A 57,671-nucleotide genomic window follows, 5' to 3' on the forward strand; every position below is an offset into this window, starting at 1 on the left:
CACTGAGTAGTTGTTCTGTATGTTTTCATCACCTGCTCCAAATTTATCATTGAGCAGGTATTTTCAAATAGGCAGATTAATGATGCGAGGTGTGGTTCGCTAGACGGTTACAAAGCAGGAACCAAGAAGCCTGGTTATACACCTTCGCGGCACCCAAACTTGTCGAGTTTGCACACCGCATAGCTGAAGAGATACCTGACATTCCAGTGGTATTTAGGCAGTCAATAGAAACTGAAGCATCACGAAAAATTGCTAAGCCGCTATCTTTGCAAACAAAAGACATTCCACCAACGACAATCAGCGAACTCAAATTAGAGCAAGCCAACTTCGATGAGCAAATGCCAAATATGGCAGAGTTGGTGTCGCTAGACCACTCAGGCCTTGCGACATCATTGTCGTGTGAGCTTCTCGGTGGCTTCAGAGAAAAGGTTGTTTCAACCTTTAGGTCTCCGTTTTAAGCCGCCACAACAAAATATGGTGGCACCACTTTTTAAAATTATTTTTGTAAAAAATTTATCAATGATACACAGCTAAAAAGCCCAGTCACAAAAAGAATTTAGCTCAAATTTAAGCTGACAGATACCTTCAAAAAACGGGTAACTGTCAGGTCAAGTCTGAGCGACTACAAATACAGTCTATCTTTCGTACAAGACATTACACATTAATAAAAAGTGCAAGCTAATTGCTTAGGCTTTCCTATCAGGCACTACGCATCTTCAGTAAACGCTCAACATCCTCTGAGCTAGTCTTCAATGATTCAATCATTGTTCGCCCCGAAAATCTGGGCTCGGGTCGAACTAGCAATGAATAAAAGGCTTCCGTTCCGCCTGGTAACATCGGGCCATAACGTTTTTTCAGTTCTTCGACATTGAACATTATCGGTTCATGTTCCTCGCCATAAAGCCGCAAGACTTCGAACTGAAACCATAGTGGTGTTGACTTTAGGTAATGAACAGAAAAACCCTCAACGATGGAAGGAAATCGCCCCACATTTTTCCATTGTTCTAATTTTGACTGAGCCTCCATAAACTCTTTTTCTAGCTGGCATTTTTCATAATATTCAGCCAGTTGAGCACTTCGAAGCAGTTCGATCTCTGATAATTGCTCATCAATTATTTTTTGAAGGTTGTCTTTCTTTTGTTGCGATTGAGATTCTTTCAAAAGGGTTGGAACTAACATGTGCGCAGCATTCCAACTCTCGATGGCCTTCGAAACCAAAATGCCAACATCAGGATGTTTGCTTAGTGATGTTCGGCTAATATCAAACGTCTGAGAAAATAAACGCAACGACATCACTTTTTGTCGCCCCGACAGCACATCCTCAGGGTGTATATCATCTAAAGCCTGTATCGCTTCCTCCACTCGCTCAACGAAACCGCTACTGGCCATACCGCGCTTCCTCTTTCAACAGGTGAACGAGTTCTCGAACTTTATCAAGCCCTTGCACAATGCCTTCTTTTTCACACGCCTCCATCATCTGAAGCTGATCTTCCCAGAATGGCAATTGAGCAGTCGTAATGACGCAGTTCTCACATGAAATGCACTGAATACGATTGAGGCGACAATTATTTGAACAAGCGCCTTTATCAATTGGCCGAACGGATACTGAATGCGCATTTAGCTGCACAGCCATACCAGTACCAATCTTTTTCTGGAGCGCTTTTAGATTTTTCGCCGTTTTGAAATCTCGTGCGGCATATTGTTTATCCATCATGGATTCCCCCAAACCGCCATGCTTGGGACGTGAACTGTCTACCTGCATATCCATGACTGATTTTTGAAATTCACTCTGATCTTCAGCAATCCAATTTAACACCTCATCATCACCACCTTGCATGTAATACTGGGTGATATCCGCAGTGTGATGGCCAAATTGTTCCCGTAATGCCTCCACACTCCCTAAGGGTGATAAGGCAACGAAACGTGCAAGGGTACGCCGAAAACGATGCGGTGTGATTTTTTCAGCTGTTTGTACCCCGGAATGGCCAACAAAACAAGTAACTCTGCGAACAATTGTGCAACTATCCAACCTTAATGAATAATGATGTTTTGCATTTATACCTGATAACAAAAATAAGCTATTTGATGCTTTTTTGGCTTCACTGGCTACCAATGGATCCGAATGGCCATCAGTGCTCAACAATAATCGCTGATTTTTCTCTCGACGATGCTGATTCAGTTGATTCACTCGCTCAATCACGGTCTTTAGCTCAGAAGGAACCAGCCATACATGATGTTCTCCTTCAGGAAAACAAGAATATTTATAGGTCATCCCACGAAGAAAACTTGAAACGTAATTCGTCGAAAGAAACTCTGTCTTTGTCTCTTGAAAACAATCCATTGATAAGCCAGATAATTCGCTTTGGCGCATGCCGGTCAATGCCAAAATCAGAATTATTGCAGCCCCCTCGAATAAAATGATGTCCATTTCGAGTTCGGTATAAGACTCGTACCCTTTAGTCAAAAGGAAGGCACTCTTTCTATTGCTCACCGTGGCGGCTGATGGTTTTGTTCCATCTCGGGTTGGTAATGATACAAAGTCTGAGTGTTTAGTGACCCAATAGTCAATATAGGTTTGGATAGCATGTTCAGACGAATCAATACAATCCCATGCAGCCTGAATTAATGCTCGCCACTTGTCTTCCCCAATGACTTGAGTTTGAGATTTATTTTTCATTTTACCAACGATTTGCTCACCTTTTAGCCCTCGAAAGGGAGGATAATCAAATCCTACTTTCAATACCTGCCGATAGTGATATAACTGGTAAATTGGCCGGAGCCTTAATAATTGAGTTTCCTTACTTACTTGGGAACCTTCATGACCATGACGGAAGTCTTGCTTCATCCATTGAACATATTGATCTAGCCCTGCGGGTGATTGAAGCCACTCTTCAAATGCCATTCCATTGAAAGCATTCACCCACCAATGCGTGAATACCTTCCATGCCTTTAATTCTACGACTAATTGACCCACAGAGGTCCCATCAGAGAATCGTAACCACAGACAATCTCGGGTAGCCTCAAATACGCTGTACTCGTGTTGATGAGTTGAACTCTGAATACTTAGCGATTCACACTGACTCGTAAATGATAGGTTTTTCATAGACCGATGAATATTTGCCTTACCACTGAGATGTTGTAGTAACCACGTATCATCTCCGTAATTCCCGAGGTCATGACCATCGTAATGCCCAATCGATAGGCCTAGTTTTTCTTGTAACGTTGTATCTTTTATTTTTTGCAACGTAAGTACTTGAGTTGAAAGTTCTTCCCCATAATTACCTAACGCGATAACACTCTCGACTTCTTTTTTTCTGTTCATGCTTTTTCTTCCACCATCGACAACATCTTAGCCAGATAAGATTGATCGTTCAGGTCCCATAACGGATACGGTGTTCGTGCGGCTCGTTCTTGCGCTTTTTTTAAAACTAAGGGGCGATGTTGAAATGCTTGAGGAATGTCTTCTTCTAGGATTTTCAAGAAGATGCCATAGCGCTTCATCCATAAAGCCGAGGGAATTCTTCCCGATTCAAAATCATGCCGCAACGCCAGCTGAAACGAAAATAATCGCCATAAATCAGTTTCTAAAATCACGATGTGAGGACAAAGTAAGCATTGCATAAAATCTAAGCAATGAGGCCCAGTGGAAACCGATTGCTCCTTGTTTTGTGGATTATTACAGCTTGCCACATGCGTTTTGAACCGAGCGTCACTTTGAAGCAAATCCAATTCCGTTTTTTGCGCTTCTGTCAGCACGTGTTGCTGCTCATATTGAATCCAAGTTTCAACGTCGCCATTGGTTGAGTAATCATGAAGACGGCTGAGTAACAGACTTATCCGTGCCTTCTGTTCTGGGGTCGCATTTAAATAATGGCGTTCAGTCGTCTGAGAGTACCCCATGCCAAAATTAAGTTTGTGCCCCAAAATTCGAGAGACACTCGCCACAGAACCATGGCGGCGTAAAATCTGAACACAAGTCGGCCGTAACCGAGATAGTCGAATTTTTAACGCTTGACCTTTGTCATCTTTCAAATCATAGAGGTTAGCAATGACATCCAAAGGAACCGCTGCATTCTTGCCTTTATTTCGGCTACTATCCAAATATCCAGCTTTTAATGACGTGACGTTTCCGCCCCACCCAAAACTGTTAGTTTCATATAGCCAAATCGATTCTCGAATATCGTCAGAAGCCTGATCACGGTATTTATCTGACCGATCTTTCAGGTATTCAAATAGACTTTTTGCATTCATATGAAACAAACGAGATTCTGCGAACATCTCTAATTCCCGCCCATCGATATTGGAGAAATCTTTAATGATGGTTCGATGTTTTGCCCGTGGCTTATAAAAAGCAAAGCAGACTCGACGCTCTGGATCATGCGGGTGAGGATACATAGAATCCACGTTTAATCTTAAGATGTCAGACTTATTCGCCAATGTGTAAATTGACATCAACACCGCAGCTGCTGCGAGGACTACAGAACCGGCACTCTGCCATTCCCCTTTTTTGTCCGATTCAACAATCGATTTACAGACTCTTAAAATCTGACGGAATTCGCGCTTTGAATAGGGTTCTCGGGGTGAACTGGGGATGTTAGGAAGTGAAGGTAAGTGACCAAGCAATACATCGACATGTACGTCATCAGGATGCAATTCCGCCAAACTGACTAGCAACCTAGGGATCAATCGAGCAAGATGGATACTCTTACGACGTTTCCCTTTTCTTTCCCCCTTTTGAAGAGGCCTCATTTGAAACCATTTTAAGTAGCAGAGCAAAAATTCATAATCACAGTCCGCAATGTCATCGACCAATTTTTCTGTATTTAAGTACAACAAGAATGTATCAATCGCTCGACGAAATTGCTTAAGAGATTTCAATGCATAACCTATACCGTGCAAGCCATATAAGCCCTCATTCAATTGCAAAATAATGCGTTTCAAATGCGGGTATTCTTGAATTCTCATTTTCATATCAAAATGATAATTGCCATGAATTGGGTCCGAAATCGTCCATATTAACGGTGCTTTAAAGCGCAAGACTTGATCGCTTTGAGACGGCTTACTCATCAGTGGTCTCCTTCATCATTTCGCTCAGCGCTTGTTCATATTGCTGAAGCACAGCGCGATCATGCGCATGAAGCTCGCTGGTCATGTTGATATACGTATTTGCTGTTGTGGATACCTGGCTATGCCCCAGTTGTTTCTGCAACCAGATCAAGCAGGCCATTTCGGAAGAAAATCCTGACTCTTGCCACTTTTCAAGTGTTCGCGTTGCAAACACATGTCTCAGCGTATGAGGGGTAATTGAGTGCCGTAATCCAACAGAAGTTGATGCTTTTTTAAATGATTTTTGTATGGTCGAAGCAGCCCAAGCGTGATGATTTTCATTAGCAAAAAATAGCGATTGATTGCCTGCATACGACAATGGCATAACTTGCTCATAAATCGTCAAAAACAAACGTCCCGGGATAAATGCTGTTCGAGACTTATCGTTCTTAATGTCCATCTCTCGACTATCGAGACGAATGCTATACATCCGGTTTGGAGCTTTTAGCACTGATGAGTACGAAGGGAATGCAGATGCTGGAACAGACAACACTTCACTAATCCGCATCCCTGTACTGAGCATCAATCCCATCATAGGTCGCATTGCTTTAGGCAATTCTCTTGAAAACCGCTTGATTTCTTCCATTGTTGGTAACGGAGCTCGAGAAGTAGATTCTGTTAGCAGAAGTCGAATACTCCGAATTCGCTGAGCTTGCTGTTTTTGATTAAAGTTCAGACGTCCAGTTCGGATTAATTTTTCAACACGGAGCCCCCAAAAACTATCTTGGATAAAATTATTAAAGATCGCCCATTCAATAAATCCTACGACAGCACGTAATCGGACGTTGATCGTTCGATTCGTACCCCGTTCATTTCCTGGTTTATTCACCAAACTGTTTCGCCACGCTACAAGATGCTTGATTTGAACATCTTTAAGTGGGATATCCTGCTCTTCTAAAAACGCGACAAACTGCGCCAAACTATTCGTATTTGAACGAACCGTGTGCCCTGAGGACCAAAATCCAGATTCAATTCTGTCTCTGACATAGGTCGTTGGGGCTCGCATAATTCTTCCAGTGCGATCCCAAAAAACAGGGGGATGTATGGTTATATTGACATCCATATTCGTTGCCATGCTGTCGTAGGTTACTTTCAATTTTCAAGCCTCCATTAAAAATGAACCTTAATGAAAACATGATTCCGCAAACGCGCAGCCACCTTACAAATCAATAGCTTAACCGAAAGTAAAAGCGAGTTGCGCGATGAGTATCGTGTGTTACGCGAATATAAACATGGGTCGGGATGAAAGTTTCAGAGGAAGACCAATTACCCATAAATGAGGTATGAAATAATGACAGTTAAAACTCAGAATCGTCTCAACAAACCATAGAAATGTAGCCCGAAAGAACTCCACGAGGGATGTAACAGCTGCACGTTAAAGTAACTGCAGCCATCTTAACGCCACCGTTATTCCTTATGTACAAGCAGAAAGCATTACTATGCGGTCGTCACAAAGTATACCTCACATTTAGAGAGTAAGAAGCGTATGCATAGTCACTTCGAGCAACAGATTTAATCGCTTTTGGAAACAACAATCTCTAACCCTATTCACTAACAACATCTGTCTCTTTCTCAAATCTCATTCATAGTTAACTTCTTTCACCGACAGACATTTCATCAATAAATCTAATCTGAAGATAAAAGTACCAGTTGCAGGATTATCGAAGCGGAACATAATGATTTATATTGTTAAAATTAGAAGTACCACTTAAATCGTGATTACTGAAATCATGCTGCAACAAACTCAAGTTGCGACTGTTATTCCCTATTACCATAAATTTATGGCGAGTTTTCCCGATGTGTTAGCGCTCGCTAACGCGCCAGATGATGAGGTGTTACACCATTGGACTGGTCTTGGCTATTACGCTAGGGCGCGTAATCTGCATAAAGCAGCCAAGATGATCCGCGATGATTATCAGGGACTATTTCCAACAAATTTTGAGCAAGTGCTCGCCCTACCCGGCATAGGCCGCTCCACGGCGGGCGCTGTATTGTCATTGTCGCTTGGACAACATCACCCCATTCTCGATGGCAATGTGAAACGTGTATTAGCAAGACACGGCGCTATCGTGGGTTGGCCTGGGCAAAAAACGGTCGAAGAGCAACTTTGGCAGTCGACTGATGCCTTGACGCCGCAGCAAGATATTCAGAAATATAATCAAGCCATGATGGATATCGGCGCCAGTATTTGCACTCGTAGCAAACCTAACTGCGCCGCTTGCCCAGTCGCGCTTGATTGCAAAGCGCAGCTGATTGGCAGACAAACCGATTTTCCCGGTAAGAAGCCTAAAAAAACCATACCAACCAAAGCGGCGTGGATGTTAGTGCTGATGCAAGACAATCAAGTCTTTTTAGCTAAACGTCCGCCAGCGGGCATTTGGGGAGGACTCTGGTGCTTCCCAGAATTTGCCACCCAAGCAGCACTTGAAACTCATCTTGAAGAGCAAGGCTTCGATGCACAGCAGCTCGAATGGTTAACAGGCTTTAGACACACATTTAGCCACTTTCATTTAGATATTCAGCCCATGATGCTTAATTTAGATAAGACGCAAAACAACAGTCAAATGATGAGCGTCATGGAACAAAATCAGTCTCTCTGGTATAACATCAATCATCCTTCCAAAGTGGGACTCGCCGCTGCCACCGAGCGCGTGCTAGCCAATTTGGGATCACTCGTTCAATCCGCAGCAGTCAGTAAGGAATAATCATGGCGCGTACAGTCAATTGTGTATATCTAAATAAAGAAGCCGACGGCCTAGACTTTCAACTGTATCCTGGTGATTTAGGTAAGCGTATTTTCGACAACATTAGCAAAGAAGCTTGGGGCCTATGGCAGAAAAAGCAAACCATGCTGATCAACGAGAAAAAGCTCAATATGATGAATGTTGATGACCGTAAATTTCTGGAAGAGCAAATGACCTCTTTCCTATTTGAAGGTAAAGATGTTGAAATTGAAGGTTTTGTTCCTGAAAAAGATCAAGATTAATTCTGTCGTTAGTCGACTCTAAAGATAAAGCTTACAAAAAAGCGCCTTTCGGCGCTTTTTGCTTATTTAGACGGCATAATAAAGAGTTATTTACGCACACCTTCTACGACTAAATCTAACTCAACATGGCTAGATGCTGGACCTAAATCCATTTTGATGCCGAAATCTTTCATCGCAAAAGTAGTTGTGCCAATAAAACCTGCACGGTAGCCACCCCAAGGATCTTGGCCTTCACCCACAGCATGAGCCTTGATTGCCAAAGGCTTAGTTACACCATTTAAGGTTAAGTTACCGTTAATCACTAAGTCGCCATTTCCTTTATCTTCTACCGAAGTCGATGCAAAGGTGGCTTTCGCGAATTTGCTAGTATTGAGGAAATCTTCGCCGCGAATGTGTTTATCACGCTCAGCATGGTTTGAATCAACACTTAATGTATTAACAGTGACATTCACTTTCATCGCTGTTGGTTTAGCGGCATCGTAGCTAAAGTCACCGTTAAAATCATTAAAACGACCAACCACATAGCTATAACCTAAGTGATTTACTTTAAAAGTAATAGAAGCATGTGCTCCTTCATGATCAATCACATAATCTGCAGCAGAAGCTGCCATGGGAGCCAATAGAGATACACCAATCAGTGCGCTTAACAGTTGCTTTTTCATTGTATTATCCTCGTTTAAATTTAATCATTCTGAGTAAGGTCGTGTCTTTATCGATAAAGTGATGTTTTAATGCGCCCGCGGCGTGAATAACGACCAGTGCGATTAAGCTATAAGCCGCATATTGATGGATATCACCCGCTATATCGGCTTGGTTTTCAAACAAAAGTCCCAATCCTGGTAGTTCAAACCAATCAAACACCCAGATACCACGGCCATCTGCGGTTGAGATCAAAATACCTGCGATCATGATGACGAAAAGCAAGACATAAATAACAAAATGCGCCAAATGTGCGGCTGTCTTTTCCCACGGCTTATGACTCGCTTCTGGTGCTGGCTTAGGATTAACTAAGCGCCATACCAAACGAAATATAGTCACAGCTAACAACAAAATACCCACACTTTTATGAAGATGCGGTGCGGTTTTGTACCAAGCACTGTAATAGGTTAGCTCCACCATCCACACTCCTACGGCAAATAGCCCAATCACAACCAAGGCACTGATCCAGTGAATAACAATAGCGGGTATCCCATAAGCTAATTTACTATTTCGAAACATACAGCCACTCCATACTCACTTTATCTCATGCTAGTCATCAAATAATATTCATTATCATAAATCTAAATTTAAAAACTAAAAGCCGCAAAAATCGCTTATATCTTTCTAATTTTTAGAAGTTAAGCCAAAAATCGAGATTTATGAGTACAAAGCTATAGTAAACATCAGTATCCCTCTGACTTGAAAAAATGCAGTTAACGGATCAAATTGACCTGAATTCGAAGAATAAGAGATAAAAAACACCCAAGATGTGCATTAAACAGTCGAACGAGTTATTTATCAGGAAAAAGCACTTGCAGATGAGAAACTCCCTAGCTAAGATAGCCGCACTTTGAACGAGGCAGCTTTTAAAGCAAGTTCAAAGTAGTTAACTAACGCTTAGTTTAGTTGCCCGAATAGCTCAGTCGGTAGAGCAGAGGATTGAAAATCCTCGTGTCCCTGGTTCGATTCCGGGTTCGGGCACCATTATTCTGTAGTAAAAATTAGCAGTAAAGATTGAAGCCGGCATAGCTCAGTTGGTAGAGCAACTGACTTGTAATCAGTAGGTCCCGAGTTCGACTCTTGGTGCCGGCACCATATAGACAACGAAGCCACTCATTGAGTGGCTTTTTTGTATCCATACCGTTTATACGTAGTATTTCTAATTCATTCTCTTGATCAAAAATATTACCCTCTTGAGCACCATAAACATCGATAAAAAGCGCAACTCACTTACCCTCGATAATACCAGTAGCTCCCGAGTTCGACTCTTGGTGCCGGCACCATATAAACGACAAAGCCACTCAATGAGTGGTTTTTTTGTTTTTGTTTACTGATATATCCAAACATCCCAAAATGCAGGATTCAGTGGGAATTTAAAACACTTTAGGCAGCTATACAGTAAAAACCATCAATAAAACTGCTAAACAATTAACAAATGCCAATTAAAATCTTAATTTTGCTCAATAGTTAATCAGTCATTTAAAAAGCACTTGCACAGTGAAAACCAGCACTATACTATACGCGCACTCCAAACAAGATAGGCTTCTAAGCTCAAGTTTGAAGTAGTTAACTAACGCTTAGTTTAGTTGCCCGAATAGCTCAGTCGGTAGAGCAGAGGATTGAAAATCCTCGTGTCCCTGGTTCGATTCCGGGTTCGGGCACCATTATTCTGTAGTAAAAATTAGCAGTAAAGATTGAAGCCGGCATAGCTCAGTTGGTAGAGCAACTGACTTGTAATCAGTAGGTCCCGAGTTCGACTCTTGGTGCCGGCACCATATAAAACAATGAAGCCACTCAATGAGTGGCTTTTTTGCATCCATACCGTTTATACGTAGTATTTCTAATTCATTCTCTTGATCAAAAATATTACCCTATTGAGCACCATAAACATCGATAAAAAGCGCAACTCACTTACTCTTGATAATACCAGTAGGTCCCGAGTTCGACTCTTGGTGCCGGCACCATATAAAACAATGAAGCCACTCAATGAGTGGCTTTTTTGTATCCATACCGTTTATCGTCCATATTCTTAACCAATACTCTTCATCAAAATCATTACCCTATTGAGCACCATAAGCGTCGATAAAAGCGCAACTCACTTCTCTCGATAATGCCAGTAGTCCCTCTATTTAATTAACTCGAGTGGCGATGGCCTATCGCCAACCTGTACTTGATGCTGCACATTAAGCCAGCACTGACTTAACTGATTTAAATTTGCCTTTCTTTCTGGAAACTGGGTTGCAAGGTTATCAATGACTTCTATTTGCTTTTTACACAATAACGACCAACGTTCTGCATTTGATAGGTACATCATGTTTTCCTTAACTTAGAGGTTGTTTTTCCATCACCTTTGAATTTTAGATTAGTGTTAGGTTATTGCCAGTCTAAATTTGCGTGTTAGCGCACTGTTAAAACTAGTGACTAGGGAGTATCTTTGCCCTATAAACATAAGATAGGAGGCATTATGACTGCCAATATTTTTAAACTTATTTTTGTAGTTATTGGTTTATTTCTCATTTACAAACTGATATTTAGCAATAAAAAAGGTCTGACTATTTTTGAAATGCATTTTAAAGATGGGCGTATGACTCAACATAAGGGCAAGATCCCAGAAAGGTTTGAGAAGGAATGCCGACAACTGGCTAAGACCGAAAAATTAACTTGCACTATTAGAGCAGAAAAATCAGGTGATGTGCGCTTACATATTTCAGCTAATGTAAGTGACAATGTGAAGCAAAGAATCCGTAATTTATTTCCCTTTGAGTATTACGACAAAAAATCTATCGATAACAGTCGTCAAGCTGGCTAGTTTTTCGTCTTTTTATCCTAGCAACCTCAATTTAGATACTTGAGGTTGCAGCTTATCCCAAAGCGCTTTGTTATCTAAACCTAATCGGGTTCGTTGGCGCTAACAGCCCCTCTTCCCTAGCTTCTCGAATGCGACGTTCGTTATCTTGTACCATAGGATCACTTGGTGGCAGATGAGGATCAATTTTCTGTTCTGATTGGTCCTCAAACCTAAAGTCAAAGGTAGAACAAGCCGTTAAAAATAGGCTTGATAATACAAGCCATAAAGTCAGATGTTTGTTCATTATTCCCCAAGTTTTAACGAGTGACTCTTAGCAAATAAAGGGAGAGCAGCCAAACTATAGCGTTAAACTTAACTTAGGCCATCAATAGCGAGGTCACTTTTGAATAACTAAAGTGACCTTAGCGACTGTGATACCAAATTTAACAATATCACTCTGGTTTATAACAGTATTATCATTGACTAAGTACATCCAATCATCGAAATGAACTTGGTATTGTTCACCGTCCATCGGCAATAACATGTCATATTTCCAACGCAGTGCGCTGCCGCTAGATTGACCCTGAGCAGTATCAAGAATGTCATCGGCCGTTCCTGTATATTGCCCATTACCTAAGGCCTTTATACGCCACACCCGCGTTTGAGTTTCACCATCATCGTAAACAAACCACTCTTTTATGACTCCAACATCCCCTTGCCAACTCGCCTCCATAATGACATTAAACTTGCGGATCACTTTACCACTGAAGTTTTGTACTATGCCTGAGGCGGTTAGCGGGCCATTAAAAAAGGATTCTAAAATAAGTTTTGGGTGAGTCTCTTGGTAATCCGTCACCTCGACCGATGAACAACTCGAAAGCCCAGTTATCATCAATAAACACAAAACCCATTTTTGCCCCAAAAGACGTTTTAACAGTCGCATGATGTTTCTCCGAGTAATTGTGCCCGCAAACTCGGGCCGCTAGTTTGGGGTGATAACCAAATGGCTAAAAATGCTTCGGCAAAATGAGTATCATTAATCATGTTAAGCGGTTGCTGGTTATAGAAAAATTGACTCGTTTGCCCATCGACAATCATAAAGCTCAAGTGATCACCTTGCTTTACATCGGGCCAGATAGACCTTAATACACTAAGCCAACCTTCGATATCGGTATTAGAAAACCGTAGCTGTTTCCACTGATCCCGCGTCGCTTGCAAAAGGTCATCAGAATCAATATCGCGATAATATTCAATCTCTAACAATATGGGGTACTGACCCTGCTGGTAACGCCCCGTCGCCGTCATCAGCTTAGCTTTGTATAAACTCAACCATAACCAATCCATCTCACCGCGCCCAACTTCAATCAAAGATGGTGCACGGCTCGCATGCTGAACTGATATAGCCCCAACTGTACGACTCTCTTTATCCTGCGCCGAAAATGCCAAAATTGGTGTCGCTGACCCCAATACGAGGCAAGAGTACAAACAGGCTAATCTTTTAAGTTTCATAGGCTACAACCTTCTATCTGTGCCGGGATTGAACACAGTTTGGCAAGCACAGAGCAGTGTCTTGAAAATCATCACTCTATTTGAATGAGTTAAGCGCAGTAATAAGGGGAAGAGTAGAGACCAAATAGTCGCAAGTACAATGCAGGTAACGCTAAGTGCAAGGGGGAAAGTGACCGCAGACATGTGTGCGCCCGCCACATAGCTAAGGCAACCAAATACCCCGCCGATAATAGCTTGCAAAAATAAAGGTAAATGCCGCATAAAAGCGAGGCTATAGTGCAAACTCAAAATGAAATGTAGCCATAGACAAATAAGCCACCAAGGGAACACCGCAAACTCAAATACCCCAAAAACCATCAGTAGCGCATCTATGACCATCCCTATAGGGGCCAGCTTTAGGATTAATATCCAATCAAGCCTGTAGCATTGGCGTTTTCCTAGCCCAATTAGCAAGATAAAATGCAGCATTAATAATGGGATAGTTAAGACGAGCGATAAGTTCAGCCAAAGTACGCTAGACCACCACACCAGCTGGAAACTCAAGGCATTATAAATCATAAAGCCGCGAGACTTAGCCCGAGACTTAGGACAGTCGCGGGATAAGGCAGGATAACCAGACTGTAAACGGTAACTGGCGTGATTTGGCATTGGCTTCATCTTAACGCTCACTTAGAGAGATGGCGCTGCTGGCAGCCGATAATCAGGACGCGCTGCAACAAGGTGTACAGTGCTAGTGGTGCGCTCTAAAAATCCGCCTTCACAATAACTTAAGTAAAATTTCCACATGCGGATAAAGTCATCGCCATAACCTAAGGCTTGGATCTCGGCTATGGCATGATCAAAATTCTCATGCCAATGTTTGAGGGTTTTGGCGTAATCCAGCCCCATATCATTGACTGACCAAACCACCATATCGGTTTGCTTAGCCATGTGATTCACCATTTGGCTCACTGACGGTAAGCAGCCACCAGGGAAAATATAACGCTGAATAAAATCCACACCTTTTCGGTAACTGTCGTAACGCTGATCGGCAATCGTAATCGCCTGTAATAATAATCGTCCGTTAGGTTTTAGGAGTGACTCTAACTTTTTAAAAAAACCTGCCAGATATTCATGGCCAACGGCTTCAATCATTTCGATGGAAACAACCCTGTCGTATTCCCCCGTTAGATTGCGATAATCTTCTGTGAGTAGCGTGACTTTATCGCTTAAGCCTTCCTGCTCAACCCGCGCCTTAGCATAGGCATATTGCGCATCAGAGATGGTTGTCGTGGTGACATGTACCCCATAGTGCTTAGCCGCATAGATGGCGAGTGCTCCCCACCCCGTACCTATCTCCAGCAGAGTTTGACCCGGCTGTAAGTCAAGTCGCTCACAGATAGTCATCAACTTAAACTGCTGTGCTTCCTGTAAACTGGCTGCTTCATGGGGATAAAGCGCACTGGAATACAACATTTCTCGGTCGAGGAATTGTTCATACATGGCATTACCTAAGTCGTAATGGGCCAAAATATTACGCTTCGAGCCCTCCTTTGAATTACGATTCAGTAGATGTTTAATCCGATTAATACTGGCGGTTAACCAAGAGAACTTGGCTTCAATCCTATCGAGCAAGGCGAGGTTACGCGCAAAAAGCTGCACAACCTTAGTTAGATCAGGACTTTCCCAATGTCCTTGGATAAAACCTTCTCCAGCCCCAATCGAGCCAGATAACATCACTTGCCGATAAAAACTAGGGTGCTTAACCACCAAAGTGGCATGTAAATCCGCATGACCCTGTCCAAAACGGTAGCTCTTATCGCCCTCTACTAAGGTTAAACAGCCGTGGGGTAAGCTTTCTAATGCCTTAAGCAAGACTTTACGCGCCATACTGTCGGGCAGTTTCCCTGTGGCAATGGACGTTTGCGAAGCCGTATTTTCCATATTATTTCTCCATCTGAGCTGGATGCGGCACAAAGGGCACACGTTTGAAGAAGAGTTTTAACGCTTGCCAATAAATTCCGAAGAAAATCTTTAGCGTCATAAAGGGAAAGCGGAATAAGAATGAACGCAGATTTACCGCATTAATTGGCTGGCGTTGCATCACAAGTGAAGCATTAAAGAGCTTTTTACCCTCTTTATTGCTAGTCACCTCATGTATCGATTGGTTTTCAATACCAACATTGAAATGTTCTGTCGGCGCTGAGACATGCCAAACATAACGCATATCCAATGTCATAAACGGTGAAACATGGAACACCTTATCCGAGGACTGCGGCGCAGTTAAATCCACTAAATAACAATGACGTTGGTTCCAAGGGGTATTACTCACCTCAGCCAACATATATAAAGGCTTTTGATTTTGATAACAAAAATAAAAATTAACCGGGCTAAAATACACACCAAAATGGCGAATTTGCCCAACAAACATCACTCGGTCACATAACTTATCCGCCCCTAGCTCGGCGACTTGGCTAAGCACGCGAGCTTTAAGTGCTGCTGTGCTCAGATCAGTAATTTGCTGTTCACGGCTTTCACTCGTTTTAGCGGTAAAAGTGGTGAGATAATCTTTGGGATTAAACCTTAATAGGGCACGGCGCTGACTGGCAAATATTCGCCCCATCGCACTGATGGTATCGACCTCATCCAAATCAATAGCAAGCAATGCCATTTCATAGCTGAAACTATGTTTGATTGGCGTAAAACGGCTGTGGAATATTGTGCCGTAATAAATACCACTGTTAAGCGCCGTCATAGTTCCACTCCGAAGTGAGCGCACACATCGAGGGCGCTACGAACGCCATCTTCATGGAAACCATTGTGCCAATAGGCTCCGGCAAAATGGGTATGATTGTGGCCTGAAATCTCCTCACGCCGAGCTTGCGCCTTGAGACTGGCTTCATTAAATACCGGATGGGCATAGGTGAAACGGCGCAATACTTTGGCTTCATCAATCAATTCTGACTGATTCAAAGTGATGCAGAAAGTCGGCGCATTAGCAGGCAACTGTTGCAGAATATTCATATTGTAAGTGACGGATGCCGGACGCTTTAGATCGCCATCTAAGCGATAATTCCAGCTAGCCCAGGCGGCCCTACGCTGAGGTAAAATGCGCGTATCTGTGTGCAGCACCACATCGTTATCTTGATATTGTAAATCTCCGAGAACGGCCTTCTCGGTGGATGTGGGATCCATAAGCATGCTAAGTGCTTGATCGCTATGGCAAGCTAAAATAACCTCATCGAACTCCAGCCACTCACCTTTAACCAGTAATCTCACACCATTGTCTTGCCGTTCAATCGCAGTAACGGGAGAGTTAAGGTGAATACTCTCTTTAAATGGTGCGATTAAATCCGGAATATAACTACGAGAGCCGCCTTCGAGCACATACCATTGTGGTCTATCACTGACATTTAGTAATCCGTGGTGCTCAAAGAAACGGATAAAGAATCTCAGTGAAAACCCTCGCATATCTTCAATACTTGAGGACCAAATAGCCGCTCCCATTGGTAAAATATAATGCTCGGCAAAAAAAGACGAAAAATGCTCTCTGTCTAAATAATCCCCCAGATTTCCCTCGGGATACGTATCTTGCTGATATATCGCTTTGCAATTTTTATTAAAGCGCAGAATTTCCCTTAAAAAAGCCCAAAAACGGGGATTGAAAATATTGCGCTTTTGAGCAAATAAGCTGGCAAAGTGATGACCGTTATACTCAAGCCCTGTGAGCGTATTATGCACGCTAAAACTCATCTCAGTCGGTAAGATTTTGACCTTAAGACGGGCCAATAACCGCTCAAAACGCGGATAAGTTCTGTCGTTGAACACGATAAAACCTGTATCAATCGCGTAATCTTGCCCTTGATGTTCAATATCGACTGTGGCTGTGTGACCACCTATATAGTCATTGGCCTCAAACACTGTCACTTTATGTGACTCACTCAATAAATGTCCGCAGGTTAAACCTGAGATACCTGTGCCAACAATAGCGATATTTTTCATAAACTCGGATCCTTAAGTGGCCTGGTATTGTTAGCCATCAACTTTTGCCATAAAAAAGCAGGTAAAAATGACAATAGTTTTAGTAAATAAGTAAAACGCCTTGGGAAGTGAATTTCGCGCTTACCACGTTTTAGCCCGCTGCGTATTGCCCTAGAAGCCGCTTCTACACCGACTTGCATCGGCATAGGGAAATTATTTTTAGCCGTTAATGGGGTTGCCACAAAACCTGGGCAAATCAAACTCACCCCAATGCCAAACTGGGTTAAATCTATGGCTAAACTTGAGGCTAAATACTGTACGCCCGCTTTGGAGGCGCCATAGGCTTCGGCACGAGGAAAGGGCAAGTAAATCGCGCTCGAACTCATTAACCCAATACGTGAACCTTTTGACATCAAAGGTAAAAACGCACCAAGGCAATATCCCATCGCAATCAGATTGGTATGAATAACACGCTCGAATAATGCATCATCAAAAGCTTTGGCATCGTCGATATATTCGCAGCTCCCCGCATTTAAAATCACTAAATCGAGTTGATAGTTCTTCTGAATTAACAGGTTAGCTAAGTCTTGCCCGGCTTGCTGGACCTGTTCGCGCAGCGATATATCGAAGATAAAAATCGAAGCACCTAAAAGCTCAGTTAACGCCAAAGTATCGAGACGCTGCCGATCGCGACCGCAGGCAATAACATGCCAACCCAGCGCCAGATAATCCTGCGTCAGTTGCAAACCAATACCCGAACTCGCCCCAGTGATAAGCACGGTTTTGCACTTTGCCGGTTCGACTAAGCTATCTCGCCCCTTGCTGTGACAATTAACTGTGCCCATTACCTTGCCGCCCTATCTTTAAGCAAGCGAATAAGACCACCCATACAAGGCAAGTGTTCGTATAACATTTGTCCTAGGTCGAAGTAATCCCGGTGATAGTAGATTTTGTCATTGAATTTCAGTTGGCTCATGCCATCGACAAAAATAGTTCCGCCCTTATTTAACTTGGGATGGGAATACTGCATTTGCCAAAAGAGTGCTGCCTGAGAGTTATTCTGCTGCACTTCCTTAATATCAAACTGAATATGCTGAACATTTTTATATAACTTAGCAAAGTACTGAGTTAATGCAGGTAAGCCGATAATTTGATGCATAGGATCGGCAAATATAATCTTGTCATCGTAAACTCGCTCGAGCAAATGCAGATTGTCTTTATTTAATGCTTGATATAGCTGAATAAAATTGTCAACAAGTGTATTTGCATTAACTTCAGTCATCACTGTATTACTCCAGATCCCAAATCTATAAGGCCGAGGCCTTTTTCAATACACCCAACACACTTAATGCTCTAACCCTTGCAGCATTGTGTTCCACAATGGCGCTTGGATAGCTCGTTTGTTCGGCAAATAATGGCTGATTAAACAATAAAGAAGTCTTAGCGGTATTGGGTTGATGCAGTTGCTTTATTCCCCAAGATGCTAGCTCTGGTAGGTACTTACGAATAAAGCTGCCATCTGGATCAAACTTTTCACTCTGGCTCATCGGATTAAAAATACGGAAATAAGGCTGGGCATCACAACCACACCCTGCCGACCATTGCCAACCGCCATTATTGGCAGCTAAGTCACCATCGATGAGCTTTTGGCGGAAATAGCGCTCGCCCCAACGCCAGTCAATTAACAAATGTTTGGTTAAGAAACTCGCGACCACCATACGCAGTCGATTATGCATCCAACCCGTTTGATTGAGTTGCCGCATTGCCGCATCCACAATCGGATAACCAGTACGACCCTCGCACCAAGCCTTAAATTCTTCGATATTATTACGCCACTGAACTTGGTCGGCCTGACGATTAAAATTATGATTTTTAGATAGATCAGGAAATGCGACTAATAAATGGCGGTAAAACTCACGCCAGATAAGTTCATTAAGCCAAGTTCGGCCAAGGCTTGTATCATCAACAATCACCTCAGGAAAACGCTGTAATAATGCGGCCACACACTGGCGTGCACTGAGCACACCAATCGCCAAATAAGGGGAAAGACTACTCGTCCCATCTAGGGCTGGAAAATCCCTATCCTGCTTATAATCTTGCGCTTTTTGCTGAATAAAATCGCACAGCAAACGCTTGGCTTGCCCTTCTCCTGCGCCCCATTGTTCGCTCGATACTTTATCCACGGCCAAATTTAATGCTTTAGGCTCAGGTAAAACGGGACCCAGTGGTGCGGGTACACCTAGCGGCAAAATGGCACTGCGGGCGGCAATTTCTCGCCACTTTCGGCTAAAAGGGGTAAAAACTCGATACATTTCACCGGATAAATTCAACACTGTTCCTGACGCGAGCAAACAGTGCTCATCAGTTAACAGCAGTGGCACACCCGCATGAATACATGCTTGGTCGCGAAGTCGTTCGTTTATCTCGGGCTCAGAGCCTGCAAACACTCTAGAAATACTGTGCTGCTGACAATAATCAAGCATAAACTCTGGTACATCAGCAAAACTATCTAGTTGAATTAACTCAAATTGAATGCCTAAACAACCAAGACCTTTAACAAGCAGATTGATATGACGTTCGATAAAATCTAATTGAATAGGCGCTACATCATGGCATGCCCACTGGCTGGGGGTTGCAATATACATAGCCCTAAGCGCAGTACCATGCTCCCGAGCCCAATCGCAGGCAGCCGTTAACGCTTGATTATCGGCCAGTCGTAAATCTTGGCGAAACCATATAAGTGCATCGCCTATGCTTGGCTTAACAGCTTGTTCTTTAATTGATATCACTGTTATCTCCGGTCATATTTTTAACATTAGCGTCCGCTTTAATGGTCTGCTGTACATTGGCTGCTTGAGGTCGTGTAACGGTCTGCGACTTAGGTGACACTGAGCTAATGAGGTCACTCACAGTTGACATATAAAATGCAGATAACGAGGCATATGTTGGCGCAAAGGGGCCAATGACAAAGCATGGAAAAGCCATTTGCTCTAACGTAGTGAGTATTTCAGTCTGCTCGGAACCGGAATGGCTGGCGTCAGGGATCAGCAGTAGCGCATCGACTTTAAGCCTGTCACTTAATAGCGGTAAACTCCCGATAGCCTGCTCGCCAAGGTCAATAACCGATACACGAAGCGCCGCTAACTCAAGTAAAAGAATGAGTGAAAATAGTGTGTTAGTACGAGTGGAGTTAACAGACACTTGCATAACGCGATAAAGTTCCACCACTGTAACCCTTGCTGAGTGCACCTGACCCACAAGCGCAAAACGCCCACCAATCCGGCTAAGTAATTCACTCTTTAGCCAAGCCGTGATTAATTCAGCATCAAGCCGCTCGACAAGTAAGCTATCGATATGATTAAGCCATGGTTGCAAAAGCTTATTTTTAACTAATTGAAATGGATATAAGCCGATAGCCTCATCCAATATTTGGTGTAACTTGTGCTGATTAAATACCAATAACGCCGCTGTTAAGGCTGCGATTTGCTCGGCCCAAATATCAGTTATCTCTGTTTGTGTGGATTCCAAAGGCAAAGATTTAGCCGCACTCAATAGCAAAGGTTTCACTTTACTAATAGCCACACCTTTAGCTAACCAGGTATTAATCTCATGGATTTCTTGAATATTATCTGGTGTATATAGCCTATGTCCCTTAGGTGTACGCGCCGGGATCACTAAGCCAAAGCGGCGCTGCCATGCCCTTAATGTCACAGCATTCACCCCTGTAATCGCAGATACTTCTCCTATTGGGAGTAAGACTTCATCTTGGTGTTCTGCATCAGGCATGGACGGTTGTTTCTCTTTCATCTAAATCACTTATCTGGTTAAACAATCACTTGCGACCATAAATTAATAGGCGTAACGCAGCTTTAATGCCTCTGGATGAGGATTTAAATACACTTGGTCTTCAATATAGGGGGTAGGAAACTCCCGCAGATAATGGTTAATTAGCGTGATAGGCACTAACAGCGGCAACAAGCCTTGGCGATATTTCATAATGGTTTCAGACAATTCAGTCTTTTGATTGGTATTAAGGTGCTTTTTAAAATAGCCCTGAATATGCTGCAGCGTGCTGGTGTGATTCTTACGGGTCGCATTAATTTTAAGCGCCGTCATAAAGCCTTCAAAATAGCGAGTCGCACTGGTTTCAAGATCATCAATATTGGCAACAATAGGTCCCAGCTCGCGATACCATTTAGGGCTGTGGGCCATCAACAGATATTTATAGCGGGAGTGAAACTTAACTAATTTATGCTTAGTCAATCCTTCATGTTTCATTTGATGCCAATCGTGATAGGCATAAACGCGGGTAAAAAAGTTTTCCCGCAATACCATATCGTGTAAGCGCCCCTCTTCCTCGACAGGCAGTAAGGGATAACATTCCATTAACTTGCGAGCAAACACACCGATACCCGATTTTGTACCGTTATTAGTTCCAATTTTGTACTCAGTTACTCGCTCCATGCCACAGGTAGGCGATTTAGCGCAGAGCAAGTATCCTCCCAGGAAATCTAACTCTCTCACTTTGCCTTCACTGTAATCATTCAGTCTGTCGGTTACATCTAAGCTGCCATCACCGCTTTGAACCAGTATGGTTTCACCATCACGAACTAAACGTATGCTCTTACGGGGCGCCCCTAGGCCTATCGCCATTTCAGGACAAATCGGAACATAATCAAAAAATTGACCAATCTCTTGATTACAATAGGAAGAATTTTTATGTCCGCCATCAAAGCGGACTTTTTCTCCCAATAAACAAGCACTGATCCCAATCTGAATTCGTTGCGGGTTAAACTTGTACATAATCCGGCTCCTTGTATAACTCTCCCTTACATTACGGACCAAACTTGTACAAGGATCAAGTTTTTGTATAAATATTTATAAGTAACATTGAAATTCAAAATCAGACGAAAGTTAAGCCAGCTTGGCCCTGATATTGCTCACAAATTACACTTGTTCGTCACGGCACTAAAAGGAACCAAGCAAATGACCGCAATTAGCCCTAATGTCTTCACCTCTGTTGCACTCACTCAGCTTAAGTCAAGCCAGAATCAGCTTAAGAATACGCTAACACCAGTAAGTGCCCCTTCTGCGACGGCATCATCAAATCAAGACAAAGTGACCTTGTCCTCTACACAACCGACTTCGCAAACAGCAGATACCTACAGCCATCTAGCCGCCAATGCCAAACAAAGTTATACCGGCAATGTGCAAACCATAGCGGGAACCACTGAACCGGAGGAAAGTACGAGTCGGTTAGATGAAGCTATGCAAGCCATTCTAGATAAACGCACAGGCCTCGATAGGGAAAAACTGAAGAGATTAGAAGAGGAAATGGCTAAAATTGCCGCCGATGAGAATCTAACTGAGGAAGAAAAATCTAAACAAATAGAGCTACTTCAAGCACAAAAAGTAGAGCTGATTAAAGAAACTACAGAGCAAAATGAAGAACGCCAACGCCATATAGAGCCAGAGGTTCACTACAGTTAGATTGATATCAGTAGGTCGCACTATTCATCAATAATATTTCCTCTTAAGTGCTCAACCTTGGCTTGCAAATATGGGCGAGCACTTCCACCACAGCGCTTTATCCTGTTGTTTACGAGTTATAAGGCGAACTCAAGAGATCAGGTATTTCTTTGGATTTAACCATGAGATGCGCTTGATATTTCCTGAAACCATGCCTTTATCTTTAAGATCATCGAATACAGTCGCTGGTGGCCAGCCTGCTAATTGATCTGAAAATGGAATGTCTAGTTTTTGGAGCGTTGAAATAATGGTTGCAAGCTCTTGCTCACATGAGTAGTTAACGGCTATCTCAGATCCCTGAGAGGGGAAACCGCCAATATTTAATAAATATTCGCGCAAAGTCGGTATCTGCGCATAAACGGAAACCTGTGATACAGGTATAAATGAAACAAAGTCGAGACTCATAGATGGCCATATCCGTATAGACGCCGCAATTTGCGGACAGAGTGCGATGGCGCTTTTTGTGCTCCGCAAGATGGCATTGTTAGCTGTGTCATAGTCCCCCAACTTTAGCAGCTGTTGATTCACCAATACTGGATCTGATTAACAACTCATATACCTCTTCATCTTCCCTTTCTTCGAAAATGCCTATAGGAAAATCTGCTGTTGCAACCCAGTAGGATGAGGCCAATCCGACTAATGCCACTGGGATGACAACTGAAGTCAGGCCAGTTAACGCTTTTTACTGCCAAGGACGCGTTTTTTCGCCCGCTGTTTTTGTGCAGCTTTACCGTTACGCCTTGGTTCGGGTTCCATCTTATTAAAATCTGGCTCAAAACCGGGATACCATTGCTGCGGCAATCGTTTATCCAGCACAACCTCGACTTCCTCTAGTAATAGTGCATCTTCTTGGCTAAACAAAGTAATAGCAAGGCCTGCACTGCCCGCTCGCCCCGTGCGGCCTATACGGTGAATATAATCCTCTGCAACAAAAGGCAACTCAAAATTAATCACATACTTTAATTCGACAATATCGAGTCCACGGGCGGCAACATCGGTCGCCACCAGCACTTGAATATTGCCCTGTTTAAATTCTTGCAGTACTTTCTCGCGCGCACCTTGGGACAAGTCACCATGGAAGGCCTGAGTGCTGATATTTGCCTGTTCCAGTTGCTGTACGAGTTTATCGACCCCTTGTTTAGTGCGACTAAAGATCAGCACTTGATGCCAATTTTTACTGCGCACCAAATGACTGACCAGTGCCGTCTTACGGTCGGCATCGACGGCATATACCACTTGCTCGACCTGCGCCGCGGCGGTATTGCGCTTGGCGACTTCAATCAGCTTTGGATCGCGCAATAAGGTTTTACTTAAGCTAAAAATGGCAGCATCCAAGGTGGCAGAAAATAACAGGGTTTGCCTATCACTCGGCACTTGCTTGAGCAGGGCTTGGATTTCATCCATAAAGCCCATGTCGAGCATGCGATCGGCTTCATCGAATACCAGAAAATCCAATTGTTTTAAGCTTAAAACGCCTTGACGTAAATGATCGAGTAAGCGACCCGGTGTTGCGATTAATACATCTATCCCAGCATTAAACACATCGACTTGCGCCTCTATACTCACGCCACCGTAGGCGATGCCGACACGAATGTCCGTGCCTTTAGCGTATTTGACAAAACTTTGTTGCACTTGCACCGCCAGCTCCCGTGTGGGGACTAACACCAGCGCGCGAACCGCTTTTACGACAGATTTACTTTCTTCGGCTGAAGCGGCTAAAAGATGATGCAAAATGGGTAAGGCGAATGCGGCGGTTTTGCCCGTACCCGTTTGAGCACCTGCCATCACATCATGTTTCGCTAAAATGGCAGGAATAGCTTCCAGCTGAATCGCTGTCGGTGACTCGTAGCCAAGGCTCGCTAAGGTATTTACTAGGTTGGCATTTAAGGCTAAGGCATCAAAAGACATTACAGATCACCACGGAAAATATTGGGCCGAATTTTAGCAGACACAAAACAAAGCAGCTAGCATCACAGGGATCCTTAACTCGCTGAACATTCTTTGTTTTGTCGTCTAAACGCCATTATAAAAAGGCGGTTAAATCTTTGGCTAATTGTGGTCGGCTAAAGAGGTAACCTTGAGCTTGATCGCATTGGTTTTGTTGTAAAAAATCCGCTTGTGCTTGGGTTTCAACCCCTTCGGCAATGATCTCCAGTTTCAATGCGTGACCCAGTGCGATGACCGCCTTGGCGATAGCGGTATTATTGGTATCGAAGGGAATATCTCGCACCAAGGATTGATCAATTTTGAGTTTATGGATGGGTAACTTTTTCAAATAATTGAGCGATGAATAGCCAGTTCCAAAGTCATCAACCGATAATTCAATCCCCAGATCACCGAGTAATTTAAGATCACGGATGGCCATATCGGGATTTTGCATCATCACACTCTCAGTCACTTCGAGCTCTAAATGTTTGGCTGGCAAACCCGTTTCGGCTAAGACGCGTTTGACATCATCCACAAACGAACTGCGCTGCAACTGTGGTCCCGCCACGTTCACCGCAATTCGACCAAAGTGTTTACCTTCCGCAAGCCAGCTCACGCCTTGGCGACAAGCCGTAGCTAATACCCACAAACCTATGTCGTGGATCAGACCAATTTTTTCTGCCACTGGAATAAATACCGCCGGAGAGATCTGACCCAGTTGCGGATCATTCCAACGTAGTAGCGCTTCAAATCCCACGGTTTTACGGGTAACTAAATCTAATTTCGGCTGATACATCAAGTACAAAGCATCTTGCTCTATCGCACCATATAGCGCACTTTGCAACTTAAGGTGTTCAAATGACTGCTGGGTTAAAGACTCGGTATAGAAAGCGTAATTATTGCGGCCATCATTTTTAGCCCGATACATGGCCGCATCGGCGTTTCTGAGCAAGGTATCTTCATCGACACCATCACCCGGATATAAAGATACGCCCATGCTCGCCGTTAAACGTAAGTGATCGCCCGTGCTCACTACGAAAGGCTGCTCAAACGCTTGGCGTAAATGATTGATCGCTACGCTGGCTTCTTCGCTCGTGGTGATCCCCGAGATCAGCGCCACAAATTCATCACCACCAATGCGCGCTAACACATCATGATCACCGACTTGGCTTCGCAGCCGTTTGGCTAACTCCACCAATATTTCATCACCTATGCTATGACCAAAACTGTCATTGATATGCTTGAATAAATCCACATCTATGATGACAGTCGCGAGCTGAAAATTCAGTCGCTTAGCTTGGCATATCTCTTGATTAAGCTGCATCATCAATTTTAAGCGGTTTGGCAAATGGGTCAGAGGGTCAAAATACGCTAAATGCGCGAGTTGAGCTTCACTCTGTTTTTGTGCGGAAATATCGGCAAATACCCCCATAAAATAACGGACATTGCCCATTTCATCGTAGATGGTACTTATGGTGATATTTTGCGGGAAAATGGTGCCATTTTTACGTCGATTCCAAATTTCACCATTCCATTTACCGCTCGCCAACAAGTCGTCCCACAACTTATCAAAAAAATATTTATCATGACGACCTGAGCTAAAAATTCGCGGATTCTGGCCAAGTAATTCCTCACGGGTATAACCTGTGATTTCATAAAATGCGCCATTAACATCTGTGATATTGCCGTGTTTATCGGTCACTACCACGCCTTCAACGGAGTTTTTAAACACATTGGTGGCCAGTGTCAGTTGCTCCTCGACCGCTTTGTGTTTTGAGATATTACGTGTCATCCCTATCACTCCTGCCAACTGGCCTTCGGCTTTCAAGACAGGGATCTTTAAGGTTTCTAACCAACTGTGGGTTTCCGTTTCGGCACACTCGGAGCACTCGTCGACAATAATAGGTGCCCCAGAATCGATAGCGAGTTTGTCGCCCTCTAAGAAAATATCGGCAATATCTTCGCCAAAAAGATCCGCATCTGTCTTACCGACAATCTGACTTCGCGACATTTTCCACGCTTTCTCGATACTACGATTACAAATAGTGTAAACGCCCTCGGGATTTTTCATCCAAATGTGCTCTTCAAAACTATCGATAAACGTTTGTAAATCGACTAGTTCGGGATCACTAGATAGGCCGCGGCTTTGTGCCTCCGCAGCCCTATATTGGCTCAATATTTCAGCTAACTGCCGTTGAATACTATCGCTGACAAGCTTTGCCAGTTGCAGTGCCTGTGGCTTTAATCCTTGGGGTTTAGCGTGATAGAAACACAAGACACCAAAACTGGCGCCCGATGGCCAAGCTAAGGGAAGACAGATTAGACTGCCCACACAGGCACAAGTAGACCAATCTGGATGTTGTTGCGTATCGGTAATTAATGGCGATCCCTGCACAGGATCCATTAATTGCGGTTGAGATAACGAAGTGACTAATTGATGGTCGTTAAATGTGGATGATGCGGAATCGATATCATGGGGCTGCAGGAACGGCTCCGGCGCAGAGGAGGCTATCGGACGCTCTTTGGCAGCATGCGTAATTGATGAGAGCGTTGGTTGCGGGATGACTCTATAACCAGTGGCGAAGGGATGCACTTTAGCTGCATTATTCGTATTTAGCTGCGTGATTATCGCCTGTATTTCATTTGCAGCCGCAGAGGTTGTACTCAGCATAAGACCAAGTTCACCCATCGCATTCCATGCCAATAAAGTAGCTTTACAGGCTGAGATATCGGCAACCAATGTTAAGTCGCTCAGCCAGCTATCCTGTAATTGCTGCGGAATAGGAACATCTATCATCATCTTGCCAACTAATACTTAAACTATTCAATCGACTTATGAACAGGCAGTTAGCCGTTCACTCAATCCCGTCATATACACCTATTTAGGTGGTAGATGTCTAACCATCAGATTTCCAATGTATGCAATGCGCTCTTAATGGATAACCACTAGGCAAGCGACTTTAGCATTTTAATACATTTTTAAGGGATGAGCACTAAGACAGCTACTTCACCATAGGATTTTAATCACAGTATCTCGATAAATTTATTTAGATACAATTAGTTACACTTAGCCTATGATGGCTTATAGCCGTGTAGAGCAAAATTGCTATACCGAGCATCTCGCTTAAGGGTATTAATCGGTAATATCAGAGTTTTGATTGACAAAAATGCTATCTTATTGTCTACAATGAAAATATTAAGGCTGAAAAATCAAGGATATTTATGCCCACTGATCACTCATCTCATATCAAGCCAAGCCAAGCGATTCAATTAACCAGTAAACAACTGTACCGTAAATGTGAGCTTAAAGAGTTAAGTACTGACTGCCAATCAACCGCAGAACTGACGCCACTGGATGATATTGTTGGCCAAGAACGGGCTCAACAAGCGGTTGAGTTCGCCATGGGTATTAAGGAAAAGGGCTACAATATCTATGCCATAGGTCAGAACGGCTTAGGTAAGCGCACTATGATGCTGCGTTACCTCAATCGCCATGAGCCAAGTGATCACAGCCTATATGATTGGTGCTATGTGGTAAATTTTGATGATACCCGCAGCCCTAAGGTCCTAAGACTCGGCGCGGGTACAGGGCTAGAGTTCAAAAAAGCTATCGAAAAATTGATGCTCAAGTTAGTAAAAGCTCTTCCCTTAGCCTTTGATAATGAAATGTATTATGCGCGCGCAGAAAAACTAAAAAGCCAACTGGCACAAAAGCAAGAAGCAGCGCTCACCGAATTAAGCGAAGAAGCGAAACAAAAGGGAATTAGCCTAAGTTTAACCCTACAGGGTGACTATCAAATGATCGCCCTAAATGGCGAAGAACCCCATGATGAGATCTCCTTTACGGCATTAACTGAAACAGAACGCAGCCAATTTGAAAGCAACATCAACGGGCTCGAAGTCAAATTACGTAACATAATCCGCCAAAATACTGAGTGGGAAGAAGAATTTAGTGACACTCAGCAAGAACATGATGAACAAGTGGCAAAGGATGTGCTGATCTACTTTTTTAAACCACTTAAGGATAAATATAAACATCAGCCTGAAGTCCGTGCATTTTTAACCGGTATGCAGGCGGATATTTTAGATAATCTGGATATCTTTTTAGAGGAAAGTGAAGAACAACTGGCCCTCGCCTATGCCTCACTCGAAAAGAAAATGCCCCGCCGCTACCAAGTCAACGTACTGGTCTGCCAAGGTGCACACAAATTTCCTATCGTGGTCGAAGAAAGTCCGAGTTATCACAGCCTATTTGGTTATGTCGAAAATGCGACCTTCAGGGGCACAGTGTTTACCGATTTTTCACTGATCCGCTCCGGCAGCTTGCATAAGGCCAACGGTGGCGTGCTATTGATGGACGCAGTGAAAGTATTAGAACGCCCCTACGTGTGGGATGGTCTTAAACGCGCCCTACGTTCACGCAAACTCGATTTAAGCTCGCTAGAGCGTGAAGTTTCACTCTCTGGCACTATTTCTCTGGCACCGGAACCTATCCCCTTAGATGTTAAAATCATCCTATTTGGTGACCATGAAACCTACCAACTACTGCAACACTATGACCCTGACTTTAGTGAATTATTTAGAGTTACCGCCGATTTTGAAGATGTCATGGACAGAACCGATGCCTCTGAGGCCCATTATGCCCGCTTTATTTCTAGCATAGTGCACGACAATAATATGCTGCACTGTGACCGGAGCGCCATCGCACGGATCATCGAGTACAGCTCCCGTGAAGCGGAGGATCAACAAAAACTCTCGCTCCACTCTGCCAACGTTGCCAACCTACTACGCGAATCCAACTACTGCGCGAAATCCGCAGGTAGTGAGCAAATTAGTGTCCATGATGTAGAACAAGCACTGCGCAACCAAGAACAAAGGGTTTCACGCCTTCACGACAACATAATGCAAAGCTTTATTAACGGTACGACATTAATTAACACCCACGATAAAGTTGTTGGTCAGATCAATGCGCTATCCGTTATTTCCACCTCTGACCATCAATTTGGCATGCCTAACCGCATCACTGCGACAACTGCCTTTGGTAAAGGTGAAGTACTCGATATTGAGCATAGAGTAAAACTCGGTGGACGGATCCATTCTAAAGGCGTGCTCATCTTAACCGCTTATTTAGCCTCAGTTTTGGGGAAAACAGCGCAAATCCCACTCACGACTTACCTCACCTTCGAGCAATCCTACAGTGGCGTCGATGGTGACAGCGCCTCAATGGCCGAATGCTGTGCCATTATCTCCGCCATCAGTGAACAACCTATTAGGCAAGATATTGCGATCACAGGTTCGATGAACCAGTTTGGTGAAGCACAACCCATTGGTGGCGTTAATGAAAAAATTGAAGGTTTTTTCGATGTTTGCAAAATTAAAGGCCGCTCATCGAGCCAAGGCGTGATTATTCCCGCATCGAATATCGCCAACCTTATGCTGCGTAAAGATATTGTCGATGCGGTTGAACAGGGTGAATTCCATATTTGGGCCATTACCCACGTCACTCAAGCTATGGCGCTGTTACTCGGCAAAAACGCAGGCGGCTTGTCGCAAGAGCAATCACCAAACCAAGAGCAATACTCACCTGAGAGCATTTTTGGCATAGCACAACAAAAACTCACCACCCTAAGAATGCTGAGTAAAGCCGATTAAAGTCTAAGATTTTTAAGCCGAGAATGAAGTGATCAAAAAGGGTTAGCCAATGGCTAACCCTTTGTCTTTAAATACTCTCACGGACAAAATTTATACTAATGTTGCCAGCATTTCATCGCTGTAAGGGACAAGTTCAAGCCCATCACGAACACGAGCGATATAGTCAGGGTTTGCAATAAATGGACGACCAATAGCAATCAAATCAAACTTGTCTGCCGCAATGGCTTCGCTTGCAGTTTCGGCACTATAACTCCCTACTCCTACTAAAGTTTTGCCATAGTGTGCTCGCACATAACTAGAAGCTCGACCACCTAAATAGTCAAATTCCATACTGTCATCAAAGATCCCAATATGCACAAAAGCGATATCACGAGTTTCTAATTCTGGCAGTAAGTAGTCGAAGACGGCGCGATCGCGGCTATCGGTCGCCATATTGAAATAGGCTCCCGGAGAAAGGCGTAACCCCGTTCTGTTCTTACCAATGCGTGCAATGATCGCGTCTACGACTTCAAGCGCAAAACGCGACATTTTTTCAGGTGTGCCACCATATTCATCGGTACGACGGTTGCTGTCGTGGTGTAAGAAAGCGTCAATCAGATACCCATTCGCACCATGTATTTCAACACCATCAAATCCGGCTTCAATAGCATTTTCAGCGGCTTTTGCGTAATCGCGTACTAATCCTTGAATATCTTCAAGTGTCGCTGGTTTTGGTGTGACATAGGTTAGCTCACGCATTCTTGGTACAGAGCCTTCAATCTTCTGCGCAGAAGGGGCAAGTACATCTCCACCACCAAAAAAGTGCGGATGCGCTACTCGACCAGTGTGCCATAACTGCACAAAAATTTTACCGCCCTCGGCATGTACCGCATCGGTCACTTTACGCCATCCGGCAATTTGCGCCTGAGTATAAATACCTGGGGTATTGGGATAGCCTTGACCATCGGGGCGGATAATCGTCGCCTCGGTGATAATCAATCCCGCATCGGCGCGACGTGCATAATAGGCGATCATTTCAGCGGTAGGTACAAGATCAGCATCCGCCATACAACGGGTTAACGGCGCCATTAAAATGCGATTATTTAAGGTAATAGTGTCATTAAGCTTGTAGGTTTCAAACAGGTTTGCCAATGGATTGGGTGAAGTGTGTATGCTCATTATCTCGGTCTCATTCTTGAATGTACGTTCAAGATATTATTATTTGAATGAACATTCAAGTTCATTTTTGAATGTTTGTTCAAATTTAGGTAGAATCCTTGCTAAGTATTTCTAGAGTAGTGAAATAAATTCGATGCGTAATGCCGAGTTCGACAGAGAACAAGTTCTTCGCGGTGCGATGGCTGCCTTTATGCACAAAGGTTACACCAAAACCAGTATGCAGGATCTCACCCAAGCTACGGGATTGCATCCGGGCTCTATTTACTGTGCCTTCACCAATAAACGCGGATTACTCATTGCTGCCATCGAACAATATCAGCAGGATAGAAATCTGCAATTCAACCATTTATTTGCGAGCGGTAACAATGTACTCGCTAATCTTAAAAGCTACTTAGACGGAATTGTTGTCGAATGTTTAAGCTGTGACAGTGGTCAAGCGTGCTTGCTTACCAAGGCATTGAATGAAATAGCCGAGCAGGATGATGAGATCCAAGGGATTATTAACCAAAATCTACAATCTTGGCAGCGTGCCCTCTCTGAGCAATTTGAAGCCGCTCAGCAGTACAAAAAGTTTGAAGGTGAACGCAATAGCGAACAGAGAGCTCACTATTTGATGATGGGGATATACGGCCTGAGAACTTTTGCCCATACACATCCACAAGCCGAAACCTTACAACAACTCGCCGATCAACTCTTTATTGAGGTGTGTCGATAATCAGTTGATTGAGGTCATCTTCATCTAGTAAATGTTGAAGTTACCCCAGTCTTAGGAAAACAGGTTATCAGCCAATATTAGCCTGTGCAAAAACGCGCTCACCCAGGGAGTTCAAAATCTTACACTCGCCTTCAAGTACGGCAATAATTGACTTTCCTACACGGAAACTGGCGGGGATCATCACACGACCAGACTCACTCAAAGATAAACCATTAAGTACCGCATTGTGCATAATCAACCCTACTGGCGCGTCATAATACAAAATGGTCACAGTCGCTTGTGTTGCTTGCATAACTTTTAACTCACATTAAGCAGTATCTGCTGCTATTGGCTAACGTGGTAAGAGCATCCTTTAACTCTTACAAGAGTAAAAAAATAGGTTTTACCATTTAAAATCAATCAGCTAAAACCAAATCACATAACAGACTAGAGAGAATGTGTTAGAAAATTTTAGCACCATGAATATCGTGCTATTTAAACACTTCACTAAAAAGATGCCAATCTATTTCTACAGGGTTAAGTCATTACGCGCAACCGATCACATTTATAAAACAGCCGATATAGTGCAGTTATTCGCTCCTTTTAGAATAAGTGAACGGATGCCTTTTTATCAGTAGGTCACTTGGCCTTAAATCCCACCCTAAATCCACCCCAGTGTTTTCCATTCACATAAATCGGCACGGATAAATCGTGCATCACTTCACCCGTGTCCCGTTTATAGGTCTGTAATAATACGGGCTCTGTGTGCGTACCGCAGCGGATCCCCGTTGGATCGTTAAAAAGCCGTTTGGTTCGATTATGTACTATATCCATCTCAGCCCGACCTGTAAGCGCTTGGCTAAAGCGTTTATTGTGTGTCGGAAAATAACCTTTTTTATCCACAGCCCCAGCATAAATAATTTCACTGTGTTTCTCTAAAATAGGTTCTTGAATCGCAGGGAAATGTTGATCGGTATAACGGTCAAAAGCCGTGCTATATTTCTGTGGTTTAGTATTTGTTATGGGTTGATATTTGGGATTGAATAAATCGGCCTCGGTAAAACTGCCGTTTTCTATGCCTTGGGCAAGCTTGTCTCCACAGGCTTTAGCCGCATCATTTGCCAATAATAAAACTTGCTGATCAAAGGTTTGTGTATCCCAGTTAGATAAAGCTTTAAAAATTCCTTCGGTTGTTAAAGACAATGTAAAAGCCTGATCCGAGACTTTGTGGCTCTGCTTGCCCGTAGAGTTCAAAGAGTCGCGGATCTGCGAGACTGAGCGACTAATCTCGTTAGTCGTATTGTTGTATTGCTTGAGTGAGTCTTCCATATCACCTAAAGCATGGGCTGAACGTGTCACAGAAGAAGATATTTCGGTAAAGTGTTCGTCCAGCTCACCCATAGCAACAACAACATCCGCCGTTTGGGAAACGACTTGCTCCATTAGACCAGAGGTTTTATCGGTCTCACTGCGAATTTCTAATAACATTTTACCTATATCTTGGGTTGCAACTGCCGTTTTGCCCGCAAGGCTTCGGACTTCATCCGCCACCACTGCAAAACCTCGTCCCTGTTCTCCCGCTCGTGCTGCTTCAATGGCTGCATTTAAGGCAAGTAAATTGGTTTGCTCTGCTACGGAGTTGATGACTTCAGTAATTTTTTGGATTTGTTCAGCCTTGGATTTTAAGGCCTGAACTTGTTCTGCTGCCGTATCAATATCCGCACTAAGTGAATGAATGGACTCCACCCCTTTTTGCGCTTGAGTTCGGCCTTGCACACTAAATTGCTCAGCCTCCTGAGCCTGAACTAAAATGCCGGCCGCATTATCCCCAAGCTGGGCCGTGGTATGGCTTAATTGTTCTGCTGCTACCGCAATAGCACTGGCATGTTCACCATTAGATTCTATCGATTTATTTAGTAAATCAATAAAATGTGAAACCTCTGCAGAACCAATAGCCATTTTGCTCGTTTGCACACTGATATCGTGTGCAGGTGTATTTTGCAACTTCAGTTTATTGGCAATAAGTTCATCCAGTTGCTGTTGAGCGGCCGATGAACGAAACACAACCCACACGACTAAGCCGCAGGCCAAGAAACCTAAAATAATAGCCTGCACCAAACTCGGCATATCGAGTCCCGCAAGCAATAAGCTGCACAGCATGACCAGAATAAAACTGAGCGCTATGGTGACTTTATGCTGTATTTCCATATATATAATCTCACAAGGACGCAGGGTAAAAGATGAAATGGCAAACTAAGAGACTTATCCAAATATCAAGCCATCCAGTGTCATATTTTGCAGCGTCTAACCGCTAAACTGGGGATAGACCCTATTTTAAAGCTGAAGACGATTACTGTTAGTTTATCCCTCTGATCAATTTAAGCTATTCACTCTTAAGCAAAATCAAATATGCTCAACGGGTATCATCAACAGTCTATCGACCTTATGGCATTAGACATTAGTATGAAAAAGCCCATCTTGCACTCACACCTAAAAAAAGCCATATATCTAGCCTTCCAAAAATGCGTGCTCCATCGCCTTCTGCACAATAAATCCCACATAGACGGCTGCACTTCCATCAAGAAAACTGCTAATATCGGCGCAATTTTTTTGAGCTAACGAGATCAAGATGGGCAGAGCATATCAAAATCGTAAAGAATCCATGGCGAAAACCGCCGGCCAGAAAACCCGCCTTTACTCGCGCTACGGTAAAGAAATTTACGTTATCGCTAAACAGGGTGGTGTAGAGCCAGATGGTAACTTATCACTACGCCGTTTAATTGAGCGCGCGAAGAAAGACCAAGTTCCGGCACACGTTATCGAACGTGCAATTGAAAAAGCCAGAGGTGGTGGCGGCGAAGATTATGATACCGCCCGTTATGAAGGTTTTGGCCCTGGTAACTGTATGGTGATTGTGGATTGCCTAACCGATAACGTAAAACGAACCTTTACTGAAGTCCGTCAAGCCTTCGTAAAAAACGATGCTAAACTCGGGGGCCCAGGTACAGTTGGCCATATGTTTGATCATTCAGCCGTATTCGTTTTCCCTGGCGATGATGAAGATACAATTTTAGAAATTCTGATGACGGCCGATGTGGATGTAAGCGACGTTGAAGTCGAAGATGGCATGATCAGCGTATTTGCCCCACACACTGAATTCTTTAAAGTGAAAACTGCGCTCACCGAGGCGATGCCAGACATTAACTTTGAAATCGAAAATATCACCTTCGTACCTCAAACCCTGACGAAAGTGACTGGTGAGGATGTTGCAGTATTCGATAAGTTTATCGCTGCATTAGAAGATTGTGACGATGTGCAAAACGTCTATCACAATGCGGAAATTGAAGAATAACCGCCTCACTCGCCTGAAAATAAAACGCAGCCATTTGGCTGCGTTTTTGTAATCAAGCTCTTTATTCACAAAGACGGAATATAGTCACTGTTTAACCTAACGTAAATCCATCTCTTGGATAATTTCATGGGCAATATCTGGTGTTGTGCAGTTAGGCGTTTCATGTAAATCAGCTTTGAGATGACCTTTGCGGTGCTTAAGCGCAGCATCTAGCTTTTTCGCAGCGGCCTTAATCGCTGGGTACATAACCTCATCAGTACCCGAAGCAGAAATGCGACTACCTTCATAATTTGTTCGAATTTCAACCTGAAACTCGCCATGTTCTTTCGCGATAATGATATCGAGCGCGATCAAACTAGGGAAATGAGTGGCGATTTTTGAAAACTTTTCGTTGACATGTTCTTTAACAGAATCAGTAACATCGACATGGTGACCAGAAAGATTTATTTTCATAGGTTGTCCCTTTATATTTTCATTACTTTTATTTTCGTTTCACTATTAGAGCTTGGGGCATGCAGGATAAAACACAAGCCCTATCGGCAAATATTTAGACTAACGCAGGTATTAGCCTCTTCTAAATGTGAGTTGCGTCAAAGAAATATAACGGGATAAGCAAAGGAATCAAAGCAAGTGGTTGATTTATATACTGTGTAGCATTTATAAATCAACCACCAAGGTGAAGAATAATTAACGATTAAATCTGGCTCAATATTTACGTTGCACGCTCTGTTGCCAAAACTGTTGGGACAAATGGTGGGTCTTAGTCGATAGCCGCGAGACTTGATCGCCCCGAGCCGCCGCATCTTGGGTTTGTTGCAAACTCTGATGAGCTAAATCACTGATCACGTGAATTGCTCTACTGATCTCGGCGGCAACCGACGCCTGTTGAGTCATCGCTGCGGCATTATCATCACTCAGGGTGTTGATCTTCGCAATCGATGATAATAGCTCACCAAAGGCCACACTGGCATCCTCAGCCAGTGCAACTGAACGTTTCACCTGTTCTTGTCCCGCCATCATGGTTAAGGTTGCTTTTTGGGTACTGTCCCTAAATCGGCCCACAATCATTTCTATTTGGGAGGTTGACTGACTCGTGCGGCTCGATAGTTGTCGCACTTCATCGGCGACTACGGCAAAACCACGGCCACTCTCCCCGGCACGAGCGGCTTCAATCGCAGCATTAAGTGCTAATAGATTGGTTTGCTCGGCAATCGCGCGTATCACTTCTAATACTTGATGGATAGCACGACTATCCTCTTCAATCGTTTCAACGACATCGGAGAAATGGCTCACCTGCACACTTAGTTGATGAATGGCATCAATAACAGTTTCGAGGCGTGAATGACCACGCTGTGCCGCCTCATGACTAGACACCATTTCGGAGGCTGTGCGATGGATATTGCCCGTGACCTCAGCAAAACTCGCACTCATTTGCTCCATTGCCGTGGCGGCTTGGGTGGTTTGTTCACTCTGACTATCCGCATGTTCCCAAGTATTGGTAATCGTCTGCGTTAGACTGGCACTTTGCTGTTGAATTTCACTCGCAGAATCCGCCATTCGCCCGACCACCCCCCCAATTTCTGTGATTAAAAAGCGCAGAGCCAGATCCAGTTTACCGATTTCATCTTGGCGACCGGTATACACCCCCATAGCGACCGGATCATCAATAATATTTGTCGCAATAGAGACTAGATTTTGTAACGGCTTCATAAGAAAAAACCAAGCAATGACAGCAAATATTCCCCCGATAAGAGCCGCAAGCAATGGAGAATAACTGGCAATGTAGGCCGTGACCATAATGGAGAAAAGCATCGCAGCTAGAATTTTACCACTAAATCCTAACTTATCTTTTTTCAAAGCCTTAGGTTTTTTTCCTTGATTAATATCCTGGTAAATACTCTCAGCGGCTTTAATCTGCTCAGGGGTAGCTTGGCGACGTACAGATTGGTATTCATGAATTTCACCATTCTCATACACCGGGGCGACATAGGCATTAACCCAATAGTAATCACCACCCTTAGTCCTATTTTTAACTATGCCCATCCAAGGTTTACCGCTCTTAATCCGTTCCCACAGCATTTTAAAAGCTGCGGCAGGCATATCGGGGTGGCGCACGATATTATGGGGGCTGCCCTGCAACTCATCGACGTTAAACTCACTGATCTTCGAAAATGTCTGGTTAACATACTTGATGTTTCCCTTCAAATCCGTGGTAGAGAGTAAAATCGCATTATCAGACAGGTGTTTTTCACCTTTTATAGAATGTGTTTGCATAGGGTTAAGGGTTAACTCTCGGTAAAAAGGTGTATTGCATTTTGCCAAAAGGACTGCTTCCCTACGTTGATTGAGCTCACAATGACAGTAGAAAAGTTAACCAAATGCTAAACAAGCTGCAGCAATCAAACTAACAACAACCTATAAAAACAAACATTTGTGACTTACCCCTCAATATCTATTGAGCTTATTTTAATCAATATCACATATAACTTAGCCCACACTAACTAAGTGCTAAGTCACAACTTTACACTCTAACGCAAATGATATCGTTTATCATTCAAACTAACTAAGGTATACTCCGCAATATTGACTGTCCCTAGTCCCTGTTATCACACCATATTTGCTATTAACCAACATTATTTAGCTATGGAATAACAACCGAAGAAAGGTTGCTTAAATTGTGAAGGGAAGTAATACCTGACCCAGATGGCTCGAAATGAGAACTAGCACTTATGCCTAATATGCCAGCGCCCGATACGTCAGCGCATTCCTCAAATACTCAAATGCGTTCTCCCGTATTTTTATCGGGAATAGTGCAATGGTTCAAGCAAGAACAATCCGTATATGCCGTCAAAGTATTTGTCCGCGCCAGCGCCGCGATGCTAGCGGGGTATATCGCCGCGGCAACCTTAGCTTGTTTGCTCACACTAATACTGCCAATGCCACGATTCGAAAGCACATTAACAGCCAATATGTTGTCTTTTCTGTTTTATGCTATTGCGATTATTTACGCCTTTTGTGTGCGTAAAACTTGGCATGCATGGCGAGATTTAGGTCTAGTGAGTTTGTTGTGTTTTGGATTGATCAAGGTGTGTGGACAGTAAGATGAAAGAGACATTTTTTAGAACCTTATCTTGGCTTCACACTTGGGCAGGTTTACTGGTGTGCTGGGTATTATTATTGATCTTTTTTGCGGGTAGCTTGAGCTATTTTCGCCACGAGATCACACAGTGGACTGAACCCGAATTACACCAAGGTGTTTATCAAGATTATCAATCGTCCACACTCGAAAGCCAGCTAGATAAGGGCCAAAGTTATCTAGAAGAACACTCACCCAGTTCGGTGCAGCGTTGGATGATAAGCTTTCCAACTGAACGTCGGCCACTGCTGAGTTTTAGTTGGCAATTACCACCAGAAAAAGGTCAACGCCGCGGTAAAGTGGAAACGCATGTTGCCCTCGCCGATAACAGCGGCATAATCTCCGAAGTCCGCGAGAGTCGTGGTGGCAACTTCTTCTATCGTCTGCACTTTGACCTGCATTATATGCCAGCCATTACGGCCCGTTATATTGTAGGGTTTTGCACTATGTTTATGCTAATAGCCCTGATCAGCGGCATAGTGATACATAAGCGTATTTTCAAGGATTTGTTCAGCTTTAGGCGTGATAAAGGCGCCCGTTCTTGGTTAGATGCCCACAATGTCAGCTCAGTGATCGCTCTGCCCTACCATATCATGATCACTTATACGGGCCTTATCACCCTGATGCTGCTTTATATTCCTTGGACAGTGAATACCGCCTACTCGGGAGATAACCAAGCATTTTTGCAGGATCTCAACCCCGACAGACAAACTGAGAAAGCAACCGGTATTGCTGCAACGCAAGTGCAATTAAGTCAGTTATTGCCGCAGATCAAGGCCACTTGGGGCGATGCGCCGATTAAGCAAGTCATAATCTCTTTCCCTAAGGATCAAAATAGCCAAATAACTTTCTATCAAAACATGGGGAAAGATGTCACCGACAAGGCCAATATTTTGATATTCAGTGGTACAACAGGTGAGCTTAAATATGCCAGCCCCCATGGTGCATCGGGCGCATTAGCAACTTACGATACTATGATGTCCCTACACACCGCACGTTTCGCAGGACCTCTGCTCAGAATTTTATTCTTTTTCTGCGGTTTATTGGGTTGCGCTATGGTGGCGACAGGCACACTAATGTGGGCTATTCGGATACGTCAAAAACAACAAAAACTAATAGATAAAGGTGAAAAACCAAGCTTAGGATTACGTTTAGTGGAAGGATTAAACTTCATGTTTATCATCGGACTGCCATTAGGAACTGTGGCATTCTTTTACGCTAACCGTGTATTGCCAGCTCATTTAATTGGTCGTGCTGAATGGGAAGTTCACAGCTTATTTATCGCTCTAATCGCTATGGGGATTTGGGCTATATTTGGTCGTTCACGTCGCCATTGGCAAATGGCGTTAATGATAACAGGCATATTATGCTGCACTCTGCCGATGCTCAATGCGCTCACGTCGCCCCACAATATCATCGACAATATCCAATCAAACCAATGGGCTTTAGTTGGTTTCGATCTACTTGCATTGCTACTGGGTGGCATTATGTTATTTGCCAGTCAAAAACTCACTTTGATAACCAAAGCACCTGCTAAGTATCCAAAAAGGCCCACTCCAAACAGCCAAAATACGCCTAAATCATCCATAACAACCGAACTGAGTTCGTCATTGGAGGAAGCAAAATCATGATGCCGGAAATTATTCCCGTACTGGGGATCTTAGGTCTAAGTTACCTCTCCTTATCCCTTTTTGCCTTAGCAAAGTTTGGCCATTTTAAAGATGTTTTTAATCGCCCCCCCGCACAATGGCAGAGTCGACTATTAACCTTATTTGCTTGGTTATTATTAATATTTAGCTTAAGCGCATGCGCAAATAACCAAGGATGGGCCTATGGAAGTATTTTGTTTATGGGCGTGATATCGCTCGCGGCTATGCTCGTTATTTTAACCCTAAGCTACAGCCCACGGCATTTGCCTATAGGTATAGTGACAGGGAGTGTGCTAACTGGGGGATTAATATTGAGCGCGGGTATCTAACCTCTAAATCACAGTCAGAATAGTAGACAACAAGCACTTCACTGCGCTTAGGGGCTGTTGATTGGAACCAGCTTACTTAGATTGGTCTACCATAACAGGAACAATTCATTGGCTTTTGCGCTGTTCGCTGATCCGCTGACTTAAACACAAACTTCGGTATCTTAAGGTGGTTTGGGGTTAGTGCCTAAGCTATAGTGCCCATATGTACTTCAGTTAAGGAGAAAATAATGGGCTTTAACTTAACGGTTAATTGGCAATCTTCCCCCGCCGAAGAAGGTGAATTTTGCCGGGACCATAGTATTACATTTGGTAGCGGCCAGACGATTCAGGCCTCCTCAGCACCCGATTACAAAGGCAATGAACATTATGTCAATCCAGAGGAAAGCTTGCTAGCAGCGCTTTCCTCGTGCCATATGCTGACGTTTTTGACCATTGCCCACCTTAAACGCTTACCCGTCTTGTCCTATGTCGATGCCGCCACGGCAGAACTAGGAAAAAATGAGGCGGGTAAACTTGCCATCACTAAAATCGTGCTCAATCCAAGGGTAATTTTTGCAGAAGGCATCGAGGTCAACCAAGAAACACTTGAAAAAATGCACGAAAAAGCACATGCAAACTGCTTTATCGCCAACTCGTTAGCGACGGACATTCACATCAAGTTCTAATACTGGTGGGCATAAAAATGGGTGTTGTCTCGGGAACTAGGAAACAACACCCTAAGTTTGTACGCCACTATACTAACGGCACTAGCTTAAATTTCAGTTAAATATAATGTCTTAATATCCGACTATTTAGCTTTAATATCCTGTGCTATTCCTTTTACTGGCATAGGTTGCGCTTTTAGTACAGGAATAGGCTGCTTAACTAACTCATCCTTTAAATAGCTTATCGCAGTCTCAAGCTGAGCATCTTTACCATTAAAGGTCGCGAAAGGTAAGTTATCCACTTCAATATCCGGCGTCACACCATGGCCTTCAAGCACCCAGCGACCATCCATTGCATACTGTGGATATTCAGCCACCCGCGCCATTCCTTTATCGGTCAATGCATTACGCCCAGATAACCACACACCAGCCCCTGCTGTTTGTTTACCAATTAGCGGAGCAATACCGAGCGCCTTAATCCCTGCAGAAAAAGTCTCACCGTCGGAATAGGTCAGTTCATCGGTTAACACCACTAGATGACCGCGGAAAGTTTGCTGCATATTCGTGTTTGGCGTACCGTGAGTCGGTTGCCAGAAAGCCCAAGCACGGCGCAATAATTTCTCGATAATCCAACTGTCGATATTGCCACCGCGGTTACGGCGGACATCGATAATCAAGCCATCTTTATCGTAATTGGCATAAAATTCACGGGCGAAACTTTCAATATCGCCACCGCCCATGGCATATAAATGCAAATAGCCAATCTTGCCCTTACTCGCATCCTCGACCACACCCGCGTTATGGCTCACCCAATCTAAGTAACGTAACTCGCTGTCCACCATGGCACTAACGGGTATGACGATGGTTTTATGGGTTTGGCTGCCACGCTTAAGCTGCAGCAAGACTTGCTTGTCGTGCTGATTACGTAAAAGACGAGTGACATCGGCCACATTCGCGACTGGCGTACCGTTAATAGCCACCAGCACATCGCCTTCTTTAGCATCAACGTCGATGCGACTTAAAGGTGAAGCGTTAGCGGGTAACTCGGGATCATTACGATAAATATGCGCAATTTTAACGCCATCCGCAGTTTGCTGCAGACGCGCCCCTAGACTCGCCGCTTTAGCCGCATCGGGATCCTTGGGTATATCACCACCACGCACCTGTGAGTGTAACGAGTCTAGCTCGCCCATCATTTGCATGAAGACATCGTTGAGTTCATTGCGATCAGTTAAGCGATTGAGCAAAGGTTGATACTTAGCTTTTGTGGCTTGCCAATCGAGGCCGCGCATCTTCTTATCGAAGAAAGATTCCCTGTGCATCAACCAAGCGTCTTCAAACATTTGTTGCCATTCAAGCTGAGGAGAAATCGCTAATTGCCATTGTTCCGTTTGTACTTTGGCATTATCTGTATCGCCCAATTTATCGCCGCCGTCGACTATCAGTAACGCCTTATCATCGCTGTGTTTACGTAGCATTAGTTTCTTGCCATCGGCAGAAACGTCATACTGACCCACATCCTCGGCAAAAACCTCGGCTTTGGGGCTTAATGGATCAAACTTGATGGTCATCAAATTAGGCGCAGTGTCATCGCCAATCGCTTGGTCAAGCATATAAAGCCTGTCATCGACGGCGTGTAACTCACTATAATTTCCGGAATCGACAGGCACTTGCCATAAGCGCAGGGCGATCCCCGCCCAATCGATTTTCAGCGGATTAGGTTTATCCTTAGCATCCGTTTTTTCAGCTTTGTTAGCGCTGAGTTCATTAGGTTTACCAAAGGGAAATTTGGCATTTTTCACCAGCGCAATGGCAAAAATTTCACTGCGTTTATCAAACACAGGCCCCATGTTTCTATCGCCCCAAGGTGAGCTTGGTGTTGCACTAAATTTACGATTAGAAAGGAAATATAACCACTGGCCGTCACTGCTAAAGGTTGGTGAGTAGGACTCGTACTTGTCGCTGGTGAGCGTCTCAGCTTTATTTTCATCCACTGAATAAAGGACAATTTGCGGTCTTTGTTTGCCGATTTCCGACTTAGTTAACGCAATAAAACGGCTATCACCCGACCAACGGATATCGGCGTAGGGTCCAAGTCCCTCACCGTTGGTGATGATTTTTTGGTTAGTATTTTTCTTTAAATCGAGCAGCCAAACGTTACCATCGTTATCGTCATGGGCGATGAATCGACCGTCATTAGACAAATTCAGGCTCATTCTTAAGGTATGACCGTCTTTTGTCAGTTGCTTAGCACCACTGCTACCATCGGCGGGGAATTGCCAAATTTCCTGCTGACCCGTCATGTCGCTAATCGCATAAACGGATTTGCCATCTTGGCTCAAGATCGCTTCTCTAACGCGATAAGTCCCCGGCAGCCCAACTTGGACTAAGCGCGAGCCATCTACGCCAGCGATTGCGACATGGCTACGGGCGGTGATCACCACTTTATCGCCCGCGAGGGCTAAATCGGTCGAGGATGCATAATCCATAGGATCCTTCACCCAGTGTTCACGGCGCTGGGCAAAATCGGAAGTGAGTTCAATATTGAGTAACGAGTCTTTAGCGGCCGCGATATCAAATACATGGATATCTGCGCCCTGCTGAAATACCACTTTGCCTTGAGCCATACGCGCGCCGCGGACTTGCCAATCTTTAAACTGGGTCAACTGTTTTGCATCCGAGCCATCGAGCGCCATCGACCACAGATTATCGTTACCATCGCTGTCACTGATAAAATAGAGTCTGTCTAGCCACAGCATAGGTTGGCGCACCGAGCCGTCATGCTGACCACTGAGTAACTGTGCTTCGGTTTTGCTACCGAGTTTAAAGCGCCATAATTCACCTTTCGCACCGCCACGGTACACTTTGGCGTTATCACCCGTAACTTGTAGGCCAAAGCGGGTGAAGTACAGATATTCGCTGCGATCATCAATCACGCCTTCTACCGCATCGGCTAAGGGTAAATCTGTGGTCGTTAACGTTTTAGGATCAACGCTGCGCAATACCCAATTGTTTGCAGGGCCGAAACCACTGTCGGTGGAATATAAAACTTCGCCTTTGGCAGTCCAGCCCTGCACACGCACGCGGCTATTCTCGAAACTGACTCGTTTTGCTACGCCGCCTGCAACAGGAATGACATACACTTCACTCGCGCCTTCATAGTTCGCCACATAGGCAACCCACTTGCCATCAGGAGATATAGCTGCACCCAGTTCTTCTGCGGGTAAACTCGTTAGGCGAGTCGCCGCTTTCTGACCTAAGGTCTGAGTCCATAAATCCCCTTCAGCGGTGAACACTAAGGTTTGATCGTGCAGGGCTGGCGCGCGGTAATATCCCTGATTGTTCACAGCATCGGAAGCAATAGCTTGGACCGCAGTTAAGCTGCCGAGGGCAAACATGCAGCAGACAACAGAATGGCGAAGTTTCATGTATTATCTCTATCCTATTATTTTGTTCAGCGATGGGCTTTTAACAATGAACTTGGAGTAAATTTTAGGTCTGACAGTTATTTCCACAAACTAGCAGAATTTGATAGGGAGTTCAGTAACTTCAACGAAGAGAAGTTTTAGCAAATGTGTCGCCAGTGATGTGGATAAAGAACAAATGAATAAAAATAAGATTATTTGATAGAACATATGGAAGATCATTGAATTAAAACTCATTATTTTAAAATTACGGTTGCTCCCTATGGGACTTGTAAAAAAGGGAGCCAAGCTCCCTTTTGACACAATCTAAATGTTACTGATTGACTTAAATCTACCAAACGTTAGGCCAACACGTTAAATAGATGCGCCTTTAACTCGGCAAAGTCTGCAGCTAGTTCCGCCGATAGGATAGGCTTATTGGCAACAGCTTCAAGCTCGACTGGTAGCGGTAAGTTAAGATTTAACTCCCTATCCACTACGTCCTTAAACTTAGCGGGATGGGCAGTCCCGAGGAATATTCCCACTTCATCGGGCACTAAGGTTAAAGATAACGCCTTAGCCGCAATCGCCGCGTGGGGCTCAGACACATAACCTTGAGCTTGTAATTCGGCCAATGCCTGTGACGTTTGTTCCTCCGATAAACGGATCCCAACTAAGTTACTCAGTGGCCAGCCTAATTTCTCACAAATGGCTTCCACACGCGGCCAGTTACTGGGCTCACTCACATCCATAGCATTAGACATAGTCGCTTGAGTCGGATTTGGCTGCCATTGGCCGTTTTCTAAATAGCGCGGCACAGTATCGTTGGCATTGGTCGCAGCGATAAAGCGTTTAACCGGTAATCCCATGGCTTTAGCGAATAAACCTGCGGTCAAGTTACCAAAGTTACCACTTGGCACCGAAATCACAGGATCGGCTTCATGGCGTTGTTTAGATTGGGCAACCGCTTCAAAGTAATAACAAATTTGTGCGAGTAATCGGCTGATGTTGATAGAGTTAGCCGAGTTTAGGCTCAGACCATCACGGACTTCGGGATCATCGAAGGCGCGCTTAACCAGATCTTGGCAAGCATCGAAATCGGACGATACGGCGACTGTGTGGATATTCTTGCCTAACGTCGTGAACATCTTTTCCTGTAGTTCACTGATCTTGCCCTTAGGATAGAGCACCACGACATTTACTTTCTCAAGTCCATAGAAGGCATCGGCAACCGCTGCGCCAGTGTCGCCCGAGGTCGCAGTCAAAATGGTTAAACGAGTGTCACCCACAAAGGCATTAACGCACTGCGCCATAAAACGCGCCCCAAAATCTTTAAACGCCAGTGTTGGACCGTGGAATAATTCGAGGCAGGCACGCTGCTCATCGACGGCAACCAAAGGTAAATCGAAGTTAAAGGCACGCTCAACCAGTTCATCGACCGCATCTTGGCCTAACTCAGAGGCGAGCCATGCGCCGAGCACCTTTTTACTGCGTTCAACGAATGGCAACGCCAGCAGCCCTTCAATATCGTCTAATACCGGTATTTGGGTAGGAAAAAACAAGCCTCTGTCTTTACCTAAACCCAGTTGTACCGCTTCTTTAAAGCTCACTTTCTGCGAAGGGTGTTTTAAATTATATAGTTCCATGCTCACTCAACCTTTTGATGCTAAACCTTAAATGCTAATTTCGGGTGCTTAGTCTTAGCTAAATTGACAATTAATCGACCCTACGCGTGCCTTGTTCATCGAGGCGACACACATGGGCAAAGCCACCCGCCTCGGTTAAATAATGCTGCTCTAACCAGGCTTTAGCGGTATTTGCCGTGGCTAAATCATCGGTAATCGAAAACAGCGTTGGGCCGCTGCCCGAAATCCCCGTAGTTAACATGCCTAAATCGGCTAAAGCGGCTCTGGCCTTGTCGTAACCCGGAATAGCGGCGGCGCGATAGGGCTCGGCTAACACATCCTTTAATACACTGATCGCAAGCTTGGCATTCTGCTGGTACGACGCATGCACAAAGGCACTTAAATAGCGGCCAAAATCGATAGTGACACTTTTATCATATTGATCTGGCATGAGTTTACGCATCATTGCCGTCGAAAGTGAAATCCCAGGATAGGCCACAACCCAATACCATTCTTTAAAACTCGGTATCGCTTCGCAAACTGTACCCGGCACATTGAGCATCAATTGCATGCCGCCCAAGTAACAAGGGGCAACGTTGTCATAGTGAACACTGCCGCTGATCTTTCCCTCAAACTCGCCCATCAGTTCAAGCAGTGCTTGCTCGTTATAGGGCCGGTCAAAATGTTCATTCAAGGCATATAACGCCGCAACGACCGAGCTGGCACTAGAACCCAAGCCACTTCCAACGGGCAGGTTCTTTTCCAGTGTGAGTGCCACGCCTTCATCTGCTTTACCCAACGCAGTTAAAAACTCCTTACTCATGGCTGTTAAGAAGAATTCGGCACATTGGTACACAATATTGTCTTGCGGATTGTCAGGTAGTTTATGGGCCCAAGCGCCAGTTTGTGTCAGGCTCACACCCGACGCTGCCGCGGCGATAGTCACTCTGTCGCCAAGTAAACTACCATCAATCGGCGCTAATGCTGCACCCAGTAAATCAAATCCGACGCCCACGTTACCCATAGAGGCTGGAGCGTACACAGTCAAACTCATACACTCACCTCACGAGTCCAATTCAAGGTTCTTAATACATCTGCAAAGGCGCCAGCGGCAGTCACTTCAGTCCCTGCGCCATAGCCGCGTAGCACAAAGGGAATGGGCTGGTAATAGCGGCTGTAGAACGCCAAGGCATTTTCACCGCCTTTAACGCTATAAAGCGGATCCTGTGCATCCACTTCGGCGATACGCACACGGCACACGCCGTCATCAATTTGCCCGACATAACGCAGCACTTTGCCTTGGGCTTTGGCCTGCGCTACTTTAGCGGCAATTGCGGCATCGACTTGCGGTAATCGCGCCATAAAACTTTCAACATCACCTGAATCATCAAACTCGGCTGGCAATACAGATTCAACCTGCACGTCACTGAGTTCGAGCTTTAGTCCCACTTCACGGGCAAGAATGAGCACCTTACGCGCCACATCCATGCCACTCAAATCATCACGGGGATCGGGCTCAGTAAAACATTTTTCCCGTGCCAGACCGGTCGCTTCAGAAAGTGTCATGCCTTCATCGAGCATGCCGAAGATAAAGGATAAAGAGCCCGATAAAATACCGTTAAACTTATGCAGTTTGTCACCCGCAAATAACAATTTTTTCAGGTTATCGATCACAGGTAAGCCCGCGCCGACTGTGGTTTCGTACAAGAATTGGCGACGCTGTTTTAATGCAGTTTGGCGAAGCGCTTGGTAATAAGCATAATCGCGAGTATTGGACTTTTTATTGGGCGTGACCACATGTAAACCCGCGTTCATCACATCCAAATATAGGTTCGACACTTGCTCGCTCGAGGTGCAATCCACCAGCACAGGATTAAGCAATTGTTGCTCTTTCACCCATGCGAGTAACGCTGGGATATCACAATCTTGCTGACTATCGGCAAGCAAGCTAGACCAATTGCTTAAATCGATGCCCGCACTGTCGAGTAACATCTTGTTGGAATTCACTATGCCGCAAACACGGATACTAATGTGTTGCTCTTTAAGCATGGCGGATTGTTGTTTTATCTGCTCGAGCAGGCCTGCACCCACATTGCCACAACCGACTAGAAACACATCTAAATATTGCTGCACATCGAAAAAGCCTTGATGACAAGCCGCCACCGCATGCTTAGTCTTACGCTGCTCGATCACAGTCGAAATCGACCGCTCGGATGATCCTTGGGCAATGGCGATAATGTTCACGCTTGCCTGTGCTAACGCTTGGAAGAAACGCGCCGCAACCCCCTTGTGGGTGCGCATACCATCACCAATCAAAGAAACGATAGCGAGTTCATGACGCATAGCGATAGGTTCAAGCAAGTCACTTTTTATTTCTAATTCAAACTCTTGCTCTAAGGCCCATTTCACTTTGGCCGAGTCAGACGTCGCCACACAGAAGCTAATACTGTATTCAGAGGAGCTTTGGGTGATTAAAGACACTGACACGCCGCTGCGGGAAATCGCCGCGAGAGTACGGCTCGCCATGCCAACCATGCCTTTCATGCCAGGGCCTGAAATATCGAACATGGTCTGGTTATCTAAATTGGAGATAGCTTTAACCTGTAAGCCGGTTTCATCGGCTTGGTTTGATACCAGAGTGCCGGGCGCATCGGGGTTAAAACTGTTTTTGATATAACAGGGAATATGGAACTGAGCGATGGGCGCAATCGTCTTAGGATGCAATACCTTAGCGCCAAAATAGGAGAGTTCCATCGCCTCTTGATAACTGAGTTGTGACAGCAATTTAGCATCGGCAACCACCCGGGGATCGGTATTATAAACACCGTCGACATCGGTCCAAATTTCACAACTTGACGCATCTAAACAGGCGGCCAGTACGGCAGCAGAATAATCGGAACCATTACGGCCTAATGTCACCACTTTGCCCTGTTCATCGGCGGCGGTGAAACCCGGCATCACCCATACGCGTTTTTCACCCAGCGCCAACGCGCGAAACCTTGGCTTACTTATAGCGATATCGACCACGGATTCTAACGGCCGACCTCGACCTAGAAACAAGGCGCGCGGATCGAGTTGAGCCGACGTGATCCCCTTAGATAGCATCACTTGTTCCATCAAGGCTGCAGATAAACGCTCACCCGCCACCACGATTTCGGCACGTATGCCATCGGGACACTCTTGCAGTAAACTAATGCCACGTAATCTATCCTGCCAAATTACCAGCTGCGCATTAAGCCCAGAAAAGAGTTGTTCACTCTGCTCACTCGACAACACCGAAGTGACCGCATCTTGGTATAGCGAAGTAAATACCCGCTCAACATGCTGCAGCACAGGCAAATAATCTTCACCTTTGACTGCTACATCAACCATTTCTAGTAACGCATTTGTCACCGTCGCCGGGGCCGATAGCACAGTGGCTATGGGTTCAAGCTTAGATGACTTGGCAACGATATCCGCCGCCATCGAGAATCGCTGCCAATTTGCAAGCGAGGTACCACCAAATTTCATTACTTTCATCTTGTTCTCCTGTACCGCGCCCGACTTAGAAATAAGAGCTAGAAACAAAAAAGCCCGCTTCTTTGTGGGAAGCGGGCTTATCGTTAAAATTCTTTAGGGTGTATCAGCCCGCCCCCACTGTTGTTGTAGTGGTGGTTGTAATAATGGTAATTACTACGAAACCTAGGCTATGCATGTGTTTGGGCTAATCCATGTTAATTTCTTGATAAACAGAATTGCTTTTTTTACCCGCGCTTGTCAACCCCTAAAATGGATTATTTATAGGCAAATCTTAGCGCTGGATAAGAAACTGCATCAAGATTAGTTAATATAACGTTTTCTAGGGATAAAAATGCGATTTATGTAATAGATAACCATTGACGTTAACGTAACCAAGGCTGCCTTCAATTTATTAAAACCATTTAAATTCATTTGATTACTTACATGTCAATTTTACTTTTTCGTCAAAGTACTTAACTACCCACTTTAGTCTCAATTGAGACGCAATGTCTGAAAATCACAGCTTTGTGGATGCAGATCCTGGGTCCAACTGTGAATAAGGCAATAAAAAACCTGTGCGATATCTAACAGAAGCTACTTCAAATTATCGCCAGCGCCAAAAAAGCACGTTATTATGCGCGCACATTACGAACCGGAGGCGATATGAAGATCACTCAACACAGCGCGGTAACCATTCATTACCGCTTATCAGATCAAGAAGGCAGACTATTAGAAGACTCTTTCGACTCTGAACCTATGCTATATCTACACGGCACTGAAAACCTGATCCCAGGTTTAGAGGCCGCATTAGATGGTAAAATCAAAGGCGAAAAACTGGATGTGACTATCAGTGCCGAAGAAGCCTATGGTCCGTACCAAGATGGCCTACGCCAAGCCGTACCTCTAGAAGCTTTCGGTGATATTGAAGATATCGTCCCAGGAATGCGTTTTATTGCTGAAACGGAAATGGGTCAACGTCCAGTTGAAGTCATCGAAGTGAAGGATAATGTCGTTATCGTTGATGGCAATCATCCATTAGCTGGCCAAGCGCTAAGCTTCAACATCGAGATCCTTGATGTCCGTGAAGGGACTGCAGAAGAAATCGCCCACGGTCACATTCATGCTCAAGGTGGTTGTGGTAGCCATGGGCACGATCATGATCACGGCGGTGGATGCTGCGGCGGTTCAGGCAAAGAAGCGGGTGGTTGTTGTGGCGGTTCAGATCATGATGACCATGGTCACCACCACGATCATGATCACGAAGCCTGTGATACACCTAAAGCAGGTTGTGACGGCAATGGCGGCTGTGGTTGCCGCGGCTAGTTTGAGTACTTAAGCTCAGTGGTTATAGGCTCGGCTTAAATAACCTAGCCCAGGGGTTTTATATTATGAAGCACTTTCTTAAATAAGGAAGTGCTTCATTTCTATTCAAGTTTTCCTAAAAATCCATATCCTTTTATCAACCTATTAATTTCTGAATTTTCGCCCTATGTTCAGGTGCCATATTTTTAAGATAATTAGAACAACGAGTAATAGTAGCAATGCTCACTTCAAATTCTGCAGCAATCTGCCGTTGACTCATTTCGCTATTTAGCAATAACTGGAAAATTTTGAGCCGTCCAGCGATGGCACTGCGCTCATCTTCAGTTAACAGTAAATGAAGGAGCATAGAAAGATCTTCATAATTTCCATGACTCAAAATCTTGTCTAATACTAAGTCCCAATTTGCTCGCATAATCGCCCCGTAAGTACTGTTAAAGCATTACATTGCAGTTTACCAGATTTGTTTCTCCAACAAATAACTTGTTACGCTTCTTCATTGTATCTAGACAAAAACTGACAAAAATGCTTCTAGTACATCAAGTTAATTTGTGTACAATAGAGGCGCAATGTCACACTTAGACGCTCATTTGTGAGAATACTATGAAAAAAATACTACTTACCCTCGTTGCTAGCACCTTATTCGCTTCAGCAGCACAAGCACACAATTTTGAAGATGCTAAAGATGCAATTGAATACCGCCAATCCGCATTTAGCCTTATTGCCTATAACTTCGGCGATATGGGAGCGATGATGAAGGGTAAAAAACCTTTCGAAGCTAAAACTTTCGCTATGCGTGCAACTAATGTTGCTGCGCTTTCAATGTTACCAATTGAAGGTTTTATTGACGGTTCTGACAAGGGCAATACTGAAGCCTTAGCTAAAGTCTGGCAAGATAAAGCTGATTTCGATGCAAAAATGAAAACATTCCAAGAAAATGCCGCTATTCTCGCCACTGTTGCACAAAAAGGTGATCAGGCTGAAATCAAAGAAGCCTTCATGAATACAGGTAAAAGCTGTAAAGGTTGCCACGACGCTTATAAGAAAGACTAATGTACTTAAGTGTTAAGCCCAAAAAGCCTGCTTTTAGCAGGCTTTTTCGTTCATGCAATTTTATAATTCCCTTCACCAAGGTGGAGTTTGCTGCGTGATGACTAAAGCACTTGTAATATTGGCCAAATTAAATAAGAAAAAATAACCGCAGCCAAAACAGCAAAAAGCACTAGAGCAATCCACTCTGACTTGAACATCGGGTTAACTTGTTCATTCGATGACAATTCAGGTCTAGGCAATTTTTTATAACCAGTCAACATAGCTCCTACCAATTTATCCCCTTTAATGGCATGAATAATGACAGCCAATATATGGATAATGCTCAACAACAGAATAAGATTAAAATTCGTCTTATGTAGCCAAGTCATAAATGCACTGGTATCTGAACTAACATAGCTATAAAGCGGCCCTTCGGTAAAAATATCATCGGTTGCAAACAACCCAGTCACTAATTGAAGGCTAATCACTGCAATCAATACAACGACCATATAGCCCCCAATAGGGTTATGCCCTAGCACAACAGAGACTCCCCTAGTTCGCACTTCTTTGAGGTATTTAAAAGCAATTTTAGGATGATAAATGAAGTGACTAAATTTGGATGTATCACTACCAACAAATCCCCACAGGAGGCGAAAAGCAATCAAACCTAACAAGCTGTATGCAAAAATTTGATGCCATTGCATTTCACCAGCATCAGCACTCCACCATAGCAACCCCATTAGCATGACCATAGCCCAATGAAAAATGCGTGTAGGTAAATCCCACACTTTAACTTTGATATATTCGGTTTTCATAAAACAAGGCCAACCCGAGTGAATGAATAAAATAAGTAGACGTATTTTATCGGGATTTGATTAAAAATTTAAAGTAAAGATAGGTAAATAAGCAAAAGGCAGCGGAGTTAACCTATCGAATATGCCCCTGTTCGACAAGCAATACAAGGCTTTCTAGCCAAGAATGATTGAAAATTGTCTAAGCGATCAAATATCCAGCGAACAGTATCTAACGGAGAAAAATTTGTGATCCAGGTCTCGTTTTATGCGGCTAAGCTTGGTACTCTGAAATCCAAGGAAACAACAGAAGGTTCGACATATGCTAAAGATTACGAGCAAACAACTAGAAGTCACTGCCCCAATCCGTGAACGCATTGAAAGCCGTTTTGAGAAACTTTCTAGGCACGATGTGCAGTTGATTAATCCCCATGTGATCATTACAGAGGAGAAACCTGGTTTCAAAATTGAAGCATCGGTTGGTATCCCAAATGGAGAACTTTTTGCTCAAGCAAAACACGACAACCTTTACAAAGCGATTACCGCTATGGGTCAAAAATTGGAGAAGCAACTCAATCGATTAACCCATAAACCTGAAGCACAGCGTTTTACTTCACTAGCACACACCGACGATATAGGTACTGTTGATACAATTGATGAGTATGAGGAGGAAGATGCCGCTTAATTTATCAAGTGTTAATATAAGTGCGAGACACATCACTTTGAGAGGCATTAAAAGTAGAAGTCATTTATTTTGAACACAGTTTTATGCAAAGGTTCGATAAAATCATCTTTTGATGAGCAAAAACTGGGTGTTCAATTAAATACCTACTACACTTTACTAAGTGAAAGCAAGAATCGAAGTGATGTGAATATAAGTCAAAAAGATTAAATAATGTAAATATCTTAATGTAACAATAGCTTAATGTAACAATAGGAGGCAGTCAGAAACATAATTAATGAAACCATAGTTAACCGTTGAACAAGTAAAAATTTAGCTAATCTCATAACTAACGCATCATAGACTTTTATACTGATATACACAGTTTTACAGGCTCCACTTTCAACCAACATACTTGATAGAGAAGGAGGTAACTGACAAAAACTAATCGTTCTTAAAAGTATTTACCTAACACCTAAGGCAAACTCAATAAGTTTATGTTTTCATGAATATAAGGAGTATGTAACAACTATATTAGCAAGAGCAGTTGTATTTAACAGATAGAATGAACTTCAAAAATGTAGCTATATCTCTTTAGCATTGATATTTAAGGAGCAATTTAAGTAAACAACCACTAAGTCAGAAAATCCTAATAAGTACCTATTTTTGAATTTAGGTTTTCACTCAAGGCTAAGAGGCATTCAATCTAACAAGGCTAATATGTTAAATAATGATCAACTAAATTATTAGGAGGGTGTTAAAGAGAGTGGTTTATGCTTGATTAAGGTAAATACTCACTTAGCGGTAATTTCCAATGTTAGTATGTAAGTTTGATAATCAGTAAAAATGTTAAGTGTTGTAAGTTAAAGCAGCAATTGTAATAACTAAGGTAAGTTAAACGAGTGATATGGCCTTACTGCTTAGCAGAAAAATGTACCTAGTACACACTATAAGCCGTAAACCGTTTATTGATAAATGTAAACCGAGTACAAGTGAAGTTAGTTGTTAATAGTCAATTTTTTAATGAAAATAAGCAACACACTGATAAGTAAGATAGACTTGGTTCCATATTCACTGATAATAAGGAGGATAAACTCGCTTGACCAGATATTATATTAAAACCAGCGCACCTTCGGGTGCGCTTTTCGTTTTTATGAACATCCATCAGCTTGGAGTATCAATAGGCAAGAGACCCATTGATAAAAATCAAAAACGACTCAAACATAAGCGAGTAATGTTCTATGCCTATTGTTACTTGTTTTTTGATTACAATAGGCTACCGATATTCCGGTCTAGTTTCCCTAGCGGATCCAGTAAGCGTTATATCGCATTTCAATAATGCACCTTTGCAGAGCATCCCAAAACCTTAATACGCTCTAGTGATCAGCGCTTGGTACTGCATTAACCAAACTCGCCTTTTAGTGTAAACTCTCCCCTCAAGTTGTTCGCACTCATGCAAGGCATTGAAATTATGACTCAAGCGCTATTTTATCTGATGCCGCCAGTGGCACTGTCTGCTCATATTACAACCCAGTCAGCCACCAATACGGCGATAAATACAAATGCGGCTTTAGGAGCAATGCATCTGATGGCTTGTCGATTAGCACAGCAAGCTTATATTAAGCACCAGTTAGTCTATATTCACTGTCAAGACAAAAGCTTAGCTTTAGAGATTGATGAACTATTATGGCAATTTGAACCGACAGCATTTGTGCCACATAACTTGAAAGGTGAAGGACCTATCACAGGAGCCCCGGTTGAAATAGGTTTTGATCGCCTCGGCGCCAATAAAAGTCGCCAACTTCTGATTAATCTTGCAGACCAAGCGCCTCCATTTGCGGTAAACTTTGGTCAAATCATCGATTTTGTTGCCAATGACGATCAGCATAAAGCGATTGCCCGCGAACGCTATAGACAATATCGCGACCTAGGGATCGAATTAACGACCCAGAATTTAGCAACACATCCACTTAATTTAGTTTGAGACAGATACATTCCCATGGAAAAAACATACGATCCGCAGTCCATCGAGCAAACGCTTTACCAAAACTGGGAAGAGCAAGGTTACTTCAAGCCACACGGCGATGAATCCAAAGGCAATTATTGCATCATGATCCCGCCACCCAACGTGACGGGCAGCTTGCACATGGGCCACGCCTTCCAAGACACCATCATGGATACCTTAACCCGTTACCAACGGATGAAAGGCAAAAATACCCTATGGCAAGTCGGCACCGACCACGCGGGTATCGCAACCCAAATGTTGGTTGAGCGTAAGCTTGAAGCCGAAGAAGGCAAGAATCGCCATGACCTAGGTCGCGATGCTTTTATGGATAGAGTGTGGGAATGGAAAGCGCAATCGGGCGGCACTATCACTAAGCAGCTACGTCGTATGGGCGCGTCAGTCGATTGGGATCGCGAGCGTTTCACTATGGACGAGGGCTTATCCAAAGCCGTACAAGAAGTGTTTGTGCGTCTGTACGAAGACGATTTGATTTATCGCGGTAAGCGTTTAGTTAACTGGGATCCAAAGCTGCACACCGCTATCTCTGATTTAGAAGTGGAAAGCAAAGAAAAACAGGGCCATATGTGGCACCTGCGTTATCCACTGGCCGATGGTGAACTGACCGCCGATGGTAAAGACTATTTAGAAGTCGCAACCACGCGTCCAGAAACCATGCTCGGCGACAGTGCGGTTGCAGTGCATCCCGATGATGAACGCTATCAAGCCCTGGTCGGTAAATTTATTCTATTGCCGATTGTTAATCGCCGAATCCCTATCGTAGCCGACGATTACGTCGATATGGCCTTTGGTACAGGTTGCGTGAAGATCACCCCAGCCCATGACTTTAACGACTATGAAGTCGGTAAGCGTCACAACCTGCCCATGTTCAACGTGCTGACCTTAGATGCCGCCATTCGCGCAAGTGCCGAAGTGGTGAACTCTGACGGTACCTTTAACAAAACGCTCGATGGCAGCCTGCCTGTACGCTTTGCCGGACTTGACCGTTTTAAGGCGCGTGACGCTATCGTCGCCGAATTTGAAACCTTAGGGTTGCTCGAAAAAATCGCGCCTCACGCCTTAAAAGTCCCTTATGGTGATCGTTCAGGTGTAGTTATCGAACCTATGCTGACCGACCAATGGTATGTGGCTGTTGCGCCAATGGCGAAAACCGCTATCGAAGCCGTTGAAAATGGCAGCATCAAGTTTGTGCCGCAGCAATACGAGAACATGTACTTCTCGTGGATGCGTGACATTCAAGACTGGTGTATTTCGCGTCAATTATGGTGGGGTCACCGTATCCCAGCTTGGTACGACGAAAACGGCAAAGTCTATGTCGGCCGCAACGAAGCCGAGGTACGTGCTAAGCACAATATCGCCGACTCAATGACATTACGCCAAGACGAAGACGTACTGGACACTTGGTTCAGCTCAGCCCTGTGGACTTTCTCGACTTTAGGTTGGCCTGACAATTTAGAAGATTTAAAAACCTTCCACCCAACCGACGTGTTGGTGACAGGTTTTGACATCATCTTCTTCTGGGTTGCCCGTATGATCATGATGACCATGCACTTCATCAAAGATGAAGACGGCAAGCCACAAGTCCCGTTCAAAACCGTCTACGTAACTGGCCTTATCCGCGATGAAGCGGGTAATAAGATGTCAAAATCTAAGGGTAACGTACTCGATCCATTAGACATGATCGACGGTATCGGGCTTGAAGATTTAGTTGAAAAACGTACCGGTAATATGATGCAGCCACAACTGGCCGCCAAGATTGAAAAGAGCACTCGCAAAGAGTTTGCTGACGGTATCGAAGCCCACGGCACTGATGCACTGCGCTTTACGCTTGCGGCAATGGCATCAACGGGTCGTGACATCAACTGGGATATGAAGCGCTTAGACGGTTACCGTAGCTTCTGTAACAAGTTGTGGAACGCCTCACGCTACGTGCTGATGAACACAGAAGATCAAGATTGCGGCCCAGGCTCACCAGAGTACAAAGGCGGCGAAATGGAACTGTCGTTGGCCGACCGCTGGATTATCGGCTTGTTCAATCAAACCGTTAAGACCTTTGACGATCACATGACGAACTATCGTTTCGACTTAGCGGCCAATACTCTATATGAGTTCACTTGGAACCAGTTCTGTGACTGGTACTTAGAACTCACTAAGCCTGTATTGCAAAACGGCAGCGAAGCGCAAATGCGCGGCACCCGTC

Annotated in this window: 48 protein-coding genes, 4 tRNA genes and 1 pseudogene (1 of these 53 running past the window's edge); 21 read left to right on the top strand and 32 right to left on the bottom strand. The window is 44.1% G+C overall.

Annotated features, from left to right (window positions below; all coding sequences use genetic code 11):
- The first annotated feature begins 89 nt into the window (after window positions 1-89).
- A complete protein-coding gene (locus tag L2744_RS10205; protein ID WP_248991812.1) occupies window positions 90-458 on the top strand; it encodes a hypothetical protein in 369 nt (122 codons plus the stop codon).
- 241 nt (window positions 459-699) lie between these two features.
- On the opposite strand, the gene L2744_RS10210 is transcribed toward L2744_RS10205, so the two are convergent.
- The 4 genes from L2744_RS10210 to L2744_RS10225 are packed head-to-tail and all read right to left on the bottom strand — an operon-like array spanning window position 700 to window position 6,202.
- Window positions 700-1,389, bottom strand: a complete 690-nt coding sequence (locus L2744_RS10210; RefSeq protein ID WP_248991813.1) for a hypothetical protein — start codon at window positions 1,387-1,389, stop codon at window positions 700-702.
- Window positions 1,379-3,322 (bottom strand): site-specific integrase, encoded by a 1,944-nt coding sequence (locus L2744_RS10215; RefSeq protein WP_248991814.1) that lies wholly within the window; start codon window positions 3,320-3,322, stop codon window positions 1,379-1,381. The genes L2744_RS10210 and L2744_RS10215 overlap by 11 nt, the downstream gene beginning before the upstream one ends.
- On the bottom strand, window positions 3,319-5,067 hold the full coding sequence (locus L2744_RS10220; protein ID WP_248991815.1) for a hypothetical protein: 1,749 nt from the start codon (window positions 5,065-5,067) through the stop codon (window positions 3,319-3,321). Before L2744_RS10220 ends, L2744_RS10215 begins: the two co-directional genes overlap by 4 nt.
- A complete protein-coding gene (locus tag L2744_RS10225; protein ID WP_248991816.1) occupies window positions 5,060-6,202 on the bottom strand; it encodes a tyrosine-type recombinase/integrase in 1,143 nt (380 codons plus the stop codon). Before L2744_RS10225 ends, L2744_RS10220 begins: the two co-directional genes overlap by 8 nt.
- 622 nt (window positions 6,203-6,824) lie before the next feature.
- On the opposite strand from L2744_RS10225, the pseudogene mutY reads away from it, so the two are divergent.
- Both mutY and L2744_RS10235 read left to right on the top strand, forming a co-directional pair.
- A pseudogene (gene mutY, locus L2744_RS10230) lies at window positions 6,825-7,811 on the top strand (A/G-specific adenine glycosylase); the annotation flags it as partial.
- Between the two features lie 2 nt (window positions 7,812-7,813).
- On the top strand, window positions 7,814-8,092 hold the full coding sequence (locus tag L2744_RS10235; protein WP_011788659.1) for an oxidative damage protection protein: 279 nt from the start codon (window positions 7,814-7,816) through the stop codon (window positions 8,090-8,092).
- A gap of 86 nt (window positions 8,093-8,178) precedes the next feature.
- On the opposite strand, the gene L2744_RS10240 is transcribed toward L2744_RS10235, so the two are convergent.
- A complete protein-coding gene (locus L2744_RS10240) occupies window positions 8,179-8,754 on the bottom strand; it encodes a YceI family protein (RefSeq protein ID WP_248991817.1) in 576 nt (191 codons plus the stop codon).
- A gap of 4 nt (window positions 8,755-8,758) precedes the next feature.
- Window positions 8,759-9,310 (bottom strand): cytochrome b, encoded by a 552-nt coding sequence (locus L2744_RS10245; protein WP_248991818.1) that lies wholly within the window; start codon window positions 9,308-9,310, stop codon window positions 8,759-8,761.
- Between the two features lie 389 nt (window positions 9,311-9,699).
- On the opposite strand from L2744_RS10245, the gene L2744_RS10250 reads away from it, so the two are divergent.
- The 4 genes from L2744_RS10250 to L2744_RS10265 all read left to right on the top strand — a co-directional run bounded on the left by L2744_RS10250 (window position 9,700) and on the right by L2744_RS10265 (window position 10,566).
- A tRNA-Phe gene (locus tag L2744_RS10250) sits at window positions 9,700-9,775 on the top strand.
- A 35-nt stretch (window positions 9,776-9,810) separates the two neighbouring features.
- Window positions 9,811-9,886 (top strand) — tRNA-Thr (locus L2744_RS10255).
- 493 nt (window positions 9,887-10,379) lie between these two features.
- Window positions 10,380-10,455 (top strand) — tRNA-Phe (locus L2744_RS10260).
- Window positions 10,456-10,490: 35 nt separating this feature from the next.
- Window positions 10,491-10,566 (top strand) — tRNA-Thr (locus L2744_RS10265).
- Window positions 10,567-10,916: 350 nt separating this feature from the next.
- Here L2744_RS10265 and L2744_RS10270 read toward each other — a convergent pair.
- Complete coding sequence (locus tag L2744_RS10270) at window positions 10,917-11,102, bottom strand: hypothetical protein (RefSeq protein ID WP_248991875.1); 186 nt, start codon at window positions 11,100-11,102, stop codon at window positions 10,917-10,919.
- A 153-nt stretch (window positions 11,103-11,255) separates the two neighbouring features.
- Between L2744_RS10270 and L2744_RS10275 the strand changes: the two genes are divergently transcribed.
- Window positions 11,256-11,600 carry a DUF3634 family protein gene (locus tag L2744_RS10275; protein WP_248991819.1) on the top strand — a complete coding sequence of 115 codons (345 nt, stop codon included), beginning with the start codon at window positions 11,256-11,258 and terminating at the stop codon, window positions 11,598-11,600.
- Window positions 11,601-11,976: 376 nt separating this feature from the next.
- On the opposite strand, the gene L2744_RS10280 is transcribed toward L2744_RS10275, so the two are convergent.
- The 11 genes from L2744_RS10280 to L2744_RS10330 are packed head-to-tail and all read right to left on the bottom strand — an operon-like array spanning window position 11,977 to window position 21,851.
- A complete protein-coding gene (locus L2744_RS10280; RefSeq protein ID WP_248991820.1) occupies window positions 11,977-12,522 on the bottom strand; it encodes a DUF3833 domain-containing protein in 546 nt (181 codons plus the stop codon).
- Entirely contained in the window at window positions 12,510-13,088 is a 579-nt protein-coding gene (locus L2744_RS10285; protein ID WP_248991821.1) for a chalcone isomerase family protein, read from the bottom strand. The genes L2744_RS10280 and L2744_RS10285 overlap by 13 nt, the downstream gene beginning before the upstream one ends.
- A 3-nt stretch (window positions 13,089-13,091) precedes the next feature.
- Window positions 13,092-13,745, bottom strand: a complete 654-nt coding sequence (locus tag L2744_RS10290; RefSeq protein WP_248991822.1) for a DUF2878 domain-containing protein — start codon at window positions 13,743-13,745, stop codon at window positions 13,092-13,094.
- Window positions 13,746-13,757: 12 nt separating this feature from the next.
- Window positions 13,758-15,011, bottom strand: a complete 1,254-nt coding sequence (locus L2744_RS10295) for an SAM-dependent methyltransferase (RefSeq protein WP_248991823.1) — start codon at window positions 15,009-15,011, stop codon at window positions 13,758-13,760.
- 1 nt (window position 15,012) lies between these two features.
- Window positions 15,013-15,822: a DUF1365 domain-containing protein gene (locus L2744_RS10300; protein ID WP_248991824.1), complete on the bottom strand. Its 810-nt coding sequence runs from the start codon at window positions 15,820-15,822 to the stop codon at window positions 15,013-15,015.
- Window positions 15,819-17,069, bottom strand: a complete 1,251-nt coding sequence (locus L2744_RS10305; protein WP_248991825.1) for an NAD(P)/FAD-dependent oxidoreductase — start codon at window positions 17,067-17,069, stop codon at window positions 15,819-15,821. Before L2744_RS10305 ends, L2744_RS10300 begins: the two co-directional genes overlap by 4 nt.
- Window positions 17,066-17,893: an SDR family NAD(P)-dependent oxidoreductase gene (locus tag L2744_RS10310; RefSeq protein ID WP_248991826.1), complete on the bottom strand. Its 828-nt coding sequence runs from the start codon at window positions 17,891-17,893 to the stop codon at window positions 17,066-17,068. Before L2744_RS10310 ends, L2744_RS10305 begins: the two co-directional genes overlap by 4 nt.
- Entirely contained in the window at window positions 17,893-18,330 is a 438-nt protein-coding gene (locus L2744_RS10315) for a nuclear transport factor 2 family protein (protein WP_248991827.1), read from the bottom strand. Before L2744_RS10315 ends, L2744_RS10310 begins: the two co-directional genes overlap by 1 nt.
- A gap of 25 nt (window positions 18,331-18,355) precedes the next feature.
- Window positions 18,356-19,837 carry a deoxyribodipyrimidine photo-lyase gene (gene phrB, locus L2744_RS10320; protein WP_248991828.1) on the bottom strand — a complete coding sequence of 494 codons (1,482 nt, stop codon included), beginning with the start codon at window positions 19,835-19,837 and terminating at the stop codon, window positions 18,356-18,358.
- A complete protein-coding gene (locus tag L2744_RS10325) occupies window positions 19,824-20,855 on the bottom strand; it encodes a MerR family transcriptional regulator (protein WP_248991829.1) in 1,032 nt (343 codons plus the stop codon). Before L2744_RS10325 ends, phrB begins: the two co-directional genes overlap by 14 nt.
- Before the next feature lie 42 nt (window positions 20,856-20,897).
- A complete protein-coding gene (locus L2744_RS10330) occupies window positions 20,898-21,851 on the bottom strand; it encodes a YbgA family protein (RefSeq protein ID WP_248991830.1) in 954 nt (317 codons plus the stop codon).
- 183 nt (window positions 21,852-22,034) lie between these two features.
- Between L2744_RS10330 and L2744_RS10335 the strand changes: the two genes are divergently transcribed.
- The gene (locus L2744_RS10335) at window positions 22,035-22,538 is read left to right on the top strand and encodes a hypothetical protein (RefSeq protein WP_248991831.1); all 504 of its coding nucleotides are present in this window, start codon (window positions 22,035-22,037) and stop codon (window positions 22,536-22,538) included.
- Window positions 22,539-22,667: 129 nt separating this feature from the next.
- Here the strand turns inward: L2744_RS10335 and L2744_RS10340 are convergent, their stop codons facing one another.
- From L2744_RS10340 to L2744_RS10350, 3 genes are all read right to left on the bottom strand, one after another.
- On the bottom strand, window positions 22,668-22,982 hold the full coding sequence (locus L2744_RS10340) for a hypothetical protein (protein ID WP_248991832.1): 315 nt from the start codon (window positions 22,980-22,982) through the stop codon (window positions 22,668-22,670).
- Between the two features lie 267 nt (window positions 22,983-23,249).
- Complete coding sequence (locus tag L2744_RS10345) at window positions 23,250-24,485, bottom strand: DEAD/DEAH box helicase (RefSeq protein WP_248991833.1); 1,236 nt, start codon at window positions 24,483-24,485, stop codon at window positions 23,250-23,252.
- A 115-nt stretch (window positions 24,486-24,600) separates the two neighbouring features.
- A complete protein-coding gene (locus L2744_RS10350) occupies window positions 24,601-27,303 on the bottom strand; it encodes an EAL domain-containing protein (RefSeq protein ID WP_376711945.1) in 2,703 nt (900 codons plus the stop codon).
- A gap of 422 nt (window positions 27,304-27,725) precedes the next feature.
- On the opposite strand from L2744_RS10350, the gene L2744_RS10355 reads away from it, so the two are divergent.
- Entirely contained in the window at window positions 27,726-30,155 is a 2,430-nt protein-coding gene (locus tag L2744_RS10355; protein WP_248991834.1) for a Lon protease family protein, read from the top strand.
- A gap of 90 nt (window positions 30,156-30,245) precedes the next feature.
- Here L2744_RS10355 and L2744_RS10360 read toward each other — a convergent pair whose 3' ends face one another.
- The gene (locus L2744_RS10360; RefSeq protein ID WP_248991835.1) at window positions 30,246-31,313 is read right to left on the bottom strand and encodes an alkene reductase; all 1,068 of its coding nucleotides are present in this window, start codon (window positions 31,311-31,313) and stop codon (window positions 30,246-30,248) included.
- Window positions 31,314-31,446: 133 nt separating this feature from the next.
- On the opposite strand from L2744_RS10360, the gene L2744_RS10365 reads away from it, so the two are divergent.
- Entirely contained in the window at window positions 31,447-32,028 is a 582-nt protein-coding gene (locus L2744_RS10365; protein WP_248991836.1) for a TetR/AcrR family transcriptional regulator, read from the top strand.
- Window positions 32,029-32,095: 67 nt separating this feature from the next.
- On the opposite strand, the gene L2744_RS10370 is transcribed toward L2744_RS10365, so the two are convergent.
- Entirely contained in the window at window positions 32,096-32,320 is a 225-nt protein-coding gene (locus L2744_RS10370) for a TIGR02922 family protein (RefSeq protein WP_248991837.1), read from the bottom strand.
- 326 nt (window positions 32,321-32,646) lie between these two features.
- Entirely contained in the window at window positions 32,647-34,215 is a 1,569-nt protein-coding gene (locus L2744_RS10375; RefSeq protein WP_248991838.1) for a methyl-accepting chemotaxis protein, read from the bottom strand.
- Between the two features lie 421 nt (window positions 34,216-34,636).
- On the opposite strand from L2744_RS10375, the gene L2744_RS10380 reads away from it, so the two are divergent.
- Window positions 34,637-35,359, top strand: coding sequence for a YebC/PmpR family DNA-binding transcriptional regulator (locus L2744_RS10380; RefSeq protein ID WP_248991839.1), 723 nt, complete (start codon window positions 34,637-34,639; stop codon window positions 35,357-35,359).
- Window positions 35,360-35,455: 96 nt separating this feature from the next.
- Here L2744_RS10380 and hpf (L2744_RS10385) read toward each other — a convergent pair whose 3' ends face one another.
- Complete coding sequence (gene hpf, locus L2744_RS10385; protein ID WP_248991840.1) at window positions 35,456-35,812, bottom strand: ribosome hibernation-promoting factor, HPF/YfiA family; 357 nt, start codon at window positions 35,810-35,812, stop codon at window positions 35,456-35,458.
- Between the two features lie 252 nt (window positions 35,813-36,064).
- Complete coding sequence (locus tag L2744_RS10390) at window positions 36,065-37,633, bottom strand: methyl-accepting chemotaxis protein (RefSeq protein ID WP_248991877.1); 1,569 nt, start codon at window positions 37,631-37,633, stop codon at window positions 36,065-36,067.
- Between the two features lie 455 nt (window positions 37,634-38,088).
- Between L2744_RS10390 and L2744_RS10395 the strand changes: the two genes are divergently transcribed.
- The 4 genes from L2744_RS10395 to L2744_RS10410 all read left to right on the top strand — a co-directional run bounded on the left by L2744_RS10395 (window position 38,089) and on the right by L2744_RS10410 (window position 41,138).
- Window positions 38,089-38,460, top strand: coding sequence for a DUF3649 domain-containing protein (locus L2744_RS10395; protein WP_248991841.1), 372 nt, complete (start codon window positions 38,089-38,091; stop codon window positions 38,458-38,460).
- 1 nt (window position 38,461) lies between these two features.
- The gene (locus L2744_RS10400; RefSeq protein WP_248991842.1) at window positions 38,462-40,126 is read left to right on the top strand and encodes a PepSY-associated TM helix domain-containing protein; all 1,665 of its coding nucleotides are present in this window, start codon (window positions 38,462-38,464) and stop codon (window positions 40,124-40,126) included.
- Complete coding sequence (locus L2744_RS10405) at window positions 40,123-40,473, top strand: DUF3325 domain-containing protein (RefSeq protein ID WP_248991843.1); 351 nt, start codon at window positions 40,123-40,125, stop codon at window positions 40,471-40,473. Before L2744_RS10400 ends, L2744_RS10405 begins: the two co-directional genes overlap by 4 nt.
- Before the next feature lie 227 nt (window positions 40,474-40,700).
- Window positions 40,701-41,138, top strand: a complete 438-nt coding sequence (locus L2744_RS10410) for an OsmC family protein (RefSeq protein WP_248991844.1) — start codon at window positions 40,701-40,703, stop codon at window positions 41,136-41,138.
- A 122-nt stretch (window positions 41,139-41,260) separates the two neighbouring features.
- On the opposite strand, the gene L2744_RS10415 is transcribed toward L2744_RS10410, so the two are convergent.
- From L2744_RS10415 to thrA, 4 genes are all read right to left on the bottom strand, one after another.
- Window positions 41,261-44,545, bottom strand: coding sequence for a S41 family peptidase (locus L2744_RS10415; protein WP_248991845.1), 3,285 nt, complete (start codon window positions 44,543-44,545; stop codon window positions 41,261-41,263).
- 338 nt (window positions 44,546-44,883) lie between these two features.
- Window positions 44,884-46,167 carry a threonine synthase gene (gene thrC / locus L2744_RS10420; protein WP_248991846.1) on the bottom strand — a complete coding sequence of 428 codons (1,284 nt, stop codon included), beginning with the start codon at window positions 46,165-46,167 and terminating at the stop codon, window positions 44,884-44,886.
- A gap of 70 nt (window positions 46,168-46,237) precedes the next feature.
- A complete protein-coding gene (gene thrB / locus L2744_RS10425) occupies window positions 46,238-47,200 on the bottom strand; it encodes a homoserine kinase (RefSeq protein WP_248991847.1) in 963 nt (320 codons plus the stop codon).
- Window positions 47,197-49,665 carry a bifunctional aspartate kinase/homoserine dehydrogenase I gene (gene thrA, locus L2744_RS10430; protein ID WP_248991848.1) on the bottom strand — a complete coding sequence of 823 codons (2,469 nt, stop codon included), beginning with the start codon at window positions 49,663-49,665 and terminating at the stop codon, window positions 47,197-47,199. The genes thrB and thrA overlap by 4 nt, the downstream gene beginning before the upstream one ends.
- 642 nt (window positions 49,666-50,307) lie before the next feature.
- Here thrA and slyD point away from each other — a divergent pair.
- On the top strand, window positions 50,308-50,967 hold the full coding sequence (slyD, locus tag L2744_RS10435) for a peptidylprolyl isomerase (protein ID WP_248991849.1): 660 nt from the start codon (window positions 50,308-50,310) through the stop codon (window positions 50,965-50,967).
- Between the two features lie 136 nt (window positions 50,968-51,103).
- On the opposite strand, the gene trpR is transcribed toward slyD, so the two are convergent.
- Window positions 51,104-51,379, bottom strand: a complete 276-nt coding sequence (gene trpR, locus L2744_RS10440; protein ID WP_248991850.1) for a trp operon repressor — start codon at window positions 51,377-51,379, stop codon at window positions 51,104-51,106.
- A gap of 188 nt (window positions 51,380-51,567) precedes the next feature.
- Here trpR and L2744_RS10445 point away from each other — a divergent pair, with 188 nt between their 5' ends.
- Window positions 51,568-52,017 (top strand): c-type cytochrome, encoded by a 450-nt coding sequence (locus tag L2744_RS10445; RefSeq protein ID WP_248991851.1) that lies wholly within the window; start codon window positions 51,568-51,570, stop codon window positions 52,015-52,017.
- Between the two features lie 101 nt (window positions 52,018-52,118).
- On the opposite strand, the gene L2744_RS10450 is transcribed toward L2744_RS10445, so the two are convergent.
- A complete protein-coding gene (locus L2744_RS10450) occupies window positions 52,119-52,811 on the bottom strand; it encodes a cytochrome b/b6 domain-containing protein (RefSeq protein ID WP_248991852.1) in 693 nt (230 codons plus the stop codon).
- Between the two features lie 298 nt (window positions 52,812-53,109).
- Here L2744_RS10450 and hpf (L2744_RS10455) point away from each other — a divergent pair, with 298 nt between their 5' ends.
- From hpf (L2744_RS10455) to L2744_RS10465, 3 genes are all read left to right on the top strand, one after another.
- Complete coding sequence (gene hpf, locus L2744_RS10455) at window positions 53,110-53,472, top strand: ribosome hibernation-promoting factor, HPF/YfiA family (RefSeq protein ID WP_248991853.1); 363 nt, start codon at window positions 53,110-53,112, stop codon at window positions 53,470-53,472.
- A 1,447-nt stretch (window positions 53,473-54,919) separates the two neighbouring features.
- Window positions 54,920-55,432, top strand: a complete 513-nt coding sequence (locus tag L2744_RS10460) for a DNA polymerase III subunit chi (protein ID WP_248991854.1) — start codon at window positions 54,920-54,922, stop codon at window positions 55,430-55,432.
- Window positions 55,433-55,447: 15 nt separating this feature from the next.
- A protein-coding gene (locus L2744_RS10465; protein WP_248991855.1) for a valine--tRNA ligase crosses the window boundary here: on the top strand, window positions 55,448-57,671 show its 5' portion. It continues 653 nt past the right edge of the window; the window shows 2,224 of its 2,877 coding nt (coding positions 1-2,224); the start codon lies at window positions 55,448-55,450; the stop codon falls past the right edge of the window.

The sequence above is a fragment of the Shewanella profunda genome (assembly GCF_023283765.1).
Lineage (GTDB): Bacteria > Pseudomonadota > Gammaproteobacteria > Enterobacterales > Shewanellaceae > Shewanella > Shewanella profunda.

Excerpts from the sequence above, each read along its gene's own strand:
- L2744_RS10210 (WP_248991813.1), bottom strand. The coding sequence starts at position 1,389 with ATGGCCAGTAGCGGTTTCGTTGAGCGAGTGGAGGAAGCGATACAGGCT.
- L2744_RS10280 (WP_248991820.1), bottom strand. The coding sequence starts at position 12,522 with ATGCGACTGTTAAAACGTCTTTTGGGGCAAAAATGGGTTTTGTGTTTA.
- L2744_RS10370 (WP_248991837.1), bottom strand. The coding sequence starts at position 32,320 with ATGCAAGCAACACAAGCGACTGTGACCATTTTGTATTATGACGCGCCA.
- L2744_RS10395 (WP_248991841.1), top strand. The coding sequence starts at position 38,089 with ATGCCTAATATGCCAGCGCCCGATACGTCAGCGCATTCCTCAAATACT.
- L2744_RS10325 (WP_248991829.1), bottom strand. The coding sequence starts at position 20,855 with ATGAAAGAGAAACAACCGTCCATGCCTGATGCAGAACACCAAGATGAA.
- slyD (WP_248991849.1), top strand. The coding sequence starts at position 50,308 with ATGAAGATCACTCAACACAGCGCGGTAACCATTCATTACCGCTTATCA.
- L2744_RS10360 (WP_248991835.1), bottom strand. The coding sequence starts at position 31,313 with ATGAGCATACACACTTCACCCAATCCATTGGCAAACCTGTTTGAAACC.
- L2744_RS10330 (WP_248991830.1), bottom strand. The coding sequence starts at position 21,851 with ATGTACAAGTTTAACCCGCAACGAATTCAGATTGGGATCAGTGCTTGT.
- thrC (WP_248991846.1), bottom strand. The coding sequence starts at position 46,167 with ATGGAACTATATAATTTAAAACACCCTTCGCAGAAAGTGAGCTTTAAA.
- L2744_RS10220 (WP_248991815.1), bottom strand. The coding sequence starts at position 5,067 with ATGAGTAAGCCGTCTCAAAGCGATCAAGTCTTGCGCTTTAAAGCACCG.
- L2744_RS10295 (WP_248991823.1), bottom strand. The coding sequence starts at position 15,011 with ATGGAAAATACGGCTTCGCAAACGTCCATTGCCACAGGGAAACTGCCC.
- L2744_RS10310 (WP_248991826.1), bottom strand. The coding sequence starts at position 17,893 with ATGGGCACAGTTAATTGTCACAGCAAGGGGCGAGATAGCTTAGTCGAA.
- L2744_RS10215 (WP_248991814.1), bottom strand. The coding sequence starts at position 3,322 with ATGAACAGAAAAAAAGAAGTCGAGAGTGTTATCGCGTTAGGTAATTAT.
- hpf (WP_248991853.1), top strand. The coding sequence starts at position 53,110 with ATGCTAAAGATTACGAGCAAACAACTAGAAGTCACTGCCCCAATCCGT.
- L2744_RS10390 (WP_248991877.1), bottom strand. The coding sequence starts at position 37,633 with ATGCAAACACATTCTATAAAAGGTGAAAAACACCTGTCTGATAATGCG.
- L2744_RS10350 (WP_376711945.1), bottom strand. The coding sequence starts at position 27,303 with ATGATGATAGATGTTCCTATTCCGCAGCAATTACAGGATAGCTGGCTG.
- L2744_RS10345 (WP_248991833.1), bottom strand. The coding sequence starts at position 24,485 with ATGTCTTTTGATGCCTTAGCCTTAAATGCCAACCTAGTAAATACCTTA.
- L2744_RS10380 (WP_248991839.1), top strand. The coding sequence starts at position 34,637 with ATGGGCAGAGCATATCAAAATCGTAAAGAATCCATGGCGAAAACCGCC.
- L2744_RS10415 (WP_248991845.1), bottom strand. The coding sequence starts at position 44,545 with ATGAAACTTCGCCATTCTGTTGTCTGCTGCATGTTTGCCCTCGGCAGC.
- thrA (WP_248991848.1), bottom strand. The coding sequence starts at position 49,665 with ATGAAAGTAATGAAATTTGGTGGTACCTCGCTTGCAAATTGGCAGCGA.
- L2744_RS10240 (WP_248991817.1), bottom strand. The coding sequence starts at position 8,754 with ATGAAAAAGCAACTGTTAAGCGCACTGATTGGTGTATCTCTATTGGCT.
- L2744_RS10285 (WP_248991821.1), bottom strand. The coding sequence starts at position 13,088 with ATGAAACTTAAAAGATTAGCCTGTTTGTACTCTTGCCTCGTATTGGGG.
- L2744_RS10450 (WP_248991852.1), bottom strand. The coding sequence starts at position 52,811 with ATGAAAACCGAATATATCAAAGTTAAAGTGTGGGATTTACCTACACGC.
- L2744_RS10290 (WP_248991822.1), bottom strand. The coding sequence starts at position 13,745 with ATGAAGCCAATGCCAAATCACGCCAGTTACCGTTTACAGTCTGGTTAT.
- thrB (WP_248991847.1), bottom strand. The coding sequence starts at position 47,200 with ATGAGTTTGACTGTGTACGCTCCAGCCTCTATGGGTAACGTGGGCGTC.
- L2744_RS10400 (WP_248991842.1), top strand. The coding sequence starts at position 38,462 with ATGAAAGAGACATTTTTTAGAACCTTATCTTGGCTTCACACTTGGGCA.
- L2744_RS10365 (WP_248991836.1), top strand. The coding sequence starts at position 31,447 with ATGCGTAATGCCGAGTTCGACAGAGAACAAGTTCTTCGCGGTGCGATG.
- L2744_RS10315 (WP_248991827.1), bottom strand. The coding sequence starts at position 18,330 with ATGACTGAAGTTAATGCAAATACACTTGTTGACAATTTTATTCAGCTA.
- L2744_RS10270 (WP_248991875.1), bottom strand. The coding sequence starts at position 11,102 with ATGTACCTATCAAATGCAGAACGTTGGTCGTTATTGTGTAAAAAGCAA.
- L2744_RS10460 (WP_248991854.1), top strand. The coding sequence starts at position 54,920 with ATGACTCAAGCGCTATTTTATCTGATGCCGCCAGTGGCACTGTCTGCT.
- trpR (WP_248991850.1), bottom strand. The coding sequence starts at position 51,379 with ATGCGAGCAAATTGGGACTTAGTATTAGACAAGATTTTGAGTCATGGA.
- L2744_RS10445 (WP_248991851.1), top strand. The coding sequence starts at position 51,568 with ATGAAAAAAATACTACTTACCCTCGTTGCTAGCACCTTATTCGCTTCA.
- L2744_RS10235 (WP_011788659.1), top strand. The coding sequence starts at position 7,814 with ATGGCGCGTACAGTCAATTGTGTATATCTAAATAAAGAAGCCGACGGC.
- L2744_RS10340 (WP_248991832.1), bottom strand. The coding sequence starts at position 22,982 with ATGAGTCTCGACTTTGTTTCATTTATACCTGTATCACAGGTTTCCGTT.
- L2744_RS10405 (WP_248991843.1), top strand. The coding sequence starts at position 40,123 with ATGATGCCGGAAATTATTCCCGTACTGGGGATCTTAGGTCTAAGTTAC.
- L2744_RS10245 (WP_248991818.1), bottom strand. The coding sequence starts at position 9,310 with ATGTTTCGAAATAGTAAATTAGCTTATGGGATACCCGCTATTGTTATT.
- L2744_RS10275 (WP_248991819.1), top strand. The coding sequence starts at position 11,256 with ATGACTGCCAATATTTTTAAACTTATTTTTGTAGTTATTGGTTTATTT.
- L2744_RS10335 (WP_248991831.1), top strand. The coding sequence starts at position 22,035 with ATGACCGCAATTAGCCCTAATGTCTTCACCTCTGTTGCACTCACTCAG.
- L2744_RS10300 (WP_248991824.1), bottom strand. The coding sequence starts at position 15,822 with ATGACGGCGCTTAACAGTGGTATTTATTACGGCACAATATTCCACAGC.
- L2744_RS10355 (WP_248991834.1), top strand. The coding sequence starts at position 27,726 with ATGCCCACTGATCACTCATCTCATATCAAGCCAAGCCAAGCGATTCAA.
- L2744_RS10305 (WP_248991825.1), bottom strand. The coding sequence starts at position 17,069 with ATGAAAAATATCGCTATTGTTGGCACAGGTATCTCAGGTTTAACCTGC.
- L2744_RS10375 (WP_248991838.1), bottom strand. The coding sequence starts at position 34,215 with ATGGAAATACAGCATAAAGTCACCATAGCGCTCAGTTTTATTCTGGTC.
- L2744_RS10410 (WP_248991844.1), top strand. The coding sequence starts at position 40,701 with ATGGGCTTTAACTTAACGGTTAATTGGCAATCTTCCCCCGCCGAAGAA.
- hpf (WP_248991840.1), bottom strand. The coding sequence starts at position 35,812 with ATGAAAATAAATCTTTCTGGTCACCATGTCGATGTTACTGATTCTGTT.